Origin of the sequence: Halomonas sp. DP5N14-9, assembly GCF_019802175.1 — a bacterium.
Classification (GTDB): Bacteria; Pseudomonadota; Gammaproteobacteria; order Pseudomonadales; family Halomonadaceae; genus Halomonas; species Halomonas litopenaei.
The window spans coordinates 172,411-217,446 of record NZ_JAHVHR010000018.1 but is presented as its reverse complement, the minus strand read 5'-3'; the positions used below and the strand labels follow the sequence as shown (position 1 = coordinate 217,446).

Sequence of the window (45,036 nt, the reverse complement as noted above, 5' to 3'; positions counted from 1 at the left end):
CCTGAAAGGGGAGAAGTCTTTCAAGGGTGGAGTCCGGCGAAAACAGAAGAAAGCCGCGCTGGACGAGTCGTACCTTGCTGACATTCTCGCGGTCTGAAATCTTTCATGCGTTTTCCCTGGAGCCGACGGTATCGGCGCCGTGCAGTTTTCCTCGGCGTTGGATGGCAGCGCTGTGCTGAGCCTGAACGGCGCGACCCTGGTGACCTCAAATGGCGAACGTCTCACCTACCGGCTGAACGATGGAGGAAAGACGCTTGAGGCGACGACGGCCGGTGGCGACGTGGCCTTCGAAATAGCTCTGGCGGCGGATGGCTCCAGCTACGAGGTGAATGTCCTTGATGATGCCATCATGACGCTGGCGGACTCAGGCCAGGCTATCAGTGATGGCAGAACAGAAGTCTTTTATGAAGGGCACAATACCTCTACTCAAGGCCATCGGTTTGTGGCGTTTGACGGTAGCGATGGCGGCCCCGATGTGGTGGTGTCCGCCTGGTCTTTCAATTTTCCGGGCGAGTCCTGGTTGAGAACGGATGGCGGCACCCAATTGGCACCAGGCGGTGACGACAGGACCACGTACAACGAAGTGGCACGTTTCGACTTCGTCGATAATCTGAGCTTTTCCGACGAGGAGCCCAATTGGGAGCAACACCGGGGCGTTACTCGTTTTGAACAGGTAGTCGACCTCGCCAACCTGGATGGGCGGACAACACCCGCATCGTTCAAGGTAACCGCCATTGCCTTGGCCCCTGACGGTGACAACACCAGCGGTCATCCGCACGAGGTCAGCGGCGATGCGCTTGCCCTGGATGTTGATGAGCTCCGTTTTCTGGATGGCTCAGGAAACGACATTACCGCGTCCGTGACGATCGTGGAGAATTCTGATGGAACTCTTTCGGTGTCTGGGGTTCCCGATGGCGCTCGACTCGTCCTCGAGACCGAGAGTGCGTTCGAGGCGATCGAAATCCGCGCCACGAATACCAATACGCGAGTCGGTTTTACCCTGGGGGATTTCGAGTACACCTGGCTGAACGGGACCTTCGATGCTGACGACGCATTGTCCCTGGCGCTGCAGGGAACCGACGGGGATGGTGACACCGCCGAGGGGACTCTGGAGCTTACGCTGCCGGGCAGGGCTCAGTTGGCCGGACTCGACCCTTTCGCTTCCGAACTGGTCGTCAGCGAGGCCAACCTGGCCGATGGTAGTCAGCGCAATAGCAGCGAACTGACACGCGCCGGCAGCTTCGATGTCGATACGCCGGATGGACTCGAGACGCTGAGCATCGGAGGTCGAAGCCTGACGCTTGCCGACCTGCAAGCCTTGTCCGGCGATCCCGTCGCCCTGGATACCCCGTACGGCACTCTGACCTTGACGGGATACAGCGGTGATGCGAGCGGAGGTACGCTCAGCTACGAGTATCTGCTGGAGCGTAAGGTCGACAACGACAGTCAGAGCGGGGCCACGGATACGGAATTCGCGGATAACTTCGCTGTTGAGGTGGTTGATGTCCGGGGCAATACGGCGTCTGGCGAACTGGATGTCGCCATCATCGATGATACTCCCTCTGATTTTGTGGCAGACACCGGGCTCCTGGTGACGGGCTCCAGCGGCCATATCAACTTCGAAGAGGCCGGCGCAGACGGTCTTCGCGATATCGGCTTCGACGCCTCGCTCGATGGACAGCGAGTGTTTGATCAAGATGGTAACGCGCTTTTCCTGGTGACTCGGCCGCTACTCTGGAAGTTGAGTGCCGACGGCTTGACCCTTCAAGCGGTCGCTGGCGACACAGTGGCCTTTGAGGTGGGCCTGGCAGGAGACGGCTCACAGTACGATGTGACCAGCTTCGAGCGTATCAACGCTGGCCAGGTACAATCTGGTTTCGTTCAACGGGATGCCAAGACCTTCGGGGGAGGAAATAGCGCTCGTACCTTTACCAACTCCGCTGATGACGAAGCCCCGGTCGTGTTGTTTACCGGCTATAACACCAATGCCAACAGTGCGATTGGTGCGAATTTCAACAGTGCCAGTAGTGCGGATCGGCTCTTTGTTGGCGGGTTCAACGGCAATGATGCGGGAACGCAGAAGACCGGTGCCAACGAGGTGATGCGCTTCGATTTTGTCGATTCAGCCACCTATGGCGGCCAAGGCCTATCCTGGGGGGAGCATCAAGAGGTCGTTCGCTTCAGCTACGGTATCAACCCCGGCGCGGCCGGCGGTCCTTCCAGTCAGGCAACCTCTACCCATATCTTGCAGGCTATCGTCTATGACGGTGATGGGGGCGGTTCAGGGATACCCTTCGAGCAGCAAGGCAGGGTGCTTGCGCTTTCGCCAGACGATGTGAGATTGCCGTCGGGTGGCAACGTGACGGTGCTGGCTGACGGTAGTCTGAGGATCAGTGGCGTCCCCAGTGGCGGATACGTGCATCTAAACACCGATGAGCCGTTCGAGGCCATCAACTTGTATGGCGTCAGTAATGCCAGTGCCTTCTATCTGACGCGCACGTCGAACTCGGCCTTGACCGAGGCCGGCAGCATCGACATCGCCCTGAGTGCGACCGACAACGACGGGGATGCCGCCAGCGGTACCTTGACGCTGGAAAACAGGGAGGCAGCGATCCCGTCAACGCCGGAAAGCGATGGCGATCCGAGCACCCTGAACCCGACGGCCACCCTCGACGAGGATGGCCTGGCCGGTGGCAACGCTGGCGGCAGCGGCGATGTGGCGGGTGAGGACACGGTCACGAGCGGAACACTGGGCTACAGCTTTGGCAACGATGGCGCTGCGGCGAGCGGGGCCTTTACCTGGAACGTCGCGAGCCTGCCGGGCGATCTGAAGACGGCAGATGGTCGAGCGGTAAGTTTCCAGTTGAGCAGCGATGGCCACACCCTGACCGGCACGGCGAGCGATGGCAGTGGCGGCAGCGAAGACGTGGTCACCATCGCCTTGACCGATCAGAGCAGTGGAGCCTATCAGGTGACGCTGCACCAGGCGCTCGCTCATGCAGCCGGCAACGACGAAAACGATCTGCTGTTCGATGCCACCTATACCATCGTCGACGCCGATGGCAGCCAGGCCGATGGTGCCCTGTCAGTGGTCATCGATGACGATGCCCCGGTGGCGACGAGCGACACCAACGCCATCATCGAGAACATGGCGCCGGTCTCCGGCAACGTGATCGGTGGTCCGGGGGCGTCCAGTGGTGATCAGGCCGACGCCCCCGGTGCTGATGGGGCCAGCGTCACCGCCGTCAGCCAGGGTTCTACCACGGTGTCCTCGTTGAATGCCGACGGCAAGCTGGTGATCAAGGGGCAGTACGGCACCCTGACCCTCGACACCCAGGGCGGCTATAGCTACGCGCTTGATAGTGACAATGCCGAGGTCGCGGCGCTCGACAAGGGCCAGACCGTCGATGAGAGCTTTACCTATACGCTGACCGATGGGGACGGCGATGCCAGTGACGCCAGCCTGACCATTACCGTGACCGCCACCGACAACGACGCCCTGGTGGTTGGAACCAACAGCGACGATACCGTCCAGGGTGGTGGTGGCAATGACGTCCTGATCGGCGACACCGGCGGCAAGTACACCGTGGTGGAGCCGGCGCAGAACTATAACTTGTCCTTTATCCTGGATACGTCGGGCAGCATGGCGTTTAAGCTTGGCGATACCGGCAAGACGCGGCTTGAGGTCGCGGTAGAGGCGCTCAAGGCCAAGCTTGATGAGCTCGCGACGTTTGAGGGCATCATTAATGTACAACTTGTCGGTTTTGCCCAGGCCGCGAAGTCGGAACCGTTCTTGAACTTGTCACAGGACAATGTCCAGGATGCCAAGGACTTTCTGGATTCTTTAGAGGCGAAAGATGGCACCAACTACCAAGAAGCCTTTAACGTCGCCAGCGACTGGATGACGGAAACCAGCTCCAATGGCTACAACAATGTGGCTTACTTCCTGAGTGACGGTAGCCCGACACTTCATAACACCACTGCGGGCACTGGTGTGACCGCTTCGCCCAACGATTCCACTGCGCTGGACGTCTCGCAGGCTGTCAAGGCGTACGAGACACTTGCCCAGATTAGTCAAGTGGAAGCCATTGGTATCGGCAACGATGTCAATCGCGAGATACTCAAGGTGGTTGATAACACCGCTGACGGTGGCTTGACAATGGTGCCGTTACCCTATGCGTCAGGTGAGACGCAATCGGTCGATTATCCAGCAACCTTCGATGCCGGTGACACGGGCAGCCTGGGACAACTGGAGAACTGGCACCAGACAGGTGGCAGCGGGTCGGTCAGCGTCGTGAGAAATGGCAGCAGGACGTATCTACGTATCGCTGACAGCGGCACCAATGATGGAGCTACCACGGTGGTCAGCGACAGCATCACAATGTCTGAGCCGGTTAACGCCAACGACTTCTACAGTCTTGCCTTTACTTACCAGACAAGTGACAGAGAAAGTTCCAACGGAATTGTTCGGGACCACTTTGTCTGGCGAGTGGAAAAGCTGAACGATGATGGCACCTGGGAAGTCGTGTCAAACAATTTCGAGAATGCGGTAGGTACCACCACCACTACCCAGATCATGGCCAATAGTCTGAAAGGGGGGACGTACCGGCTCGCTTTCGATGTGGATAACGGTACCGGTTCGTCCGACTTCGTATTAGCGGTGGGAGGCGTTTCACGCAGTCTCTATCGCTACACCGACGACGAACTGGTGCCAGCCGGTGAAGATCTTATCGTCAATTCCGCCGAGGAGTTCGAGACCGCACTCGATGGTGGCTCGTCTTCCGATGTGCCGCAGGAGGTGGGCAACGACCATCTGATCGGGGGTGCGGGGGACGATATCCTGTTCGGCGATCAGATCGAACCCGCAGGCGTCGGTGGTGAGGCCGGTAGTGGCTACGACGGTCTGGTCGACTATCTGACTGGCCAGAACGGTGCGGAGCCGACCCAGGAAGAGACGCTCGACTTCATCAAGGCCAACTACGACAAGTTGATCGATAAGACCCGTGCCGATGGCGGCCAGGACCTTCTGGAAGGCGGGCAGGGCGACGATCAATTGTTTGCCAGCGCCAACGATGACATCTTGATCGGCGGCGCCGGTGACGACTTCCTGCTGGGTGGACTGGGGGCCGACACCTTCAAATGGAATCTGGGAGACGCCGGCAGTGCCACCGACCCTGCCCTCGACGTGGTCAGCGATTTCCACGTCAAGGACCAGACACAGAGCATGGATCCGAATGCCGACAAGCTGTCCCTGGGGGATCTGCTCAACGACTTTGACTCCTCGAGCACTGACCCTGACCAGTCGGCGCTGGATAGTTTTGTCTTCGCCCAGGAGGAAGACGGTGGCACCGTGCTCTACATCAAGAGCGATGGCGGGCTCGATGATCAGCACAGCAACGCCGATCAGAAGATCACCCTGAGCGGTGTCAGCATGGACGGTCAGTCGTCGGAGGCCTTCCTGACGATGCTGCGTAATTACGGGCAGCTCGACGTGGAGTAGGCCTGGGTCATCATGACCAGAGTTGCCATAAGAGAGAGCCGGGCCACCTTTGGGTGGCCCGGCATTTTCTTGTTCTTGGATTGCGAACAGGATGTCAAAAGGCAACTTTTATTTCTGCTCGATTCCTTTTTTCTTCGTTCTTCGTTCTTCGTTCTTTGCCCCTTTTCCTTTCGCCTTTAATTGCCTATTAAAGATTCGCCTTTCCTGTATGTTCTCCAGCCGGCGGTCTCTTGCAACGGAGTATCTAGTGACACGCTGTTCTAGATCGGGCACAACAGAAAGGAATGTCCTGCAAAATCTGCAATAACAAGCATATCCGTTTACAGCGGAGAGCAGAAAATACCGGAACTGCAAAGAAAAAAGGAAAAATCAGGGCGATACATTTCGAGGTCTAATGTCCTATTGTCCATTGGTACACTGTGTAGCCTCATGTTACATAGATAGCATTATTCGTATTAGTTTGTGATTATATTATTACTTTTATATACGAATATTGCGAGGTCCATGTGCCTGTGACAAACGTCGTCGTCACTTCTATGCAAGGTAAGGCCTGGGCTAAACGCCCGGATGGTGAAGTTATCGCTCTGGAAGAAGGAGATAGCCTGAACGCCGGCGATATCATTGTCACTGCCGAGGGTTCGCGTGTGGCTCTTCAGTTCGATGATGGTAGACCCGCGGCCCTCCTCGTAGGAGCCCAACAGGTTTCGTTGCCCGAAGAGCAGGGACAGGGCGATGCAAGCTCCGTCGACTTTCTGGGCCGGGAGGATGTTTCGAAACTGTTGGAATTGATCGCTGAGGGCTCCACCGACATTCTCGAAGCGCTCGAGGAGCCCAGTGCGGGTGGTGTGGCGGGGGCAAGCCATGATGGGTTTGACTTTGTACGTTTGATGAGAATTACCGAAACCTCTGGCTCACAGTCCTATTCCTTCGGTGATCCTTTCATTGTCGAATCGGCTGGGCACGGGGAGGTGGGTGGTATAGTTGATGACATGGATGATAACGATGCCGACTCGGGCGCTCCGTCAATAGAGTTTGAAGACGGTGATGGAGGGGCAACTGCCGGGTTCCACAGTGCCGTGGAGGGCAGTCAGGCGTTTGTGGCCGGCAGTTTTACTGTGTCGGCGCCGGCTGGAGTCGCATCGATCAGTGTTGGTAGGCGAGACATCGCAGGTACTTCTGACGAGAATCCACTGGTACTTGAAGGGGAGCACGGTACGTTAACCATTACCGGTTTTAATCCGGAAAGCGGAGTCGTTACCTACCAGTACACCGAGAATGGACTGGCTGCCAACCACGCGGCTGGTGACGGTAGCGTGGTTGATCGTTTTGACATCGTGGTGACCGATTCTACCGGTGAAACTGTCAGCGAGAGTCTGGGCATCAACATCCTCGATACCGCCCCGGAGGCCAAGGATGACAGCGCGGCACTGGGTGAAGAGGCGGTGACGGCGATCAGCGGTAATGTGCTCGACAATGACAGCGCCGGCGCCGACAGCATGACCTTTGATGGTTTCACCGGCAACGCCTCCGCCAGCTATGGAAGCTTCATCCACAATGACGACGGTAGCTGGAGCTACCGCGTGGATCCTGACAACGCCGACGTTCAGGCGTTGAAGGACAACCAGACGCTGAAAGAAACCTTCAGCTACACCCTCACCGATGCCGACGGTGATACCAGCAGCGCGACGCTGACGATCACCATCAACGGCAGCGACGACGACGTGCCGACGATCGAGATTCCCGACGGCAACGAGCCGGGCGGCAACGAGCCTGATGGCAACGAGCCGGACGACAGTGATCCGAACGGTCCAGAGGTGGTGGCCGGCGATCACAGCGTGGTGGAAGGTAGCGGAGCCACGGTCACTGGCAGCATGACGGTGGCGGCGGATGCCGGCATCAAGCAGGTGACCCTGACCGACCAGAGTGGCAAGACCGTCGATATCACTGGGGCGAGCACTGGTCCGGGGGCACCCAAGAGCGTTGTGGTGGAAGGCAAGCACGGCAGCGTCACGGTGACCGACTACGACGCGGCCAGCGGCAAGATCACCTACTCCTACACCGAGAATGGCGAGAGGGCAGATCACAGCGATGACGCCACGGTGCTGGACAGCTTTGCGCTGACGGTGACCGACAACGAGGGCGATAGCACGAGCGCCAACCTGGAGATCAACATCCTCGATACCTCACCAGCGGCGGTCGCCGACACCACCGAGACGGCGGAAAACACGGCGAAAACTTACAACGTGTTGACCAATAATGACGGCACAAGCGACACCCAGGGCGATGATGGCGCAATCCTGACCAAGGCCTCGGTCCGGGGTGGGGAAGGCGTCGGTACGGTGGCCATCGCGTCCAACGGTGAGATCACCTTTACTCCGGCAGGGGCCTTCGAAGGCGACGCCGTGATCGACTACACCATCACCGATGGTGACGGAGACAAGTCGTCTTCGACATTGACGGTGAAGGTGGCGCAAGACTCCACCCCCAGCGTTCCCGGAGATGGCGACAACCCGACTACCCAGAGCCCGACGGCGACGGTCGACGAAGACGGGCTTTCCGGTGGCAACGCCGGGGGTAGTGGTGATGTGGCAGGAGTGGCCACCGTCGTGAAAGGCGAGCTGGGCTACCGCTTTGGCGACGATGGCGCCGCCGATAGCAACGCCTTCCAGTGGAACCTGGCTGGTCTGCCCGACGACCTCAAGACAGCGGACGGTCGTGAGGTGAGCTTTGAGCGCAGTACTGATGGCCACACGCTCACCGGAACGGTGACCGATAGCAACTCCGAAAAAGAACCGGTGATCACCATCACCATGGCCGATGAGGCCGAGGGCAAGTACAAGGTGACGCTGCACCAGGCGCTTGAGCATGCGGCAGGCGATGACGAGAACGACCTGACGTTTGACATCGGCTACACCGTGAAGGATGCCGATGGCAGCGAGGTCCAGGGCACGCTGTCGGTGCTGATTGACGATGATACGCCTGTTGTCTGGGAGGCGGAGCAAGCGCAGTTAAAATCTGGCCAGACGGGTGAGGTTCGCTTCGAGGCGGGTGCCGATGACATTGGTAAAGTGACATTCAGCGACGTAATGAACGGTACCGAGGTCACGAGTGTCAATGGCGGGACGCTGCTCACGTCGAACGGCGAGGTTCTGACTTACCAATTGAGTGGCGACGGCAAGACGTTGGAGGCGAAGACCGCGAGTGGCGGCGTGGCCTTCAAGGCGAGCCTGTCGGCGGATGGCTCTACCTACGAGGTAGAGGTCATCGATGAGGGGATCAGGGCATTTGATGATGCCAGCAAGGAAATCAGTGAAGGCAGCAAGCACGTTGTGCGTGAGTTTGGCACCGATGGGTCCGGCTCGGGCCATCGTTTCATCGCCTTTGAGGGTGCCGATGGAGCAGCCGATGTCGTGGCGTCCGCCTGGACCTATAAAGGCCCCTGGGCGTCCTGGTTGCGAACTGATGGGGATACACAACTAGCCGCGGGTCACGACAATCTGACGGGACTCGACGAAGCTGTACGCCTCGATTTCGTTGATAACCTGCGTTTTTCTGACACCGCACCAAGCTGGGATAACCATCGAGGCATTACGCACTTCCGTCAGTTTATCAATGCGGAAAACGGGACGTTGACGGATGTCGGGATCAAAGCGATTGCCTCGGCTCCAGATGGTACCGATACCAGTGGCCATCCGGTTGCCGTCAGCGGCCACGTGCTGGAACTTGCGAAAAGTGATGTTCGCTTGGTGAATGGTGCCGGCAAGGATATCACCTCGTTGGTGACGATTGAGGAAAACGCCGATGGCACCCTCAATGTGAGAAACATTCCCGCCGATGCCCAGCTGGTGCTTACAACCGGCGAGGCCTTTGAAGCGATCGAGTTTCGTGGCTTGGACGGCACAAGGCCATTTTCGGTCGGCGACTTCGCCTATTCCGAGGCGGAGAAAGATCCGGCGCTGTCCTTGTCACTGGCCGGAACGGATGGTGACGGCGACACTGTCGATGGCACCCTGACCCTGGCACTGCCGGATGATGACCAGCTACTCGTCGGAGGCGGTGGCGATGACAGCATCACCGGTGGGAGTGGTGATGATGTGGTTCTCGGTGATGCTGGCGGGAAGCATGCCGTGCTTGAACCTGCCAAGGACTATAACCTTTCCTTTATCGTGGATGTTTCGCCAAGCATGGGCGCCGTGTTGGAAAACGGCAATTCACGCTTCAAGGTGGCGATCGAGGCGATACGTGCCAAGCTTACCGAGCTGGCCGATTTCGAGGGGACAATCCATGTCCAGATCGTGGCGTTCGGCGGGAAGTATTCGCCTTCGATCGCATTCAATGATTTCTCACCTGAAGATCTGGGTGACGTCAATGACTTTCTGGATAGTAGAGCGATTATTTCTGGAACCAATTTCGAGCAAGCCTTTGTTACCGCTACTGAGTGGATGACGGATGTTAGTCGGAGCGGTTTCAATAACGTTGCCTACTTCATGACGGATGGTCAGCCTAATTCTCACAATGACAACGGTCAAGTTGGTGTCAGTGATGCGGGGAATATTACCACCTATAAGGATGTTACCAATGCGCTTGAAGGATACAAACCGCTGGCCGCCATCAGTCGGGTGGAAGCGATCGGGATAGGTGATGATGTAGGTCGCGATTTTCTGAAGATTTTCGACAACACGGCAGATGGTGAGTTGGAGATGGTGCCGATTCCTCTGGAATCCGGGGCTTCGGTAGGCAGTACCGAAATGCTTGCCACTTTTGACACGGGGGACACGGGAAGACTCGCTTCCATCGATAATTGGGCGGTGGAGACAACCAATGGCCACATAGCCATTGATAGAACCCCGGTCGGCACCTATCTGCGCGTTCGAGACAGTGGTGCTGGCGATGGCAGTACTGTCGCCACCAGCGATGCTATCGTCCTGGATGAGCCTGCTGGTACCAACCAGTTCTATACCTTGTCATTTGACTACGTGACCGACACCCCAAACGACTTCGAAAAGGAAGGGAATCCAAGCGACAGATTCTCTTGGTCGCTGGAAATGCAAAATGAGGAAGGCGACTGGGATGTTGTTGCCACCTCGCTGCCAATATCGCCGTCGGGCAGTATCAATAGTAGCTCGACTCAGTTTATGGAAAATGGGTTGAAAGGAGGAACATACAGGCTGCAGTTCGAAGTAGAAAACGCTGCTGGGAACTTCTTCTCACTGCTTATTCATGACATTTCACTCGATCTTTACAGCTATACGGACGACCAGCTTGTACCGGCCGGTGAGGTGGCCATCGTCAATTCTGCCGAGGAGTTTGCAACGGCGCTGGAGGGGGGGGCGTCCTTCGATCAGCCAGCGGACCTTGGCGGTGACACCCTGGACGGTGGCGCGGGTGATGACGTGCTGTTCGGTGATCAGATCGATCCTGCGGGTGTCGGTGGTGAGGCGGGTAGTGGCTATGCTGGGCTCGTCGATTACTTGACCACTCAGAACAGCGGGACAGAGCCGACCCAGAAAGAGATCTTGGCCTTTATCAAGGATAACTATGAAGCCCTGTCGGGTGACAGCCGTAACGACGGTGGTCAGGATCGCATCGCTGGTGGAAAAGGCAACGATCAGCTCTTCGCGGGCAGCGGGGACGACGTGCTGATTGGCGGTGCTGGCGATGACCTGCTGCTGGGTGGGCTCGGTTCCGACACCTTCCAGTGGAGTCTGGGTGATGTCGGTAGTACGACTGACCCCGCCCACGATACGGTAGGTGATTTCCACATCAAGGATGCGGCTCTGAGCATGGATCCAGACGCCGATAAGCTGGCTTTGGGGGATCTGCTCAACGACTTTGACTCCACGAGCACTGACCCCGACCAGTCGGCGCTGGACAGCTTTATCTTTGCCCAGGAGGAGAACGGAGACACCGTGCTCTACATCAAGAGCGATGGCGGGCTCGACGTCCAGCACAGCAACGCCGACCAGAAGATTACCCTGGACGGTGTCAGCATGGAGGGTCAGTCGTCGGAGGCCTTCCTGACGATGCTGCGAACTAACGGGCAGCTCGACGTGGAGTAGAGCATGGGGAACGGCCTTGGTCGTCATGAAGGTCGTCACAAGGAAGACCGGGCCACCTTTGGGTGGCCCGGTCTTTTCTAGTTGGAGGGTCACGGATGGGGCGTCGGTCGAGAGGGCATCAGTAGGGGGCGCAGCAAGAAGGGGTCGAGCTGAGTACACCAGGTGCAGATGATGCTGAGCGACGGCTACTCGGCGCAAGTAAGCCCGACTCAGGTCAGGCGTTCGAGTTCGTCAATATTGGCCAGCGCCTGGTCTCTGTGGCTGCCGCAGATATCGGCGTCGTAGTCGAAGCGCTCGCACACCGCCGGACGCTCGGGTCGGCCGAACAGGCGGCACAGGTTGTCGTCGTCGAGCTGCACGCAGCGGATGCCGGCGGGCTTGCCCGCCGGCATGCCGGGAATCGGGGAGCTGATCGACGGCGCAATGCAGCAGGCGCCGCAGCCGGGGCGGCAGCCCTGTTCGCCGGTCGCTGTGCGGGTCTCTTGCGGCGAGGAGGAGGTGATCAGTTCGCTCATGACGTTGGTTGGCTCATGGCATTCTTCAAATGCGCTTGGTTGTCTCGGTGGTCGGTCTCTCTTGCGGATCTCGAGATGCTATCGAGAAGTTATCGAGACGTTATCGAGGTCGTTCGCCGGGGCTTCTTGCCGTGGCGCCTTTGTCGACGCCTTCATAGGCGCGCACCGCGGTGTCCTCTCCGGTGTCCCGGGCGACGGTCGCCGCCAGCCACTGGGCGATGCGTTCCACCGTGGTGGCGCCGGGCAGGACGTGACAGCGCTCGCGGGGCAGGCGCAGGTGAAACAGGCCCTGGGGTGAGCGGTAGCCGCACTGCAGCGAGTCGCCCAGGGGCTGTTCCAGGTCGTGTTCGTCCACCAGGTAGGTATCGTCGAGCCAGCGGGCGTAGCGGCGCTCGAGCTCCGGCTGTCGCGCGCCGCGCTGAACGATTTCCAGCCGCGAGCGGTGGCCGTGGGCGATACGCTGGCAGTTGCCGACGTGGCGGCGAAGGCCGTGGCTGTAGGTGTAGGCGGCGCCATCGATGGTCTCATCGGCGAGGCTCAGTACGATGCTGGATACCCGCTCGGGCGGTTGGCGCATCAACTGGCGTGACAGGTGCTCGGCCATGGCCTCGGGGGTGATTCTGCGCCAGGGCAGCAGGGTAAAGGCCTGGCGAGGCCCGCGCACCTCCATGGCGTAGGGCGTCGTGGTGCGTACGCAGATACCTTCGCGACACTCGCTGACGCTGACGCCAGGGGCTTCGGTAGGCACCAGCAGGGTGTGATCGGCGCCGCCGTCGAGACGTGCCTTGATCCAGGGTTTGACCTCGCCGAAGTCGAACAGCATGCCGTCTTCACCGAGCTCTCCATCGAGGTCGACGTTGACCAGCCAGCTCGCGCCGATCAGTCCGCGATCGGGGCACCACAGCGACACGTCGAGATGTGTCAGTCGTCGTACAAAGAGTGCCATCAGTCGATTCCCGCGATCTTGTGGGTCTGCAGCGACAGCCGCCAGCGGGGATGCGCCATGCAGTGCGCTACCGTGGCTGAGAGCGGCTCCTTGCGAGCGTCGCTGGCCATCAGCCCGGAGGTGTCCATCGGCTGCAGCAGAAAATGATCGAAGTCCAGGCCCTCGAAACGCTCCGGCGGGGCGTCGGTCTGGGGATGGACGAGCTTCAGCTCGTCACCGCGGGTCTGCACCAGCGGCGCATTGCCCTTGGGGCTGACACATAGCCAGTCGATGCCGTCCGGCGCGGCCAGAGTACCGTTGGTTTCCACGCCAATCTCGAAGCCGGCAGCGTGCACCGCCTCGATCAAGGCGGCATCCAGCTGCAGCAGGGGCTCGCCACCGGTGAACACGACGTAGGGCGTGACACCCTCGTGGGGGTGTGGCCACAAGCGGGTGATGTGCTCGGCCAGGGCGCCGGCGGTGGCAAAGCGTCCGCCGTTCTGACCATCGGTGCCGACGAAGTCGGTGTCGCAGAAGCGACACTGGGCGCTGGCGCGGTCCTGCTCGCGACCCGACCAGAGATTGCAGCCGGCAAAGCGACAGAAGACGCTGGCGCGGCCGGCCTGTACGCCTTCTCCCTGAAGGGTATAGAAGGCTTCCTTGACGCTATACATCCTGGTGCGCTCCGCTCTGGTCTGCCTGTGCAATCGCCGGCTCCTGCCGGGTATTGGCGGCGTAGGCCAACGGATCTTCGATACCCTGGTCGGCGAAGGCGGCGAGCCGCTCCAGACAACTGCCGCAGCGGCCACAGGCCAGGCGCCGGCCCTCGTAACAGGTCCAGGTGTCGCGGTAGTTCAGTCCCATGGCCAGTCCGTCGGCCAGGATCTCGCTCTTGCTGGACCGCAGATAGGGTGCGTGGATCTCTACCGGCGAGAAATTGGCGATGGCGGCCACCGCATTCATCTGCTCGACAAACTCGGGACGACAATCCGGATAGAGCACGTGGTCACCGCCGTGGGCGCCGTAATCGACGCGACTGGCGCCGATATTCACCGCCTTGGCGATGGCCAGCGACAGCAGCACCATGTTGCGATTGGGGACCACGGTGGCGGCGAGGTTGTCTTCGGCGTAGTCACCACCAGGGATCTTGCGATTGGCGTCGGTCAGCGCAGAGTTGTCGATCAAGCCATGAATGGCGGTGATGTCGACGACCTGATGAGGGATCTTCAACTCCTGACAGACATGGCGGGCCACCTCGAGTTCGCGGGCGTGGCGCTGGCCATAGTCGAATGACAGGGCGTGAACTTCGAGGCCTTCGTGCAAGGCGCGATGAAGTACGGTGAAAGAGTCCATGCCACCGGAGTAGATCACCACGGTGGAGCGGGAAGTCGTGCTCATGAAGGGGGTCTCGATTCGGAGAATTTGGGGTGGCGACAAGAATCGCCAGCGGCCGGGGTCCGGTCCGGCGCGACAAGGGTAACGAAAGCCGGACGGCAACACCAGTGCGGCGTTGATGCCGGCGACTTGCTCCTTGTCAACGTCCGTTGCTCGCGGTTGTGGCAGGCTGCGCGGTTTACTGCTGTCTGCCCGGTTTAATCCCGAACCATGCCCGGCACAAGCCCGGACCAAGCCCGGCCCACGAGAGAGACGCCTGGATGAATGCCCCTGAACTACTGTCACCGGCCGGCACGTACCGGCATATGCGCTTCGCCTTCGCCTATGGCGCCGATGCGGTCTATGCCGGTCAGCCGCGCTACTCACTGCGTGTACGCAACAATGACTTCGGCCTCGACAACCTGACCCGAGGCATCGGTGAGGCCCATGCGTGTGGCAAGCGCTTCTACGTGGCCTCCAATATCGCTCCGCACAATGGCAAGCTCAGGACCTACCTGAAGGACATGGCACCGATCGTCGAGGCGGGGCCGGATGCGCTGATCATGTCCGACCCTGGCTTGATCATGATGGTGCGAGAGCGTTGGCCTGACCAGGTGATCCATCTGTCGGTGCAGGCCAACGTGGTCAATCACGCGGCGGCTCGCTTCTGGCAGTCCCAGGGCATCTCTCGGGTGATCCTGTCGCGTGAGCTGTCGCTTGAGGAAATCGCCGAGATCCGTGCCGAGTGCCCGACCCTGGAGATCGAGACCTTCGTTCACGGTGCCCTGTGCATCGCCTATTCCGGACGCTGTCTGCTGTCGGGCTACTTCAACCGGCGCGACCCCAATCAGGGCACCTGCACCAACGCCTGTCGCTGGAACTACCGGACCCACCCGGCCGGCACTGACGCCTGTGGCGATCTGATCCCGGCGCAGGACGTGGCACAGGGCCGGGAGGAGAGCTCGGCGCTGATCGAGGACCCACAGCGGCCAGGCGAACTGATGCCGGTGTTCGAGGACGAGCACGGTAGCTACATCATGAATTCAAAGGACCTGCGCGCCGTCCAGCACGTGGCGAGGCTCGCCGAGATGGGCGTCAGTTCGCTGAAGATAGAAGGGCGAACCAAGTCGCCCTACTATGTAGCACGTACCGCCCAGGTCTATCGTCGTGCCATCGATGACGCCGTGGCCGGGCGCCCCTTCGACATCGGGCTGATGGATGAGCTCGAAAACCTGGCCAACCGGGGGTATACCGAAGGCTTCTACCGACGCCACGTCCACGACGAGTACCAGAATTACGAGCGTGGGCACTCGGTGGGCGTTCACCAGCAGTTCGTCGGCCAGATCCTGGGACAAGCGCCATCAGGTTGGCTGGATATCGAGGTCAAGAACCGCTTCGAGGTCGGCGATCGCCTCGAGCTGATGCTGCCCTCCGGCAACCGTCGTTTCACCCTTGAGGCGATGGAGGCGGGCAACGGCAGCGCGCTGAAGGTGGCGCCCGGGGATGGTCACCGGGTAAGAGTCAAGCTGCCGGGGAAGACGCTGTCGCCTGATGAATTCGAGTTCGCTCTGTTGCTGCGGGACCTGCCGTCAGCCTGATGATAGGCACGGCTTTACAAGGGGAAGGGGAACCGGGATGCTAGGCTCCGTAGCAGCCTTACGTTGGAGCATCCCTCAGGCAAGGAGTCGGTCTGGCCATGCCCACCATCGAACACAGCGCCACGCTTCCTGCGCCTCCCGAGCGCGTCTTCGCCCTGCTCGAAAAGGTCGAGGATTTTGCCGACTATTCGGATCTGATCAGCGAGATCGAGCCGTTGGGGGACGATCGCTATCGCTGGCATGTCCACGCGGTCGGCATGGACTGGACCTTTGAGGTGCAGGTGACCGAGAAGTCGCCGCCCAGCCGGCTTGCCTGGGAGTCGATCGACGGTGTGCGCAATCATGGCCGCTACGAACTTGAAGCGGTCGAGCAGGGCACCCTGGTCAGCCTGATCGTCGACTATCAGATCCGCAATCGGCTGCTCGCCAAGGCGGTCAATCGCGCGGCTCGCCCGCTGGTCGCCAAGGTCAGCGCCCAGATCCTGGAGCGGGTCGAGGCGCGTCTCTAGCGAGTGCCTTGGCGTCTACTGCCGCGGCGTCTGGCAGAGATCTTGTTCTGATCAAGTGCTGCTTCAGGGTGTTTCCCCGGCGCGCTCCTGCAGTTGTTGAGCTTGACTGATGCGGGCACGGCCGGCCTGCTTGGCCTGGTACATCTGCAGGTCCGCCTTTTCCACCAGCGACGCTGCGTCGATGCTGTCCATGCCGGGCTGCCATTGGGCGATGCCGATGGAGGCGCTGACGTAAAGGGGGCGCTGGTCGACCTGGGCCATCGGCTGCTCGGCAAGCCACTGCTGTAGCCGCTGGGCGACCCGCAAAGCTCCTGGCTCCGGCGTGTTCCGCAGGGCGATGACGAACTCCTCTCCGCCGTAGCGGGCCGCCAGGTCCGACTCACGGATGGCGTCACGCAGGGTAGCGGCGACATTGACCAGCACGATGTCGCCGAGTCGGTGGCCGTAGCGGTCGTTGAGCGGCTTGAAGTGATCCAGATCGAGAAACAGCACCGACAGCGGCTTGTCTCGCGCATGGGCGTCCTCGAGCATCTCCTCGAGGCGCCGTTCCAGCGCGGCGCGATTGGCAAGACCGGTGAGGGCATCGGTGCTGGCGCGCACATCCAGCGCCTCGTTGTCGCGTTGGAGCGAAATTAGCTGGTCCTCACGATGGTGCAACCGCTCGGCCAGGCTCATGGTCAGCCCATGCAGGCGCTGCTTGCCGGCGACCAGCAGGCGTTCGATATCCTCATCTGCCGCCAGCGTGGTGGCGAGAAAATCCGGCAAGGTTTCAAGGCGACTCGCGAGCTCATCGACAAGACGTGCCTGGGCATTGCCGTCCATGTTCATGCGTTGCTGAAAGCGATGAAGCACGGCGGGGATGGCGTCGCTGTCGTCGTCCAGACAGCATCCGGCCAGTTCGTCGGCGAGCTCCAGGCAAATGCCGTCGAGCCATTCGTGGTGACGCTGGCCTTCCGGCTCGAGAGGGCGCTGAAGGAACAGGTTGGTGGGCAGCTGCCAGCGCTGTGCCAGCCAGCTCGACGCCTGGTCGCGGTCGCAGCCAAGATGCCGGTGTTCCAGAGCCAGGCGCTGTTCGCGGGTGGCGGCCTGGGCGGTCAGCTCGAAGTAGTTCGGGTCCAATGCGTACAGCAACAGTACCCCGACCTCGCGTAGCAGGGCGCGCGTCGACAGCTCGCCCGGCTGGCGGGGATTCACCACTTTGGCGATGGCCGGAATCAAGTGCGCGGCTGTGAGGGTACGTCGCCAATAGTCGGCCAGGGGGCCGTGGGTCGCGTCGCGTACCAGGGTGAAACCCAAAAGCGCGGTGAGGGTGCCATCGATACCGAGGCGGGTCACCGCGTGCTCGCAGCAGATGACGGGATCGCAACCGCGGCGATAGTAGGGGCTGTTGGCCAGCCGCAGCAGCTGCAGGCACAGGGCCGGGTCACGGGACAGCAGGGTCGCGAAGTCGGTCAGCGGCGCGTCGTGATTGCTCGCCAGTACCAGCAGCTCGGACACCACGGCAGGCAGAGAGGGAAGACGCGTGGCGGGCTCGAGCCGCGCTTCGATATCAGGGGGAAGACAGGTCACGTCGAAAAGGCCATCGATTGTCGTTGTGCGATAGGTGTCAGGGCCGATCCATCGGCCTGATAGTGGCGCGAGCCGCCGACATCAGCGGCTCGCGCAGCTTGTAAAGGACTTGTCCGAAGAGTCGACGAGCGCAGCTACTTTTCAGACGAGCGTCAGGCTTTATACGAAAAGTCGACGAGCGATGGTTAGACAAGGCAAAAATCGGTGAGAAAGCGCAGTTTACGAGGTGTAAATGAGCGTCTTGACCCGATTTTTAACGCCGTATTACCAAGCGCAGGCACTTTTCGCACAAGCCCTTTTCACACAAGCCCTAGGGTTTGCGCAGTGAAGCGTCCAGATGATCGACTACCTCGGCCCAGTCGGCATCGGCCTCGATGGCTTCGCGCAGAAATTCCGACTGTCCCTCATTCCAGCAGGCCGCATCGGGCAGTTCGACCCCCTCCGGAATCGGCGAGTTGCGATCGATGAATCGTTTGATGGCTTCCGGCTCGGAAGCCAGGCCCAGCTGTTCAAACAACTCGCTGAAGGGATGATCCGGGTGTTCCATGAGCAACTCCTTGTCATGACGGGGACTCCCTAACCTTACTCCATCATGGCCCCTTGAGTGTCAATAGAGCATAAAATTGCTCTGTGACCTGCGGGATGTCAACCTCGTTCTCCGACCAGCGGGGTTCGAAACAGCCGACGTCTCTGTTCCAGCGAGAGGGGCAGCGACAGCAGATGCACCAGTTTGGTATAGGCCGACTCAGGGGTCATGTCGTCGCCGGATACCACCTCGGCGTCGGCCAGCATCTTGCCGGCAGCGTAGTGTCCGATGTCGATGGTGCCGTGTGGGCATTGGCTGATCGCGACCAGTAGCTTGCCCTGGCCGCTGGCCTCTGCCAGCACGGCGCCAAGCTCGGGGTCGTCAGGTACATTGCCGCCGCCCCACACCTCGATCAGGGCGCCCTTGACGCGGTCATCACCCAGCCAGGCCGCCAGCTGCCAGGGTTGAATGCCCGGCCACAGGACCACCCGCACCACCTGCTCCCCCAGGCCATGATAGTCGCCGAGCTCGTAGCGGGGTGCGCCGCGCTGCGTAGCCTCGAGGCTGTGCTCGCGATGCAGCCGGAAGTCGTTGCCGTGGCGCTTCCCCAGCAGGTCAAGGTTGGGGCTTTCGAAGGCATTCGGCTCGCGAGTGTGCCACTTGCGAGCCCGGCTGCCCCGCAGCAGCTTGTCACCAAAGCTCACCGCCACTTCCTGCAATTCAGGCATGGCGGCGTAGCGCAGCGCGCTCTCGAGATTGTACAGGGCGTCACTGTGCTGCTGGGCCAGCGGCGCCATGGAGCCGGTCACCACCACCGGGCGATCGATGCCCTGAAGCTGGTAGGCCAGGCTCGAGGCGGTCCAGGCCAGGGTGTCGGTGCCGTGCAGCACGACCACGCCGCGATGGCGATTGGCCTGCTCGGCGACAAGCGCGGCCAGCCGGGCCCAGTCCTCGGGACGGGCGCCGCTGGAGTCGATGGGTTGGTCGACCTCGATCCAGGTAAAGGGTGGCAGAGCGGTTCGGCGATCGTCGGGTAGTGTGGCCAGGGCGTCGCGCACCCGGGCTTCCATGTCGGGGCCGGGGGCGAGGCCTGAGGGGGTCTCGATCATGCCGATGGTGCCGCCGGCGTAGATCACCAGCACCGGGTCCAGGGGTGAGTGGGTCATGGGTGGGCTTCCTGCACAAGGAGTGAAGACACGAGTGACAGTATCAGCGTGAGCCTCGGCGAGGCGCGCAGCGGGTGATGACGTTATCGTCGGCGTCGAAGCAGAGCTGACGCTGACGACCGGCGAACCAGGCGAAACTGGCGGCGGCGGCGGCGATCCCCATCAACAGCCAGGCGATGGCGGTGATCGGTGCCTGCAGGTCAAGCATGATGCCGACGCTCAAGGGGCCCAGGGCGGCCAGGGCATAGCCGCCACCCTGGGCCAGTCCGGACAGGCGGCCTGCCAGACGCGAATCTGCGCTGCGCAGCACGATCAGGGTCAGCGCCAGGGAGAAGTTGCCGCCCTGGCCGAGCCCCAGCAGCAGTGCGCCGAGGTAGCGCAGGGAGGTGTCGGCCATCAACAGGATCCACAGGCCGCTGGCGGTGCTGGCGAGGACCAGCAGCAGCGCCGGGCGCTGATCGCGACCGAAGCGGGCCAGCCAGGGTGCCAGCAGCGCAGAAATCAGCTGGACCATCACCGACATGCCCATCAACAGGCCGGCCTCTGCCTCGCCGATGCCGCGCTGCATCAACAGCGTCGGCAGCCAGCCGAAGACGATGTAGGCCAGCGACGATTGGGTGCCCATCAATAGCGCCACCTGCCAGGCCAGGGGCTGGCGCAGCAGGCCACGGGTCATGCCGGTGCCGGGGTCACCCGCCATCCGCGGGGTAGCGGCGGTGCGCGGCATGTAAAGCTCCCAGGCGATCAGCGCCGCCATGGCCAGCAGCGACCAGGCCGCCAGACTGCGTGTCCAGCCACCCAGCAGGTCGCTCAGGGGAATCGCCAGACCGGCACCCAGGGCGCCACCCAGACACAGGGCCATGGTGTAGACCCCGGTCATCAGGTCGGCGCCCCGGGGCAGCTCGCGCTTGACCAGCGCCGGTAGCAGGGCGCCCGATACACCGATACCGGCACCCACCAGCAGGGTGCCGGCGTAGAGCGCGAGGGGACTTCCCTGCCAGCGCAGCAGCAGACCGCTGGTGATGACCACCAGACCCAGCGACAAGGCGCGTTCCGGGCCGTACTGGCGCGACAGGCGGGGCGCCAGCGGAGCGAACAGCCCCAGGCACAGCACCGGCAGGGTGGTCAGGGCACCGATGGCGCTGGGGGACAGGCCGGTATCCTGCTGCACACGGGCGAGCAGCGGGGCAAGCGAAGAGAGTGCCGGTCTCAGGTTGAGGCCGACCAGTACCATCAGCACCAGAAAGCGCCAGGGCAGGGACGTGACCTTCATCGGGGGCTCCAGCGGGTGGACCACCGCAGCGGGGAAGGCGCGCCGCCGGAGGCGCAGGCCCCGCGGACGGCGGCCGATACGGTTATTTCAGGAAGCGACGCAGATCGCCACGCACCTGATCATTGAAGGTCAGGAACTGGCTGTGGCGATCGCCGTCGACGCCATCGATGCGCACGGCCGTGGCCATGCCCTTGTCGACCAGCAGCTGGTCGTAGATCTCCAGGGTGATCTTTTCGACCGGGGTGTCGCCGGGGGCGCACTGGCCATTCTCCAGGCGGAAGGTCTCGAGCAGGCTGGCGCGTACGCGAGTGGCACCGCCTTCGGCCAGCACGCGACGCACGAACATCCAGCCTTCGCAGGTCAGCGCCACGCCGTCATGGTCGCGCAGGTAGAGGGTGCGATAGCAGGCCCCCTGCTCGGCGCCTTTCTCTGCCATGCTGCGGTAGGCCTCGGTCATGCGAGCGGCACTGACCCGCGCCTCGTCGATCTTGGTCTGGGCGCCGCGATGCTCGTTGTCGAGTTGCGCCTGCTTCTGGAAGGCCCGGAAGCGGCGATATTCCTTGATCAGTTCTGGAGATGCCATATCGCTGTCCTGCTGAGATGGAAGGGGGCGGCAAGCCGCCCCCTGGATTGCTCTTGTCTAGCCGCTCGGGGCTATGCCTGAGGCGATGCTCGAGCTTATGCCTGTCCCTGGCGGTTGCCCTGGCCGGAGCCCCTGCGCCTGCGACGTGCAGGCTGCTCGCCATTGCCGTTGCGGGCATTGCCGCCGCCACCGCCACCGTCACCACGTCGTCCGTTGCCGCGCTGGGAGCTATTGTTGCCACCCTGGCTGCGGCGCTGACCACCACCGCGCTTGTTGCGGCCGTTCTCGATGGGCTCCGGCTTGGCGTTGGGGTCAGGCTCGAAGCCCGGCTCGATGCGCTTCTCGAGGTCACGCTTGATCATGCGCTCGATGTTCTTCAGCAAGCCATGTTCATCGACGCACACCAGCGAGATGGCCTGGCCTTCGTTGCCGGCACGGCCGGTACGACCGATGCGGTGGACGTAGTCCTCGGCGACGTTGGGCAGCTCGAAGTTGACCACGTGGGGCAGTTCGTCGATGTCGAGACCACGGGCGGCGATGTCGGTGGCCACCAGAACCTGCAGCTCGCCGGCCTTGAACGCCGCCAAGGCGCGGGTACGGGCTGACTGGCTCTTGTTGCCGTGGATCGCCATGGCAGAGATGTCGCGCTTGTCGAGGTGCTCGGCCAGGCGGTTGGCGCCGTGCTTGGTGCGAGTGAACACCAGCACCTGGAACCAGCGTTGGCTAGTGATCAGGTGTGACAGCAGCTCGCGCTTGCGTTCCCGGTCCACTCGGTAGACGGCCTGGTCGACGGTCTCGGCAGTGGTATTGCGGCGTGCGACCTCGATCATCTCCGGGCGGTCGAGCAGCTTGTCGGCCAGCGCCTGGATCTCGCTGGAGAAGGTCGCCGAGAACAGCAGGTTCTGACGCTTCTCGGGCAACAGCTTCAGCACACGGCGGATGTCGTGGATAAAGCCCATGTCGAGCATGCGGTCGGCTTCGTCGAGCACCAGGATCTCGACGCTCGACAGATCCACGTGGCCCTGCTGGTGCAGGTCGAGCAGGCGGCCAGGCGTTGCCACCAACACATCGAGACCGGGCCACAGGGCGTCGATCTGGGGTTGCTGGCCGACGCCACCGAAGATCACGTGGTGACGCAGTGACAGGTGCTGACCGTAGTCGCGCACGCTCTCGCCGACCTGGGCGGCGAGTTCACGGGTGGGCGTGAGCACCAGGGCACGGACCTGGCGCTTGGAGGGGCGAGGGCCATCGGCCAGGCGCTGCAGCATCGGCAGGGTAAAGCCCGCTGTCTTGCCGGTGCCGGTCTGGGCACTGGCCAGCAGGTCACCACCCTTGAGTACCGCGGGGATGGCCTGACGCTGAATCGGAGTCGGGGTGTCATAGCCTTGCGCCGTGACGGCGCGAAGCAATTCGGCACGCAGGCCGAGATCGGAAAAACTCATGCAAACTCCAGCACGCACGCACTCGCTGGACGCCACCGTTCTGATGGCGTCGGTCCCGGACAAGGCGTGGGGAAAAATTCGGTGACCGCTCTAGCGGGGGACCCCCGTCACCGTTGCGGGCATGATGCCAGATTTGCCGGCCCGGCGCATCGGCGGGGGTGAAAAGAAGTCGGGCCGGCAGAACCTTGATGAGGGGCGCGGAGGCGTTGTCGAGACGCTCAGGGAGCGACACGGACCCGGGCGGCGATATCATCGGCCACCTGATCCCAGGTGCGCCCCAGCGCCCGTACCAGTGCCGAATAGCCGTCGCTGTCCAGCGACTCGGTGGCCTCGAAGCTGTCGCTGTCCACCACCTGGCGCTGGCTGTCACGCAACAGCCACTGGCCCGAGGCCACGGCGTAGCCGTCATAGTGGCCCTGGAAGCGGTCGACGCTCAATTCCAGCGTCAGGGCGTTGCCGCTGTCGCCGGACAGCAGCACCCGGCGTCCAGGCAGTCTGGCCTCCAGGCGGTCGCGTAGGCCGCGTTCGAGTTGCTGTGCCAGCGGTGCCGCCCATTGGTGGGACTTGGCCTCGTTCAGCGAGATGTCGTCGAGTTGAAGGACGATGCCTTCGGCCTCGAGGTAGTTGGCGAGCCTGGGTGTGGACACCAGCAACGGCGTTTCGTCGGCGCTGGGGACCCGGGCATCGCTGCTGCCTGCATCCGAGGGCAGCACATAGTGGTTCATGGGGGCGGTGCCGCTGGCGCAGCCGCCCAGCCACAGCGCCAGCAGGGGAACACACAGGCGATGTATCGGCCTCATGGAGAACTCCTTTCCGGTGAGGTCAGTGTTGTCGATGCTTCCGTCTATCCCGCCCGAGTCCGCAGACTCGGGCGGGAGGCGATCAGCGCGGTGCCCGCGGGATCGGGTCCTCGGTCTGGATGCTGTCGAACAGCAGCGCGCGGGGATCGTCGCTGATCTTGCGAGCGGCCGGCTGCAGGTCACGCACCAGACGTTCGACCTCGTTCAGGGTGCGGGTCAGGTCCTGGTAGACGCTGGATTCCGGCGACAGCCCGTCGAGGGTGCGGCGCAGCTCGACCAGGGTCTGGTTGAGGTTGCCGGGCAAGCCCTGGGTCTCGGGGTTGTCGAGCAGACTGTTCATGCTCTGCACCAGGGAGCGGGCCTGAGTCAGCATCGCCTCTGAGACCTGAAGGTTGCGGTCGAGTCCCGACAGGATAGGCTCGATCTCGAGGCGGTTGAGCTTGTCGAGCAGGGCGGTGACCTGGGCCTGGATCTGGGCAAGGCCAGCCGAGGCGGTGGGGAACACCGGGCGGTCGGCGAAGGTCTCGGCCAGATACTGGCCCTGCAGCTCTTCGTCGATCTTGAGGTCGACGAACAGCGCCCCGGTCAACAGGCTGCCGCTCTTGAGGGTCGCGCGCAGGCCACGCTCGAACAGCCGGTCGAAGCGCTCACGCCACTCCTGCAGATCCAGCTCATTGGCGCCGATGCCCAGACGCTGGGGTTCGATGCGGATCAGTACCGGGATGGCCAGCTTGTCGCGGTTTTCCGGCTGGGGCGAGGTGAAGTTCCAGGGGACGGCTGCCACGGTACCGATGCGCACGCCACGGAATTCCACCGGGGCTCCGCGGGACAGGCCGCGTACCGTATCTTCGTTGAGCAGCACGTACTCGAGATAGCGATTGAAGGTACCCTGGCGGGCGGCCTCCTCATCGGCATAGAGTTCGTAGGAGGCGTCCTCTTCCGCCTCCTTGCCGGCGGGAACATCGTCGGGCACGCCAAAGGTGACGCCGCCGCCGAGCAGCGCTTCCAGCGACTCGACCTGCACCTGGAAGCCGTCGGAACCGAAGCGCACGTCGATGCCGCTGGTAGCCCAGAAACGGGTGTTCTCGGTGACCAGGGTGTCGTAGGGGCTCTCGATGAAGATGCGGTGGTGCATGCTCTGGGTGGAGACATCGAAGTCGGCCTCCTCGACGCGTCCGACGCTGACCCCCTGGAAGGTGACGGCGTCGCCGACGCTGAGCGAGTTGCCGACCTGGCTGACCAGGTTGAGGCGCAGTCCCTGGGCGCCAGGTGGTGCCACCGGAGGCTGGTCGCTGACGTCGAATTCGCGGGCATCCACCTCGCTCTGACCCGGCTCGAGCTGGATATAGGCACCGGAGAGAACGGTGCCGAGTCCGCTGATACCCTCGCGCCCGATGCGCGGCTTGACCACCCAGAAATGGGTGTCCTCGACCAGCATCTTCTCGGCCTGGGGTTCCATCTGAGCGGTGATCTCGACGCCGGAGAGATCGTCGCTGAGCGCTACCGAGGTGACCTTGCCGACCTCCACGTTACGGGTCTTGATCAACGTCTTGCCGGCCTCGATGCCGTCGGCGGATGGCAGGTGCAGCGCGATCTGGGGGCCGCGGCTGGCGTAGTTGTCGTAGACCAGCCAGGCGCCGATCAGCAGTGCCACAAAGGGCACGATCCACACCGGCGACAGCCGTTTCTGCTGGGTCGGCGCGGCGCGGTGCATGTCCTTGCTGGACGGCGCTGGCGGGTTGTCGGGGTGGCGCTTATCGGCGTCACTCATGGTGTGCTTCCTTGTTCATCCGGCGCAGTGCGATGGGGTGAAGGGGCGGCGTCGGACGCCAGGCCCGAGTGGTCGCCGTGCAACCCGTCATCATCCGGGGAGTCCATCGGGTTGCAGGGATCCTCGCTGCCGTCCCACAGCAGGCGAGGCTCAAAACTCATGGCCGCCAGCATGGTGATGATCACCACGCCACCGAAGGCCAGCGCAGCGGGGCCAGGATCGATCGACATCAGCGCACCGGCGCGGATCAGGGCCACCAGGATGGCTACCACGAAGACGTCGACCATCGACCAGCGTCCGATCAGCTCGGTCAATCGGTAGAGCCGCGCTCGCACCACCGAGCGCATGCCCGGTGCCCGCGGCGCCACCAGGCACAGCCAGACCAGTGCCAGCAGCTTGCCGATGGGCACGATGACGCTGGCCACGAAGATCACCAGCGCCACCGGCCAGGAACCGTGGCTGACCAGGTAGATGACACCGCCGATGATGGTCTGCGGGTCCGAGCTGCCGAGGCTGGTGGTGTACATGATGGGATAGACATTGGCGGGGATATAGAGCACTGCGGCGGTGAACAGCAGCGCCCAGGTGGTCTGCAGGCTGCGCGGCCGGCGGGCGTGCAGCTTCTCGCTGCAGCGCACGCAACGGCCATGGCCCTCGCTGTCCAGGCAGTTGATCAGCCCGCAGGTGGGGCAGCCGGTGAGCCCCTGGGAGGCAGCGGTCTCGCCGGTGCGCGTGCCCTCCGGTGCCAGAGGCTCGCCGCTGAGCGAGAACCACAGCCAGTCCTTGTCCAGTGACAGGGTCGTCGCCAGCAGCAGGATGGCGTAGGCGATAAAGGCCCAGAACGACGGTCCGAGGGAAATTTCGGCAAGTCCTGCCACCTTGATCAGCGCCACCATGGTGCCGACGATAAAGACGTCGGCCATCAGCCATGGCGCGATGTGGGAAAGTCCACGGGCCAGGGTGCGGCTATAGGGCAGACGGCGGGGCAGCATCAGGCTGATCTGCAGCCACACCACCGTCAGCAGATAGATCGCCGGCAATACGATGATCGACATCAGCACCACCATGGCGACGATGGGCTGGTGGTGCTCGAGCATCTGGGTGGCGGTCTGGGCCACTTCTATTTCGTTGCCGACGCCACGCGTACTGAATCCGATAAACGGAAAGGACAGGGCCAGCGCCAATGCCACCAGCGATGCCAGCGACAGCGCCAGGCTGCGCTGGGCGGGGAAGGCATGACGCTTGACCAGGTCGTGACCACAGCGGACACAGTCCGCTTCTTCACCGGGACGCAGCGGCGGCAGCGCCATGATCCAGTCGCACTCGTGACAGGCACGCAGGCGCCGGCGCGACCTGATGCGCACCTCGGGGGGAGGATGCTGGGTGACGGAGGCGTTGCGGATCCGTTCCAGGGGGCCACGTACGGGGGTCGTCACAGTGGTAGGGGGACTCCGGTCTTGAAAGAGGGTTCTGTTCGTCTGCATTTCGTCGCGAATCAGGCGCTGATGGCTTAACAAGCTGATCCTGCGAATTAAATAGTGTGGCACGTTGACGTGGGTGACACCATAGACAAAGATGCGACCGATATCATGGGTGAGGAGTTGACATGTTGCTTCCCGTTTTGGCGGTTCTGGGTGGCCTGGTGGTGCTGGTGTGGAGCGCCGAACGCTTTGTCGAGGGCGCCGCGGCCACCGCTGCGCGGCTGGGACTGTCGCCCTTGCTGGTGGGCATGCTGGTGATCGGCTTCGGCACCTCGGCACCGGAATTGACGGTGTCGGCGCTGTCTGCGGCACAGGGCAACCCGGGGCTGGCACTCGGTAACGCCTATGGCTCGAATATCGCCAACATCGGCCTCATCCTGGGGCTGGTGGCGCTGATCTCCCCGCTGGCGGTGCATTCATCGGTGATTCGGCGCGAATTGCCGGTGCTCGGTGCCGCCACCCTGGTGTCGGCGTTGATGATGTGGGGCGGGCTTATCTCCCGGCTGGAGGGCGCGCTGCTGCTGCTGGCGCTGCTGGTGTTCATGGTCGCAAGCGTGATCCAGAGCCGGCGCGAGGAAGCCGCCGCCAGGGCGGACGCCTTGGCCACCGATACCGTGCAGGAACTCGATGCTCATCCCATGTCGCTGGGCAAGGGCATCTTCCTTACCGTGCTGGGCCTGGCCCTGCTGGTCGTCAGTTCCCGGCTGCTGGTGTGGGGCGCGGTGGATATCGCCCAGGGTCTCGGGGTGTCCGACGTCATCATCGGGCTGACCGTGGTCGCCATCGGCACATCGCTGCCGGAACTGGCCTCGTCCATCAGTGCCCTGCGTCGCAAGGAGCATGATCTGGTGCTGGGCAACGTGGTCGGCTCCAACCTGTTCAACACCCTGGGGGTGGTGGGGCTGGCCGCCGTCATCGCGCCGATCGAGGCCGGGCGTGAGGTGCTGATGCGAGACTGGTCGCTGATGACCGCCATGACCCTGATGATGGCGGTGTTCGCGTTGGGCTGGAAGGGCCGGGCGGGGCGCATCAATCGGTTCGAGGGTGGCGTCCTGGTTGCCGTCTACCTGGCCTACACCGCCTATCTGGTATCGCTGGTGCTGGGGCAGTCCTGACCTGACACCTGGCTACGTTCCCTTGCCACGGCAAAGGCAAGGGAGGTGGGCTGACAAGCGGGTAGGTGATCGGCCATGGGTGCGTGCGACAATTGGCCATGGGACAGAGGCCTGCGGGACCTCTATGCTGAGGGCAAGCGGGATCGAAGATGCATGATTGTGCATAGATAGATTGCCAGGCTAGCCGAGCAAGGCTGCGCTCTATCGACTCGATTCCGCTCGGGTTCGATGCTGTCCTGCCAGGGTCGGGTTGTGTTCCCGAGGCAGGGCGGTGCCGTCGGTCATCCCTGCCTCGAGGAGTCGCTCATGGAACTGGATCCCGTGCTTCTGTCACGTATACAGTTCGCCTTCGTCGTATCCTTCCACGCCATCTTCCCCGTCTTTACCATAGGGCTGGCGTCCTATGTCGCTGTCCTGCATGGACTCTTCTACAAGACCGGCAATCCCGCCTGGGATCGACTGGCAGCCTTCTGGGTCAAGGTCTTCGCCGTGGTCTTCGGCATGGGCGTGGTCTCCGGGATCGTCATGGCCTTCCAGTTCGGAACCAACTGGAGCAACTTCAGTCAGGCGACGTCCAATTTCCTCGGCCCCATGCTGAGCTATGAAGTGGTCACCGCCTTCTTCCTGGAAGCCGGCTTCCTCGGGGTGCTGCTGTTTGGACGTGGCAAGGTGGCCGAGGGGGTTCACCTGTTCGCCGCCATCATGGTCGCGGTGGGCACCTTCATCTCGGCCTTCTGGATCCTGTCCACCAATAGCTGGATGCAGACCCCCGCCGGGGTGGAAATGATCGACGGCCACTTCAGCGTCACCAGTTGGGGCGAGGCCATGTTCAATGCCTCCTTCCCTTATCGCTTTGCCCACATGGCGCTGGCTTCCTTCCTGACCGGCGGCTTCGTGGTGGCCGGCGTCAGCGCCTGGTATCTGCTGATCGGTCGCGACGTCGAGGCCAACCGCAAGGCCCTGTCGATGTGCATGTGGCTGTTGCTGGTGCTGGCGCCGGTACAGGCGGTGGTCGGCGACGCCCATGGCCTCAATACGCTTGAGCATCAGCCGACCAAGGTGGCGGCGATGGAGGCCAACTGGGAGACCCAGTCCGGGGTGCCGCTGCTGTTGTTCGCCTGGCCGGACAAGGAGGCCCAGGAAAATCACTTCGAGATCGGCATTCCGCGCCTGGCCAGCCTGATCCTGACCCATGACCTGGACGGCGAGGTACCTGGGCTCAAGGAGGTCCCGGTAGAGGAGCAACCACCGGTGTGGTTCGTGTTCTGGTCATTCCGCGCCATGGTCGGCATGGGCATGCTGATGATCGCGGTGGCCTTCACCGGTCTGTGGTTGCGCCGTGGCGGTCGTCTGTACAAGAGTCGTCCCTTCCTGCAGACGCTGAGGCTGATGAGTGTGGCGCCCTTTATCGCGGTGCTGGGTGGCTGGTTTGTCACCGAAGCGGGCCGCGCGCCCTGGCTGGTGTACGGCATGATGACCCAGGCCGAGGGGGTGACGCCGTCGCTCAGTGGCTGGATGGTGCTCGCTACCCTGATCGGCTATGTGCTGGTCTACGCGGTGGTGTTCCTGACCGGGGGCTACTACCTCACCCGGGTGGTGCGCCAGGGCATGCTGGCCGAGGAGCCCCACGACGACGAGGTCGAGACGGCCAAGCGACCGCTGTCCGCCGCCCACGCCACCCTCGAGGCCGACGCCGGCCGCCAGTTCGGGAGTTGATGACATGGAATTGATCAACCTTTCTGCCATCTGGGCGCTGATCATCGGGTTCGGCGTGATGATGTACATCCTGATGGATGGCTTCGATCTCGGGGTGGGTATCCTCTACCCCTTCGCCCCGGACGAGCACGCCCGGGATGTGATGATGAACTCGGTAGCGCCGATATGGGACGGTAACGAGACCTGGCTGGTGCTCGGCGGGGCGGGACTTCTGGCGGCCTTTCCGCTGGTCTACACCATCCTGCTGCCGGCGCTCTATCTTGGGGTCTTCCTGATGTTGGCCGGCCTGATCTTCCGTGGCATCGCCTTCGAGTTCCGCTTCAAGTCGGTTCGTAATCGTCACTGGTGGAACCGCGCCTTCTGCTGGGGCTCGATGGTCGCCACCTTCTGTCAGGGGGCCGTGGTCGGCGCCTACATCGAGGGCTTCGAGGTCGCCAACAATGTCTACGTGGGCGGTCCTTTCGACTGGCTGACGCCTTTCACCGTTATCACTGGCCTTGCGCTGATGGCGGGCTATGCGCTGCTGGGGGCGACCTTGACGATTCTGAAGTCCGAGGGGCAGGTGCAGGAATGGGCCTACCGCATCACGCCCAGGCTGCTCGGACTGGTGCTGGCGGGCTTTGCCGTGATCAGTATCTGGACGCCGTTCGTCGACGACTTCGTGCGTGAGCGCTGGTTCGGCCACCTGACACTGTTCTGGGTGTTCCCGGCACTGGCGTTGCTGTGCGCCGCCATGGTGTGGCGTTCGGTGGCCCGTCGCCGCGAGGGCCAGCCGTTCGTGGCTACCCTGGGACTGTTCTTCTTCACCTACCTGGGGCTGGTGGCCAGCAAGTGGCCCTACCTGATCCCGCCGGACATCACCCTGTGGGACGCCGCCTCGGCTCCGGAGAGCCAGCTGTTTCTGCTGCTCGGGGTACTGTTCGTGATCCCGGTGGTACTGGGCTACACCGCCTGGTCCTACTGGGTGTTCCGCGGCAAGGTAAGAGGGGGCGGCTATCACTAAGTCGTCTGGTCCTGAGTCGCCTCGTTCTGAGTCGTCTCGTTCTGAGTCGCGTCGTGGCGAGGCCGCCAGGGCGCGGCGGTGGCTAGACCAGCACACCGGGGCTCAGCGTCGTCCGCTGACCCTGGCCGCGGCCTTCGCGGTGCTGGCAGGACTCGCGGGTGTGGTCCAATGGGTACTGCTGGCCAAGGTGCTGGTACTGGCGATCGAGGGTGAGCGTTCCCTGAGCCAGCTATGGCCCTGGCTTGTCTCTCTACTGGGGTTTCTGGCGCTGCGTGCCGGGGCTGGCTTTGCTCAGGAGTGTCTGGCCCAGCGAGCCAGCCAGCGCCTTCGCCGCGCGGTACGCCACGAGTTGCTCGAGCATCTGTTTGCGCTGGGACCGGTGCGTGCCGGTCGCCATCACAGTGCCGGGCTGGCCCATCGCCTTGTCGAGCAGGTCGAGGCACTGGACGGCTACACCTCACGTTTCTGGGTGCAACTTCGGGTGGTGATGGTGGTGCCGCTGGTCATCTTCGCCATCATCGCCTGGCACAACTGGCTGGCGGCGCTGCTGCTGGCGATCACCGCGCCGCTGATTCCCTTGTTCATGGCGCTGGTGGGCATGGGCGCCGAATCGCTCAATCGCGACCAGTTCGCGGCGGTGACGCGACTGTCCGGGCACTTCGTCGATCGGGTGCGGGGCATCGCTACCATTCGACTGTTCGGTGCCGGCGACAGGGTCACCGACGAGGTTGCCCAGGTCGCCGACGACTATCGCCGGCGCACCCTGAAGCCCTTGCGACTGGCCTTTCTGTCATCGGCGGTGCTCGAATTCTTCTCCTCGGTGGCGATTGCGGCGCTGGCTATCTACATCGGCTTTGGCCTGCTCGGGGACCTGCCGCTGGAGGTGGCCGATTCGCTGACGCTGGCCAGTGGCCTGACCATCCTGCTGCTGGCCCCGGAGTTCTTTCAGCCGCTGCGCACACTGTCCCAGCACTACCACGATCGTGCCTCGGCGCTGGCCGCCGCCCAGGCCCTGACGGAACTGCTCGATGAACCCATCGATCCGTCGCGAGTGTCGCCCGTCTCGGCGCCTGGCGCGACGGAAAGTCCCGCTTCTTCAGTGTTGTCCGGTGGCCAGCTTGTGCGGCTCGAAGGCGCCTGCCTGGATCACCCTGGGCGTGGCCGCGTGTTGGGTCCGCTGGACTTTCGGGTGGACGCCGGTGAAGTGGTGGTGATCAGCGGCCCATCGGGTGCCGGCAAGTCGAGCCTGCTGGCGATGCTGGCGGGGTTTGTCGGGCCTGGCGAGGGCTCGCGCCAATCGGCACCGGGCATCGCCTTTGCCTGGATGGACCAGCGCCCGCTGCTGATCCAGGGCAGCCTCGCCGACAATCTTCGCCTGACGGCGCCGAACGCTGGCGATGACGACCTGCGCACTGCGCTCGAGCAGGCGGGCCTTGAGCCGCTGGTCGCGGCTCTGCCCGAGGGACTCGATACCCGGATCGGCGAAAATGGCCTGGGCCTGTCCGGCGGGCAGGCCCAGCGCCTGGCGCTGGCGCGGGTGTTCCTGAGTGATGCCGCGCTGGTGCTGCTGGACGAGCCGACGGCGAGTCTGGATCGAGAGACCGAAACGGTACTGATTCGCGGCTTTCGGCGTCTGGCCGGCCAGGGCCGGGCGCTGGTCATCGCCAGCCATCACCCGGCCATCCTGGCGATGGGGGACCGGCGTGTGGAGCTGCTCGATGGGCGAGTTACCGCGAGTGGAAGGGAACAGCAAGAGGTGGCCCATGGCGTTGTCGACTGAGCGCACGGATACGGGATTCGCTGCGGCGATTGCCAGTCTGCGTCCGTGGATCGAGGTGCATGCGTCGTTTCGTCGGCGCCTGGTGCTTGGCGTGGTGCTGATGGTGCTGACCGCGCTGTCGGCGCTGGGGCTGTTGGCGGTGTCGGGCTGGTTCATCACCGCCAGCGCGCTGACCGGCGCGGCCTTGGGCGCGGGTATGGCGGCTACCCTGGACGTCTACACCCCCGGGGCGGGCATTCGTCTGTTTGCGGTGTCCCGCACCGTGTCACGCTACGTCGAACGCCTCTACAACCACGACACCATCCTGCGACTGCTGGCACGCCTGAGGGCGCGCTGCTTCTCGGGCCTGGTGGCGATGGACGGCGCCAGCCTCGGGGCAAGGCGATCCGGCGACTGGCTCAACCGTCTGACCGCCGATATCGATACCCTGGACGCGCTTTACCTGCGGCTGCTGGCGCCGGCGGCGATGGCGCTGGTGCTGGGGGCGGCGCTGGTAGCGTTGGTGGCGGTGTGGCTGCCCCAGGTCGCGCTGGTGCTGGGCGTCTTGCTGCTGTTTGGCTGGAGCTGGCTGACCCTCGGACAGGCCCGCCTGGGTCTTGCGGCCTGTCGTCGCCGCGTCGCCGGGCTGGAGCGACTGCGCTCGGCAATGATCGAAACCCTTGGCGGTCTGAGTGAACTCGAATCCTACGGCGCATTGGCGCGCCGCCGTGGCGAGCTTGAAGCCCTCGAGGACGAGCTGCTGGCGGCTCAGTGGCGACTGTCACTGATCACCGGGTTTGGCAATGTTCTGACGACGCTGGTGATGGGGGGCGCCTGGTGGCTTGTATTGATCGGTGGCCTCGCCGCCTTCGGTGGCGGCCAGTTGGGTGCCGCCGTGCTGGTGATGCTGCCGTTGGCCTCGCTGGCCCTGGCCGAGGGGTTGGCAAGTCTGCCCGCCGCCTTCACCCAGGCCGGCGCAAGCCTCGCCGCCGCCGAGCGGCTCAATGCCATCGACCAGCAGCGTGCAGCGCCTGCAAATGTCTCATCAGACACCACCCGAGCTGTTGCAGTGCACGCTGCGCCTCGAAGCGGGACTGCCGAGTGTGGAGGGCTGGAGGTCTGCGCAACGTCGCTGAGTTTTCGTTATCCGCAGGCGCTCGATCAGGCGCTGTCGCCCCTGAGCTTCCGGCTGGCGCCGGGGGAGAGGGCCGCGATCTGTGGCCCCTCCGGCAGTGGCAAGTCGACGCTGCTGGCGCTGCTTGCCGGGGAGCTGCGAGGCCACCATGGTCGCTTGACCCTGAACGGCCAGGCGGTGGAAGCCCTGGACCCGCAGTGGTTGAGCTGCAAAGTGGGCTGTCTGACCCAGCGGGTGGAGCTGTTTGACGCAAGCCTTGCCGAGAATCTGCGTCTGGGCGCCCCCGAGGCGAGCCCGGAGCGGCTGTGGCAGGCGCTTGTTGCGGTAGACCTGGCCGACTGGGCGCAGGGTCTGCCCGGCGGGCTCGAGACACGCGTGGGGGAAGGGGGGCGACAGCTTTCCGGCGGCCAGGCGCGACGTCTGGGTCTGGCGCGTCTGTGGCTGACCGATCCCGCCCTGGTAGTGCTCGATGAGCCTTTTGCCTCGCTGGATGCGGCCACCGCGCGGCGGGTGGCCGAGGGCATCGGCCCCTGGCTGGCCGGACGCACGGTGCTCATGCTGGTGCACCATCATGATCCCGACTCGCCGTCGCCCGGCATGGAGCACATACCCAGGGTCATCGACATGGCGGCCGGTACGCCATGGCAAGCCCGGGGCGAATGCGTCACCATGTAAACGACGACACCTGATTTCTACGGTTCGATGCCACAGGGCCAGACACCATGACCGACGACTTTCTGACCCGCCTGCCCAAGGCGGAACTGCATCTGCACATCGAGGGTACGCTGGAGCCGGAGCTGATGTTTGCGCTGGCCGAGCGTAACGGGGTCAGCCTGCCTTACGCCGATATCGAGGCGGCCCGACAGGCTTACGACTTCAGCGACCTGCAGTCCTTTCTCGATCTTTACTATCAGGGCATGAGCGTGCTGGTCCGCGCCCGGGACTTCGAGGACCTGGCGATGGACTACTTCCGGCGCGCCGCCGCCGAGGGAGTGGTGCATATCGAGATGCACGTGGACCCCCAGGCCCACCTGTCCCGTGGCGTGGCGCTGTCCGAGGTGATGGAAGGCCTGACGGCCGCTTGTGCCAAGGCCCGCTCCGAGCTGGATATTTCCACCGCCATGATCCTCGCCTTTCTGCGTGATCAGCCCGCCGCCGATGCCATGCAGCTGCTCGAGGACAGCACGCCCTGGCATGACCACTTTAGTGCCGTGGGGCTGGACAGCGCTGAGCGAGGCAATCCGCCGAGCAAGTTCCAGGAGGTCTTTGCCCGGGCGCGGGAGCTGGGCCTTGAGCGCGTGGCCCACGCAGGTGAGGAGGGGCCACCGAGCTATATCCGCGAGGCACTGGATGAGCTCCAGGTGTGTCGCATCGACCATGGCGTAAGGGCGATCGAGGACATCGAGCTGATGGAGCGGCTGGCCGACGAAGGCACCGTGCTGACGGTGTGTCCGCTGTCCAATGTGCGCCTGAAAGTGGTGGAACGGCTCGAAGATCATGGCCTGCCGACGCTGATCGACGCTGGACTGGTGGTAACCATCAACTCCGATGACCCGGCCTACTTCGGCGGTGGCATGCGCGATAACTTTGCCGCCTGTCAGCGGGCCTTCGGCTGGTCCAACGAGACCCTCAAGTGGCTGGCCGGCAACGCCATCGAGGCGGCCTTCATGGATGAGGAGAGGAGGCAGGCGCTGAGACAGCGGCTGGTGGAATCCTAGGGCTTGTCTGAAAACTGCCTGCGCTCGGTAATACGGCGTTAAAAATCGGATCAAAATGCTCATTTACACCCCGTAAACTGCGCTTTCTCACCGATTTTTGCCTTGTCTAACCATCACTCGTCGACTTTTCCGACAGCGCCTAGGCCTTGCCGTAAAAGTGCCTGCGTTCGTCGACGTTTCAGACAGTGCCTGACGCCGGGACTGTCACGTCAAGCGCCGCCTTGCCCCTCGTCGGGGAGGCGGCGCTGGCGTTTGCAGGGGGCTATTGGTGGCAGTACTGGTTCGGGGCTGGCCCGGGGCTTGATCAGGGCAGAGCAGGCACCGTGACCACTGGCTGCTCTCCTGTCAGAGCATGCAGGAAGCTGACCAGACGATCGACGGTCGCTTCATCAAGCTCCCGCTTGAGCATCTGCTCGCCCATGATGGGCACGACGTCTTCAAGCGTCTCGGCCGAGCCGTCGTGAAAGTAGGGGTAGGTCAGGGCGACGTTGCGCAGTGAGGCCGTCCTGAAGGCCTGGCGATCGCTTTCCTCGTTGGTGACCGCGAAGCGCCCGAGATCATCCGATCCCGGCACCTGGATCGGGTGGAACAGGCTGTCGCTGAAGTTGGCGCCGCGGTGACAGCTGATGCACCCGACGTCCACGAAGTCTTTCATGCCTGCCTTCTGCTGATCGGTCAGGGCAGCCTCGTCACCGAGCAGGTAACGATCCAGCGGAGCGTTCGGCGTATTCAGCGTGCGCTCGAAGCTGGCGATGGCGTCGGCCAGGTTGCCGGAGGACAGCGGAGCCTCGTCGGCGGGAAATGCCGTCTGGAAGTGATCGGAATAGCCGTCGACGGCGGAAAGGCGGGCAAGGGCGCCGTCCAGGTCGTGGGCCATCTCGATGCTGTTCTGGATGGGGCCTAGTGCCTGGCCTTCCAGGTCGGGTTCGCGACCATCCCAGAACTGTGAGCCAAGAAAGCCCGAGTTGAGCACGGTGGGGGAGTTGCGTTCGCCTGTCTGTCCATCGTGGCCGACCGCCGTCGGAAGTCGATCCGTCCAGGCCAGGGCCGGGTTGTGACAGGAAGCGCAGCTGATGTTGCTGCTCTTCGACAGCCGGGGTTCGAAGAACAGCATCTTGCCAAGCGCTACCTTCTCAGCGGTGAGGCTGTTGTCGGCGGGGATGGGGGGAAGCGAGGGTAGCGGGGTGAAATACTGTCGATAGTCTTGTTGCTCGGCGGATTCGGTGTCTGATGTGGGTGCCGCCGACGCCTGGGAGGCGACGGCCATGCTGCAGGCCAGAAAAGTGCCGGTTAAAAAAGTGCCGGCCAGAACAGGGGAAAGGTAGCTGGGCCAAGGTCGCATCATGTATTCCCTTCGTTGCGTCACGGTTTGCCGTCCAGGCGGGCCACCTGAGCCTGCCGTTGTCCAGCGAACGGCAGGGGAATCAGTGCCGGTGCAGGTCGACGGCGAACCCTGATGCTCAAGGCGTGCTTCATGTCACCAGATGGCACTGCGGCTTGCCCGCGCTGGTGTTAGTAATAGGTGATCCTGTGTGGGCGGCGGCCGCTTTTCAGGCAACGGGCGGGGTGGAAGGTTGCTGAGGCATGATGTCGAAGCGAAAACGTCGGAATCTAAGGTGTTTTCGGCGTGATCGCCGACCGAGGCGAGGAAGAGGTTGAACAGGCCGACGCCGTTTCTTTCAGTACACTTGGGGGCGCTTCGGCGCGTCCTTCGCTACCGGCGAAGTGCTCGGTGACACGCAAAAGAGGCGCCCGTCTCTGGTATAAAGCCCAGGGCGCCTCTTTTTTGGTCTGGCGGGTGTTGTGGCTGGAGAGCCGGCGTGCATGAGCCGGCATGCATCAACGGGCGTGCAACACCAGAAGCCGTGCATCAGCCCTGTTGGCGATTGGCCTCGCGCGCCGCTTCCCTGGCGCGTCGCTTGGCCTCGCGACGCTCTTCCATGCGCGCCACCGCGTCGGCGCCCAGGTGGGCCTCGCCGCGCTCCCGGGCGAGGCGCATCTGGCGCTCGCGCTCGGCGAAGCGGGCCTTCTGCTCGTCGCTCAGGCGGTCGTAGCAGCGCGGGCAACAGACGCCTTTCTGGTAGTACTCGCTCTGCTTGTCCTGCTCGGTGATCGGCATGCGGCAGGCGTGACACTGGTCATAGCGTCCCGGCTTGAGGTCATGGTCGACGGTGACCCTGTCGTCGAACACGAAGCACTCGCCACGCCACAGGGTCTTGTCCTTCGGTACGTCCTCCAGGTACTTCAGGATGCCGCCCTTGAGGTGGTAGACGTCCTCGAATCCCTGCTCCTTGAGGTAGGCGGTGGACTTCTCGCAACGGATGCCGCCGGTACAGAACATCGCCACCTTCTTGTGGCGACTCGGGTCCAGGGTCTTCTTCACGTACTCGGGGAAGTCGCGAAAGGCGCTGGTGGCCGGATTGACCGCGCCCTCGAAGGTGCCTACCTCGACCTCGTAGTCGTTGCGGGTGTCGATCAGCAGAACCTCGGGGTCCTGGATCAGCTCGTTCCAGTCCTTGGGGTCCACGTAGGTGCCGACGGTATGGCGCGGGTCGATGCCCTCGACGCCCATGGTCACGATCTCGCGCTTGAGCTTGACCTTGGTACGCATGAAGGGCGCACGTCGGGTCAGCGACTCCTTGGTGTCGAGCTCGGCCAGGCGCGGGTCGGCGCGCAGCCGGGCGAGCACCGCGTCGATGCCCTGGCGGGTGCCGGCGACGGTGCCATTGATGCCTTCACGGGCCAGCAGCAGGGTGCCGCGCACCTGATGCTCGATCAGGGTGGCGAGCAGCGGCTCGCGCAGCGCCTCGTAGTCGTCGAGGGTGACGAACTTGTACAGGGCGCACACCACCAGGGTGTCTGGACCAGAAGTGGCGGTTTCGGTGGCTGTGTCAGGGGGTGAAGTATCGTGACTCATGGTTGTCCTCGTGCGAGCCGGAGCGTAAATCCGGAGCAGCGTTGGCAGCGTGTGGTATTCAAGGCGCGCATTCTAGCGCACTCGCCGAGGAATTTCCCGGCCAGCCATCACCCAGTGCAAGCGCCGGTCGCCGGCGCCTGTCGTCGGGTTCTTCAGGTCTGGCGGCGGTGCTGCAGGCGTCCCCCCGCCCAGGTCTCGTAGATGGCGCGGTCGTCCCCCAGCATCATCAGGGTGAAGAGTTCCTCTGCCAGGGACTGGGTGCGCCCCATGCGTCGAGCCAGCAGCGGCGAGGCGAACAGGTCGATGACCACGAAGTCGGCGTCACGACCGGGGGTCAGGCTGCCGATCCGATCGTCCAGTGACAGCGATACGGCGTTGCCTCGGGTCAGGTCATGAAAGCCTGCCCAGGCGGTCAGTGGTGTGCCCCTGAGCTGGCCGACCTGATAGGCCGCCTTGAGGGTGGCAAGTCCCGACAGGTCGGTACCGGCGCCGATGTCGCTGGCAAGTGTCAGATTCAGCCCCTGGACCCGGGCGCCGGCCCGGTCGAACAGGCCACTGCCGAGAAACAGGTTGGAGCTGGGACAGAAGGCGATGTTGGCGCCGCGCTCGGCCAGTCGCGCACGCATCTCGTCGTCCAGGTGGATGCCGTGGGCAAAGGTGCTGCGCGGCCCCACCAGCCCGGATTCCTCGTAGACCGCCAGGTAGTTGCGGCTGCCCGGAAACAGCTCGGCCACCCAGTCGAGCTCACCCAGGTTCTCCGACAGGTGGGTCTGCAGCCACAGGCTCGGGTCATTGCGCAGAAGGCCACCGGCGGCGTCGAGCTGTGCGCGGGTGGAGGTAGGCGCGAAGCGCGGGGTGACGCTGTAGCCGAGACGCGCGGTACCGTGCCAGTCACTGATCAGGCGCTCGCTGTCGCGGATGCCGCCGTAGGTGTCGTCGGTGAGCGCTTCGGGGGCATGGCGGTCCATCAGTACCTTGCCGGCCAGCATGCACAGGTCGCGGCGTTGGGCCGCGCTGAAGAAGGCGTCGGTCGAGGCCGGGTGGCTCGAGCAGAACACCTGGGCGGTGGTGGTGCCTACTCGCATCAGTTCGTCGAGGAAAACGTCGGCCATCTGCTCGGCGTGTTCGCGCTGGGCAAAGCGACATTCCTCGGGGAAGGTGTACTCATTGAGCCAGTCGAGCAGCTGGCGTCCGTAGGAGGCCATGATCTCGAGCTGCACATAGTGCACATGGCTGTCGATGAAGCCTGGCATCACCAGCTTGTCGCGGTGGTCGATGACGCTGGCGTCGGCGGGCAGATGGGGGGCGAGCTCTGTATAGTCGCCCACCGCCTGAACGACACCCTCGGCCCACCACAGCACGCCGTCGGCGAAGTAGCTGACGCTGCCCTCGAGCGGGGTGTCGCCGTCACCGGGATCGGCGTTGAAGCTGAGGATGCGCGCACGCATGACCCAGCTCGATGAGCAGGGGCCGCCAGCGGGACTGGTGGAGGCGCCGGCGGAAGTTCCGGAGAAAGCCTCGGGCTTGGGCGCGGTGCTGGCAGAGGCGTTACGGGTCTCGGTCATGGGGCACTCTTTATCGGGTCGTCGCTTATAGGGTCATCGCATCATCGCACTGTGGCGGTGACGTTGTGGTCAGGGGCGGCTGGCCTGGCGACTTGATCAGGCGGCTTGATCAGGCGGCAGGCGCGGCGGCCAGGGAGGCAGACGCCTGGTGCTACCCGGTCAGACGGGTAAGGCCGGGCCAGGACAGGTTCAGGAAAACAGGCGTCGTACCTCTGCGCTTTCCAGGCCGCGCAGCGCGTCGCGACGTGCCCCCTCCGGCCTGGGGCTTGCCAGTGGCAGCAGCTCGGCCAGGGCGGCCAGGGCGACGGCGTAGGGCGTCTTGTCGCCGCCGGAGTCGCCGATCGGGCAGCGCACGGCGTCGATGCGATCGTGCGGGATGCCGGCTCGCTCCAGTCGCCCGCGGAAGCTGGCCCACTTGCTGCGCGAGCCGATCAGCCCGATCGAGGCCATGTCGCCGCGCCTGAGCAGTGCCTCCACCAGGGCGTAGTCCTCGGCGTGGTCGTGGGTCAGCACCAGCACGTGGCTGCCGGCAGGCAGCGACTCGGCGCTGGCGTTGCAGTCGTCAAGCCGGTGGTGGTGCTGGCCTGGGGCCGGGTCGAGCCCGCTGAAGGCGTCCTCGCGGCTATCGTACCAGTCGAGTTGCCAGCCAAGCGGTGCCGCCAATGAGGCCACCGCGCGGCCCACGTGGCCGGCGCCGAACAGCGCCAGGCGCGTGGCCGTACCGAGATCCGTTTCGAGCAACACGTTGACGAAGCCGCCGCAGCACTGGCCACTGCGACCGCCCAGCGAAAAGGCCTCCAGGCTGAGGCCGGCCTCGCCGCGCTCGAGGCGTTCCCGGGCGCAGGCGATCAGCTGCCATTCGAAGGTGCCGCCGCCCAGGGTGTCGATGATGGCGTCGGCGGTGATCACCATCCTGGCGCCAGGCTCACGTGGGGTCGACCCCTGGCTGGTCACCTGGGTGGCCAGCACATGGGGCAGGCCGGCGCGTCGGAGGCGGGCCAGGGCGTCGTACCAGCGCTCGCCGCTCATGGGGTGCCCCCTGCGCGACTCTCGTGTAGCTTTCGTGCCTGGCGTGCCGCCGCCATGACCCGCTCAGGTGTCGCCGGGGTGTCCAGCCGTACCGCCTGGCGGTAGTCGGTGAGGCTCGCCAGGGCGTCGCGCAGCGCGCACCACACCGACATCCCCAGCATGAAGGGCGGCTCACCCACCGCCTTGGAGCGGTAGATGCTGGCCATGGAGTTGGGGTGGCCCTGCATCAGCTCGACGTTGAAGGTGGCCGGCAGGTCGCCGTAGGCGGGGATCTTGTAGGTGGCCGGGCCGAACGAGGTCAACTGGCCCCGCTCGTTCCACTTCAGTTCCTCGCTGGTCAGCCACCCCATGCCCTGGATAAAGCCGCCTTCCACCTGGCCCACGTCGATGGCCGGATTGAGCGAGTCGCCCACGTCGTGGAGGATGTCGACCCGATCCACCTGGTACTCACCGGTGAGGGTGTCCAGTGCCACCTCGGCGACGGCGGCGCCATAGGCGAAGTAGTAGAAGGGGCGTCCGCTGCCGCTGGCCCGATCGTAGTGGATCAACGGCGTTGCGTAGAAGCCTTTCTCGGACAGCGACACCCGACCCAGGTAAGCGTCCTGGATGAGCTCGCCCCAGGCGATACGTCGTTCGCTGCCACCGATGCCGGCGATCAGCTCGCCCTGTTCCAGACGCATGTCCTGACGGTCGAGCTGGTAGCGTTCGGCGGCGAAGTCGAACAGCCGCGATTTCAGCTTGCTGGCCGCGTCGCGGGCCGCCTGGCCGTTCAGATCGGCCCCGCTGGAGGCCGCCGTGGGTGAGGTGTTGGGCACCTTGTCGGTACGGCTGGCGCTGATGCGCACCGCTTCGAGATCGAGCCCCAGCTCGCGGGCGACCACCTGGCACACCTTGGTGTGCAGGCCCTGGCCCATCTCGATGCCGCCGTGATTGATCATCACGCTGCCGTCGGTGTAGACGTGCAGCAGGGCACCGGCCTGGTTGAGGTGCTGGGCGGTGAATGAGATGCCGAATTTCACCGGGGTCAGCGCCAGGCCCCTGCGGATGACCGGGCTGTCGGCGTTGAATTCGGTGATCGCTTGGCGCCGGGACCAGTAGTCGCTCGAGGTCTCGAGCCGCTCGATCAGGTCATGCAGCAGCGTGATCTGGTCCACCGTCTGGCCATAGTGGGTCTGGTCGCGGCCTTGGCGATACAGGTTGCGCTTGCGCACCGTCAGGGGATCCTCGCCCACGCGGCGGGCGATGTCCTCCATGGCGGCTTCGATCACCATCATGCCCTGGGGACCACCGAAACCACGAAAGGCGGTGTTTGACGCGGTGCTGGTACGGGCGCGATGACCGGTGACCCGAGCCTGGCCCAGCGAATAGGCGTTGTCGGCGTGGAACATGGCGCGGTCGACGATGGCTTCGGACAGATCCGGCGAGTATCCGCAGTCGCCGATGACGGTGATGTCACCGCCCTGGATCACGCCCTGTTCATCGACACCGAGCCGATAGCGGTTGTGGAAGGGGTGGCGCTTGCCGGTGACCTTCATGTCCTCGGCCCGGGGCAGGCGAACACGGCAGCTCTTGCCGGTGCGGCGGGCGATCAGCGCCGCCAGGCAGGCCCAGGGCGAGGCCTGGGTCTCCTTGCCGCCGAAGCCGCCGCCCATGCGGCGCACCTCCACGGTGACCGCGTGGAAGGGGATGCCCAGCACCTCGGCGATCAGCTTCTGGGTCTCGCTGGGGTGCTGATTGGAGGTGTGGACCATCACGCCTTCGTCTTCGGTGGGGTGGACCACGCAGGCCTGCCCCTCCAGATAGAAGTGCTCCTGGCCACCGACGAACTGCTCGTCCTCGATGACGTGCGTCGCCCCGGCCAGGGCGGCCTCCCAGTCACCGCTTTGCTGGCGGTGGGTCGGGCGCACCACGTCGCCGGCCTCGGCGGCGGCCACTGGGTCGAGGCTCGCCTCGACCTCATCGATCTCCAGGCGCGCCTTCTTGACCGCCTGACGCGCCGCACGATGGCTGGTGGCGGCGACGCAGAAGATCACCTGACCGGCGTAGAGTACCTCGCCGTCGGCCATGATCGGATCGCCGGGAAAGACCGGGCCGATATCGGTGTGGCCCGGGACGTCGGCGACGCTGATCACGTCGACCACGCCCGGGGCGCTGCGCACGGCGGACAGGTCCAGCCCGGTGATGCGCCCGCTGGCGACCGGCGAGAGTCCCACCGCCAGGTGCAGCGCGTCCGCCGGCAGCGCCAGGTCGTCGATGTAGGCGGCGCGCCCGGTGACGTGCTTGACCGCGCTTTCGTGGCGAGCGGCGCTGCCCGAGAAGCCCTTGGCCGCCGGCGCGTGGCGGGGAGTATCGGCAGTATCGCTGGACGCGGAGGCAGGTGTGGTCAGATCAGTGAGCGTACGCATGGAGCATCACCTCCTGGGTCGGGTGCTGAGAGTCCTGGGATGCCGCGTCGGCGACGACCAGGCGCAGGCGTTCGATCAGTGCAGCGGCGGCGTGCCGACGATAGTCGCTGCTGCCACGCACATCGCTCATGGGCTGAAAGTCTTCGGTCAGCGCATCGATGGCGGCGGCGAACCGCTCGGGTGAAGGGGCATGGCCTTCCAGTGCCGCCTCGGCGCCGGTTGCCCGGGCCGGGATCGCGGCCATGCCGCCGAAGCCCAGGCGCACCTCGGTCAGGCTGCCGTCCTTCAGGGTCCAGCTGAAGGCACCGAGTACCGCCGAGATGTCGTCCTCACGCCGTTTGGACAGCTTCCATACCTTGAGCTGGCGGTCAGCTGCCAGCGTCGGCAGGAAGATCGCTTCCAGGCACTCGTCCGGGGCCAGGGCGGTCTTCTTGTAGTCGATGAAGAAGTCTGCCGCAGCGAGTTCGCGACTGCCGTCGGGTCCGGTCAGGCGCAGGCGGGCGTCGAGTGCCAGCAGTACCGGTGGGGTGTCGCCGATGGGCGAGGCGTTGGCCACGTTGCCACCCAGGGTGCCGCGGTTGCGCACCTGACCAGAGCCCAGTCGATGCAGGAGGTGATGGAAGGCGGGATAGCGCTCGGCAAACAACGGCTCCAGTTGCGTGTAGGTGACGGCGGCGCCGATCCACATCCCTGGTCGACCGCTGGCGTCGTGGCCCGCTTCCAAAACCTTGAGCTGTTCCACCCGGGTGACGTCGATGACCTCGGCGAAGTCCGCCAGATTCTGGGTGACTTCGAGCCAGAGATCGGTGCCGCCGGCCACCAGGCGGGCGTCGGGGTGGCGGGCGCGCAGTTCGACCAGTTCATCGAGGCGGCGCGGCTGGTAAAAGCCGGTGCGGGTAGCCGGCTCACCCACATTGGTGGCAAGCGTTCGGGCAAGGGCGTCATCGTCGAGCCATTCGGGCCGGAAGCCCGGGGTGTCGTCCATGGCCAGGGCGGCGTCGCGGATCGGGCGATAGCCGGTGCAGCGACACAGGTTGCCGCCCAGCGCCGCTTCCAGTCGCTCAGGCGTCAGTGGCGCGGGCCGCGCGCGGTCCTCTTCATGAAGGGTGAACAGCGACATGACGATACCCGGGGTGCAGAAGCCGCATTGGCTGCCGTGGTGTTCCACCATGGCGGCCTGGCAAGGGTGCAGGCCGTCCCCCCGGGACAACCCCTCGACGGTGACCAGGTGGCGTCCATTGAGCTGGTGGGCCGGCATGATGCAGGCGTTGGCGCTGTGGTAGCGCAGGTTGCCGTCGGCATCGGGCTCGCCGATCGCCACGGTGCAGGCACCGCAGTCGCCGGAGGCGCAGCCTTCCTTGGTGCCGGTCTGGTTGAGGCGCTCGCGCAGCAGGTCGAGCACGCTGAGGTGGGCCTCGGCGTCGACGCGCCGTGGCCGCCCGTTGAGGAAGAACTCGATCATGGTCAGGTCCGCTTATGTTGTCGTTGTCGTCGTTGATGTCCTGGTCGATGTCCTGGTTGCTGTCTGAGCCGAGTGGTTGTCAGCGAGTCGGTACCAAGGGGCATCGCCATGGCAAGGGGGT

General features: G+C 63.9%; 29 protein-coding genes. 10 read left to right on the top strand and 19 right to left on the bottom strand.

The window, feature by feature from the left end; genetic code table 11:
* Nucleotides 1–139: 139 nt before the first annotated feature.
* Both KUW00_RS22550 and KUW00_RS11210 read left to right on the top strand, forming a co-directional pair.
* The gene (locus KUW00_RS22550; RefSeq protein ID WP_222569093.1) at nucleotides 140–5,500 is read left to right on the top strand and encodes a VWA domain-containing protein; all 5,361 of its coding nucleotides are present in this window, start codon (nucleotides 140–142) and stop codon (nucleotides 5,498–5,500) included.
* A gap of 512 nt (nucleotides 5,501–6,012) precedes the next feature.
* Nucleotides 6,013–11,559: a retention module-containing protein gene (locus KUW00_RS11210; protein WP_222569092.1), complete on the top strand. Its 5,547-nt coding sequence runs from the start codon at nucleotides 6,013–6,015 to the stop codon at nucleotides 11,557–11,559.
* Nucleotides 11,560–11,768: 209 nt separating this feature from the next.
* Here the strand turns inward: KUW00_RS11210 and KUW00_RS11205 are convergent, their stop codons facing one another.
* From KUW00_RS11205 to queC, 4 genes are all read right to left on the bottom strand, one after another.
* Complete coding sequence (locus KUW00_RS11205; protein ID WP_124804677.1) at nucleotides 11,769–12,074, bottom strand: YkgJ family cysteine cluster protein; 306 nt, start codon at nucleotides 12,072–12,074, stop codon at nucleotides 11,769–11,771.
* Nucleotides 12,075–12,174: 100 nt separating this feature from the next.
* On the bottom strand, nucleotides 12,175–13,020 hold the full coding sequence (locus KUW00_RS11200; RefSeq protein WP_222569091.1) for a 6-carboxytetrahydropterin synthase: 846 nt from the start codon (nucleotides 13,018–13,020) through the stop codon (nucleotides 12,175–12,177).
* Entirely contained in the window at nucleotides 13,020–13,673 is a 654-nt protein-coding gene (queE, locus tag KUW00_RS11195; RefSeq protein WP_222569090.1) for a 7-carboxy-7-deazaguanine synthase, read from the bottom strand. The genes KUW00_RS11200 and queE overlap by 1 nt, the downstream gene beginning before the upstream one ends.
* Entirely contained in the window at nucleotides 13,666–14,397 is a 732-nt protein-coding gene (gene queC / locus KUW00_RS11190) for a 7-cyano-7-deazaguanine synthase QueC (protein WP_222569089.1), read from the bottom strand. The genes queE and queC overlap by 8 nt, the downstream gene beginning before the upstream one ends.
* Nucleotides 14,398–14,654: 257 nt before the next feature.
* Here queC and yegQ point away from each other — a divergent pair, with 257 nt between their 5' ends.
* Together yegQ and KUW00_RS11180 are read left to right on the top strand one after the other, a co-directional pair.
* Nucleotides 14,655–15,971 carry a tRNA 5-hydroxyuridine modification protein YegQ gene (gene yegQ, locus KUW00_RS11185; RefSeq protein ID WP_222569088.1) on the top strand — a complete coding sequence of 439 codons (1,317 nt, stop codon included), beginning with the start codon at nucleotides 14,655–14,657 and terminating at the stop codon, nucleotides 15,969–15,971.
* A gap of 98 nt (nucleotides 15,972–16,069) precedes the next feature.
* Nucleotides 16,070–16,480: an SRPBCC family protein gene (locus tag KUW00_RS11180; protein WP_222569087.1), complete on the top strand. Its 411-nt coding sequence runs from the start codon at nucleotides 16,070–16,072 to the stop codon at nucleotides 16,478–16,480.
* A gap of 63 nt (nucleotides 16,481–16,543) precedes the next feature.
* Here KUW00_RS11180 and KUW00_RS11175 read toward each other — a convergent pair whose 3' ends face one another.
* From KUW00_RS11175 to KUW00_RS11135, 9 genes are all read right to left on the bottom strand, one after another.
* Nucleotides 16,544–18,049, bottom strand: a complete 1,506-nt coding sequence (locus tag KUW00_RS11175; protein ID WP_222569086.1) for a sensor domain-containing diguanylate cyclase — start codon at nucleotides 18,047–18,049, stop codon at nucleotides 16,544–16,546.
* Nucleotides 18,050–18,359: 310 nt separating this feature from the next.
* Nucleotides 18,360–18,596 (bottom strand): DUF2789 domain-containing protein, encoded by a 237-nt coding sequence (locus KUW00_RS11170; RefSeq protein WP_045994332.1) that lies wholly within the window; start codon nucleotides 18,594–18,596, stop codon nucleotides 18,360–18,362.
* Between the two features lie 98 nt (nucleotides 18,597–18,694).
* Nucleotides 18,695–19,741 carry an asparaginase gene (locus KUW00_RS11165; protein WP_045994331.1) on the bottom strand — a complete coding sequence of 349 codons (1,047 nt, stop codon included), beginning with the start codon at nucleotides 19,739–19,741 and terminating at the stop codon, nucleotides 18,695–18,697.
* Between the two features lie 43 nt (nucleotides 19,742–19,784).
* The gene (locus KUW00_RS11160; protein ID WP_045994330.1) at nucleotides 19,785–21,014 is read right to left on the bottom strand and encodes an MFS transporter; all 1,230 of its coding nucleotides are present in this window, start codon (nucleotides 21,012–21,014) and stop codon (nucleotides 19,785–19,787) included.
* A gap of 82 nt (nucleotides 21,015–21,096) precedes the next feature.
* Nucleotides 21,097–21,597, bottom strand: a complete 501-nt coding sequence (locus KUW00_RS11155; RefSeq protein ID WP_045994329.1) for a hypothetical protein — start codon at nucleotides 21,595–21,597, stop codon at nucleotides 21,097–21,099.
* 95 nt (nucleotides 21,598–21,692) lie between these two features.
* On the bottom strand, nucleotides 21,693–23,039 hold the full coding sequence (locus KUW00_RS11150) for a DEAD/DEAH box helicase (protein WP_222569085.1): 1,347 nt from the start codon (nucleotides 23,037–23,039) through the stop codon (nucleotides 21,693–21,695).
* Between the two features lie 218 nt (nucleotides 23,040–23,257).
* A complete protein-coding gene (locus KUW00_RS11145) occupies nucleotides 23,258–23,839 on the bottom strand; it encodes a membrane integrity-associated transporter subunit PqiC (protein WP_124804685.1) in 582 nt (193 codons plus the stop codon).
* A gap of 82 nt (nucleotides 23,840–23,921) precedes the next feature.
* Nucleotides 23,922–25,610: an intermembrane transport protein PqiB gene (pqiB, locus tag KUW00_RS11140; RefSeq protein WP_108133774.1), complete on the bottom strand. Its 1,689-nt coding sequence runs from the start codon at nucleotides 25,608–25,610 to the stop codon at nucleotides 23,922–23,924.
* Nucleotides 25,607–27,046, bottom strand: a complete 1,440-nt coding sequence (locus KUW00_RS11135; RefSeq protein WP_375038472.1) for a PqiA/YebS family transporter subunit — start codon at nucleotides 27,044–27,046, stop codon at nucleotides 25,607–25,609. Before KUW00_RS11135 ends, pqiB begins: the two co-directional genes overlap by 4 nt.
* Before the next feature lie 170 nt (nucleotides 27,047–27,216).
* Between KUW00_RS11135 and KUW00_RS11130 the strand changes: the two genes are divergently transcribed.
* The 6 genes from KUW00_RS11130 to KUW00_RS11105 all read left to right on the top strand — a co-directional run bounded on the left by KUW00_RS11130 (nucleotide 27,217) and on the right by KUW00_RS11105 (nucleotide 35,537).
* Nucleotides 27,217–28,206 carry a calcium/sodium antiporter gene (locus KUW00_RS11130; protein WP_108133773.1) on the top strand — a complete coding sequence of 330 codons (990 nt, stop codon included), beginning with the start codon at nucleotides 27,217–27,219 and terminating at the stop codon, nucleotides 28,204–28,206.
* Between the two features lie 306 nt (nucleotides 28,207–28,512).
* Complete coding sequence (locus tag KUW00_RS11125) at nucleotides 28,513–29,922, top strand: cytochrome ubiquinol oxidase subunit I (RefSeq protein WP_108133772.1); 1,410 nt, start codon at nucleotides 28,513–28,515, stop codon at nucleotides 29,920–29,922.
* 4 nt (nucleotides 29,923–29,926) lie between these two features.
* Nucleotides 29,927–30,925 (top strand): cytochrome d ubiquinol oxidase subunit II, encoded by a 999-nt coding sequence (cydB, locus tag KUW00_RS11120; RefSeq protein ID WP_222569084.1) that lies wholly within the window; start codon nucleotides 29,927–29,929, stop codon nucleotides 30,923–30,925.
* Nucleotides 30,918–32,705, top strand: coding sequence for a thiol reductant ABC exporter subunit CydD (cydD, locus tag KUW00_RS11115; RefSeq protein WP_409996287.1), 1,788 nt, complete (start codon nucleotides 30,918–30,920; stop codon nucleotides 32,703–32,705). The genes cydB and cydD overlap by 8 nt, the downstream gene beginning before the upstream one ends.
* Nucleotides 32,689–34,494, top strand: coding sequence for a thiol reductant ABC exporter subunit CydC (gene cydC / locus KUW00_RS11110; RefSeq protein ID WP_222569083.1), 1,806 nt, complete (start codon nucleotides 32,689–32,691; stop codon nucleotides 34,492–34,494). Before cydD ends, cydC begins: the two co-directional genes overlap by 17 nt.
* A 47-nt stretch (nucleotides 34,495–34,541) precedes the next feature.
* Nucleotides 34,542–35,537, top strand: coding sequence for an adenosine deaminase (locus KUW00_RS11105; RefSeq protein WP_222569082.1), 996 nt, complete (start codon nucleotides 34,542–34,544; stop codon nucleotides 35,535–35,537).
* A 304-nt stretch (nucleotides 35,538–35,841) separates the two neighbouring features.
* On the opposite strand, the gene KUW00_RS11100 is transcribed toward KUW00_RS11105, so the two are convergent.
* The 6 genes from KUW00_RS11100 to xdhA all read right to left on the bottom strand — a co-directional run bounded on the left by KUW00_RS11100 (nucleotide 35,842) and on the right by xdhA (nucleotide 44,915).
* Nucleotides 35,842–36,804 carry a cytochrome-c peroxidase gene (locus KUW00_RS11100; RefSeq protein WP_222569081.1) on the bottom strand — a complete coding sequence of 321 codons (963 nt, stop codon included), beginning with the start codon at nucleotides 36,802–36,804 and terminating at the stop codon, nucleotides 35,842–35,844.
* A 603-nt stretch (nucleotides 36,805–37,407) separates the two neighbouring features.
* Nucleotides 37,408–38,454, bottom strand: a complete 1,047-nt coding sequence (locus KUW00_RS11095; protein WP_222569080.1) for a rhodanese-related sulfurtransferase — start codon at nucleotides 38,452–38,454, stop codon at nucleotides 37,408–37,410.
* Nucleotides 38,455–38,606: 152 nt separating this feature from the next.
* Nucleotides 38,607–39,902, bottom strand: a complete 1,296-nt coding sequence (gene guaD, locus KUW00_RS11090) for a guanine deaminase (RefSeq protein WP_222569100.1) — start codon at nucleotides 39,900–39,902, stop codon at nucleotides 38,607–38,609.
* Between the two features lie 306 nt (nucleotides 39,903–40,208).
* Nucleotides 40,209–41,048: a xanthine dehydrogenase accessory protein XdhC gene (xdhC, locus tag KUW00_RS11085; RefSeq protein ID WP_222569079.1), complete on the bottom strand. Its 840-nt coding sequence runs from the start codon at nucleotides 41,046–41,048 to the stop codon at nucleotides 40,209–40,211.
* Nucleotides 41,045–43,453, bottom strand: coding sequence for a xanthine dehydrogenase molybdopterin binding subunit (gene xdhB / locus KUW00_RS11080; RefSeq protein WP_222569078.1), 2,409 nt, complete (start codon nucleotides 43,451–43,453; stop codon nucleotides 41,045–41,047). Before xdhB ends, xdhC begins: the two co-directional genes overlap by 4 nt.
* Entirely contained in the window at nucleotides 43,437–44,915 is a 1,479-nt protein-coding gene (gene xdhA / locus KUW00_RS11075) for a xanthine dehydrogenase small subunit (RefSeq protein WP_222569077.1), read from the bottom strand. The genes xdhB and xdhA overlap by 17 nt, the downstream gene beginning before the upstream one ends.
* Between the last annotated feature and the right edge of the window lie 121 nt (nucleotides 44,916–45,036).

Bases quoted from the DNA above. Each gene is read 5' to 3' on its own strand.
- KUW00_RS11205 (WP_124804677.1), bottom strand. From the start codon at position 12,074: ATGAGCGAACTGATCACCTCCTCCTCGCCGCAAGAGACCCGCACAGCG.
- KUW00_RS11200 (WP_222569091.1), bottom strand. From the start codon at position 13,020: ATGGCACTCTTTGTACGACGACTGACACATCTCGACGTGTCGCTGTGG.
- queE (WP_222569090.1), bottom strand. From the start codon at position 13,673: ATGTATAGCGTCAAGGAAGCCTTCTATACCCTTCAGGGAGAAGGCGTA.
- queC (WP_222569089.1), bottom strand. From the start codon at position 14,397: ATGAGCACGACTTCCCGCTCCACCGTGGTGATCTACTCCGGTGGCATG.
- yegQ (WP_222569088.1), top strand. From the start codon at position 14,655: ATGAATGCCCCTGAACTACTGTCACCGGCCGGCACGTACCGGCATATG.
- KUW00_RS11180 (WP_222569087.1), top strand. From the start codon at position 16,070: ATGCCCACCATCGAACACAGCGCCACGCTTCCTGCGCCTCCCGAGCGC.
- KUW00_RS11170 (WP_045994332.1), bottom strand. From the start codon at position 18,596: ATGGAACACCCGGATCATCCCTTCAGCGAGTTGTTTGAACAGCTGGGC.
- KUW00_RS11165 (WP_045994331.1), bottom strand. From the start codon at position 19,741: ATGACCCACTCACCCCTGGACCCGGTGCTGGTGATCTACGCCGGCGGC.
- KUW00_RS11160 (WP_045994330.1), bottom strand. From the start codon at position 21,014: ATGAAGGTCACGTCCCTGCCCTGGCGCTTTCTGGTGCTGATGGTACTG.
- KUW00_RS11155 (WP_045994329.1), bottom strand. From the start codon at position 21,597: ATGGCATCTCCAGAACTGATCAAGGAATATCGCCGCTTCCGGGCCTTC.
- KUW00_RS11150 (WP_222569085.1), bottom strand. From the start codon at position 23,039: ATGAGTTTTTCCGATCTCGGCCTGCGTGCCGAATTGCTTCGCGCCGTC.
- KUW00_RS11145 (WP_124804685.1), bottom strand. From the start codon at position 23,839: ATGAGGCCGATACATCGCCTGTGTGTTCCCCTGCTGGCGCTGTGGCTG.
- pqiB (WP_108133774.1), bottom strand. From the start codon at position 25,610: ATGAGTGACGCCGATAAGCGCCACCCCGACAACCCGCCAGCGCCGTCC.
- KUW00_RS11130 (WP_108133773.1), top strand. From the start codon at position 27,217: ATGTTGCTTCCCGTTTTGGCGGTTCTGGGTGGCCTGGTGGTGCTGGTG.
- KUW00_RS11125 (WP_108133772.1), top strand. From the start codon at position 28,513: ATGGAACTGGATCCCGTGCTTCTGTCACGTATACAGTTCGCCTTCGTC.
- cydB (WP_222569084.1), top strand. From the start codon at position 29,927: ATGGAATTGATCAACCTTTCTGCCATCTGGGCGCTGATCATCGGGTTC.
- cydC (WP_222569083.1), top strand. From the start codon at position 32,689: ATGGCGTTGTCGACTGAGCGCACGGATACGGGATTCGCTGCGGCGATT.
- KUW00_RS11105 (WP_222569082.1), top strand. From the start codon at position 34,542: ATGACCGACGACTTTCTGACCCGCCTGCCCAAGGCGGAACTGCATCTG.
- KUW00_RS11100 (WP_222569081.1), bottom strand. From the start codon at position 36,804: ATGGCCGTCGCCTCCCAGGCGTCGGCGGCACCCACATCAGACACCGAA.
- KUW00_RS11095 (WP_222569080.1), bottom strand. From the start codon at position 38,454: ATGAGTCACGATACTTCACCCCCTGACACAGCCACCGAAACCGCCACT.
- guaD (WP_222569100.1), bottom strand. From the start codon at position 39,902: ATGCGTGCGCGCATCCTCAGCTTCAACGCCGATCCCGGTGACGGCGAC.
- xdhC (WP_222569079.1), bottom strand. From the start codon at position 41,048: ATGAGCGGCGAGCGCTGGTACGACGCCCTGGCCCGCCTCCGACGCGCC.
- xdhB (WP_222569078.1), bottom strand. From the start codon at position 43,453: ATGCGTACGCTCACTGATCTGACCACACCTGCCTCCGCGTCCAGCGAT.
- xdhA (WP_222569077.1), bottom strand. From the start codon at position 44,915: ATGATCGAGTTCTTCCTCAACGGGCGGCCACGGCGCGTCGACGCCGAG.